Source organism: Georgenia sp. G2120, from assembly GCF_055326485.1.
The window spans coordinates 77,552-135,222 of record NZ_JBUZNL010000006.1 but is presented as its reverse complement, the minus strand read 5'-3'; the positions used below and the strand labels follow the sequence as shown (position 1 = coordinate 135,222).

Below are 57,671 nucleotides of genomic sequence, written 5' to 3'. Positions count from 1 at the left end.
GGGACCGACGATCGACAGGGGCCCCTCCGGGGGCCCCTTCGGCGTCTCTGGGGAGGTGCGTTAGCGGAACAGACCGGCCAGGCGCGAGGGCGGCGGCGCGGCGAGACAGCGGCCCCCTCTGCCGGCCCTCGTGACTGCTAGCGGAACAGACCGGCCAGGCGCGAGGCCCGTGGGGCTGCCATGACGCCGTCGATGGCGTCGGCGTAGTGGTCGAGGAGCTGGTCGCCGAGCGCCTCCCACGAGCGAGGCAGCACCCGACGGCGCCCGGCCTCGCCCATCCGTGCGCGCAGACCCGGATCACCGGCGAGCCGGGCGATGTGGGCCACCATCTCGGCGTCGTCCTCCGCCCCGTAGAGGAAGCCGGTCTCCCCCACCGCGACGATGTCGAGCGGTCCGCCGGAGGCCGGCGCCACGACCGGCACGCCGCTGGCCATGGCCTCCTGCAGCGTCTGCCCGAACGTCTCGTGGATGCCGGTGTGGACGAACACGTCGAGCGCCGCGTAGGCGTCACCCAGGGCATCGCCCGAGAGCTTGCCCGTGAAGTGCGCCGACGAGCCGAGGGACCGTTCGAGGGACGGGCGCGAGGGGCCGTCCCCGACGACGAGGACACGGACGTCCCGACGACCGCCCAGGGCGGCAAGCCGCTCGACCCGCTTCTCCGGGGCGAGACGCCCGACGTAGCCGACGACGACCGCGTCCTCGTCGGCACCCGCGAGCAGGCGCGTGCGCAGGGCGGCGACCTGCGGGGTCGTGCGGCGGCGCGGGTGGTAGAGCACGGCGTCGACGCCGCGGGCCCACTGCCGGATCCGCTCGATCCCGTTCTGCTCGAGCTCCGCGATCGACGGCTGCGACGGGGCGAGCGTGAGATCGGCGAGGTTGTGGACCGTGCGCAGCCAGCGCCAGATCGCCGGCGAGGTCGCGGCCAGTCCGTGCTTCCGTGCGAAGCCGGCCACGTCGGTCTGGAAGACGGCGACGGTGGGGATGCCGCGCCACCGCGCCTCCGCCACCGCCTGCGCGCCGAGACCGAACGGTGCCGAGGCGTGGAGGACGTCCGGGTCGAAGGCGTCGAGGATCCGCGAGATCGACGACGACACGAGACCCACCTGGAGCCCCCCGTACTTGAACGACGGGACGGTGACGACCGGGAAGCCGTTGTACTGGCGGGGCGCCGGGCCGGGGCAGACGACGATCGCCTCGTGCCCGCGCAGCCGGAGATGGTCGAGGACCCGCAGGACCGAGTTCGTCACGCCGTTGGTGGAGGGAATGAACGACTCGGTGACGATCGCGACGCGCATCGGGCCATGGTGACGCCCCCTGGTTACCGCTCGGCTTCGCACACTCCCGATTCTGGTGTCCGGCGGGTGAACGGGCGAGTCCTTACCCGGGGAGGCCTGCCCGGGGGCTGCTCGAATCCTGTCCTCGTCCGTCACTCGAGCGCCTGCCCCCGCTTCTCGGTGAGGAGCAGCGCCCCGACGGCGGCGAGGGCGAACGCGGCGGCGAACACCGTGAACGCGAGCGCGGGTCCGCCGGCGCGCAGGAAGAACGGGACCGCGAACGGTGCGACGATCGAGGCGATCCGCCCGAACCCGGCGGCCCAGCCGGCGCCGGAGCCACGCACGACCGTCGGGTACATCTCGGGCGTGACGGCGTAGAGCGCGCCCCACGCGCCGAGGCAGAAGAACGAGAGCAGGCACCCGGCCCCGACGATCTGCCACGGATCCTCGGCCAGCGAGAACAGCCCGGCCGCCAGGCCGGAGCCGACGAGGAACGAGGCGAGGGTGGCGCGCCGTCCCCAGGTCTCGATGAGGATCGCCGCCACCGCGTAGCCCGGCAGCTGGGCGAGGGTGATGACGACGACGTACCCGAAGGACTTCGTCAGCGACCCGCCGTCGGCGCTGAGGATCGTCGGGAGCCAGGTGAAGGAGCCGTAGTAGGCGAAGTTGAGGAAGAACCACGCCATCCAGAGCCCGATCGTGCGCCGGCGCAGCCGGCCGGCGAACAGGGAGGCCACGCCGGGGCGCAGGTGCTCGTCCTCCGGGGTCGGCTCGGGCTCGAGGATCGCCGCCGACGACCGCGCGGTGCCGGTCCCCCGGCCCAGTGGGGGCGACTCCTCGAACTGGCGGACCGCCGCCTCGGCGTCGTCGTGCCGGCCGCGCGACTCGAGGAACCGCACCGACTCCGGGATCCGTGCCCGGACATAGAGGGCATAGATCGCGGGCACGGCGCCGATCGCCATGGCCCACCGCCATCCGTCGTCGTACTCCGCGACGACGAAGTAGCCGATGAGCGCGGCGAGCAGCCAGCCGACCGCCCAGAAGGCTTCGAGGACGACGATGACGCGACCGCGGATCCGGGCCGGCGAGAACTCCGAGACCAGGGTCGACGCGACGGGCAGCTCCGAGCCCAGTCCGAGCCCGACGACGAACCTCAGGACGACGAACAGCGCGAGCGACGTCGTCAACGCCGAGGCTCCGGTCGCGAGGCCGTACACGAGCAGCGTGAGCGCGAAGACCGTCCGCCGGCCCATCTTGTCCGCCAGCAGGCCGCCGAACGAGGCGCCGATCGCCATCCCGGCGAAGCCCATCGACAGCGCGAGGCTGATCTCGGGGTCGCTCAGCTGCCACTCGCGGGCGAGCGCGGCGATGACGAACGAGATCATGCCGACGTCCATCGCATCCAGCGCCCAGCCGATGCCGGAGCCCGTGAGCAGCCGCAGGTGGCGACGCGTGAACGGCAGGCGGTCGAGCCGCTCCGAGCGCGAGGGCTCGTCAGAGGTGTCGGGCGCGCTCGTCGCGCCCGGGTGGTCGGCCATCGACTGTCCCTTCCGTCGGGTCCCGGACCTCCGGAACCCGGACAACCTACTCCGCGCGAGTCACGGAGCCGACACGTGCTCGGTGCCGTCCCACGGGAGGGCACCGCGGGCGGAACGGACCTCCCCACGCGAGCGCGCCGCGCGCGGCCACTCGCCGAGCGCCGTCAGCGGCTGCGGGCCTCCGCGATGCGGCGCACGGCCCGCTCGGTGGCGAACACGGGGTCCCGGGACAGTCCCTTGACCTCGGCGTCGGCCGCGGCGACCGCGCTGATGGCGGCGGCGAGACCGTGCGGGGTCCACCCGGCAAGGTCCCGGCGCGCCCGGTCGGCCTGCCACGGCGCGAGGCCCTTGGGTGCGCCGCCCCCACGGGAGGCCGACACGATCGCCATGGTCCGTAGCTTCGATGCCAGCGCCGCGACGACGGGCACGGGACCGGTCCCGGTCGCGACGGCGTGCCGAAGGAGGGCGATCGCGCGCCCGAGGCGTCCGGCCACCGCCGCGTCGGCCACCTCGAAGCCCGTCGCCTCGACCCGTCCCGAGTGGAAGCGCCGGACCTGCTCGGCGGTGATGTCCCCGCCCGAGTCTGCGAGGAGCTGGGCGACCGAGGAGGCGAGCTCCGCGACGTCGGAGCCGAGGGCGTCGACGAGGTCCTTGACGGCGGCGGGCTCGATCCGGCCACGCGCCCGGCGCACGTCGGCCCGGACGAGATCCGCCTTGTCCGAGTCCTTCTTCAGCGCCTCGCAGCGGACGACGGGGAACCCGGCCTTCTCGACCGCGTCCAGAAGCTTCTTGCCGCGCGTGCCGCTCTGATGACGCATGAGCAGGACGACGTCCGGCGCCGGGTCTCCCAGGTAGGCGAGCACGTCCTCGAGCAGCGCGTCGGTCATCGCCTCGAGGTGCTCGACGTGGACGAGACGTGGCTCGCCGAACAGCGAGGCGCTCGTCAGCAGCGCGAGTCGCCCCTTCTCGTACCCTGCGGCATCGATGCGCGTGATCTCGACGTCGGGATCGCTCGCGCGCACCTGCTCCACCACGGAGCGCTCGGCGCGCTCGCCGAGGACGGCCTCGGGCCCGCGGACGAGCACGATCGGGGCCGGCTGGACCGTCTCCCAGGTCAGGGTCGAGGCTCGGCGGGGTGGCACGGGTCCACACTGCCACGGGCCGCCGACGTCACGCCGTCGCGGTCCACAGGTGCGGCGGGGATCAGCGCTCGGACTGGAAGGCCGACTCCTCGCCCGGGTTCTCGGTGACGAGCAGGCACAGCACCTCGGTATCGCCGTCGTCCTCCCAGGTCTGCCGCGAGGGGGTGAGCGCGGAGACCGAGTAGGTGCCTGCGTCGTCGCCGCCGAGATAGGCACCGACCTGGGAGTCGCACTGACCGGTGGCCTCGTCCGAGACGGCGTCGTCCCCGGGGTAGTCGCCCGCGGGGAGGTTGAAGGTGTAGAAGACCTCGGCCCGGTGGGCACCCTCGCACGAGATGACGCCGCCGGGCTCGGGCTCGGCGAGGCACTGGCCCGGGTTCGCCGTGAAGACGCCGTCGGACCCGGCGGCCGGCTGACCCGCGTCGAAGTCGGTCAGCTCGAGCTCGGGGACGCGCGTCGGCAGCCCGGTCTCGTCCTCGCCCGCACCGTCGTCCGCGGTGGGCGCCTCGGTCGACCCGGACTCCGACTCGACCGGGGCGATCGTCACCTGCTCCGAGACGTCGGCCGCCTCCTGCTCGTCGGCGTCCTGGCCGCGTCCGCACGACGCGACGAGAAGACCGACGACGCCGACGGCGGTCAGGCACCGTGCGGCTCGACGCAGGTCGTTCGTGGGTCGTGCAGGCATCCGGGGGTCCTTTCGTCGGCCGGTGCGCCCGGCGCGGGCCCGGACAGGGTACGCACCGTGGGCCCGGACCGGTCAGGACACCGTTTGGTCGGCGCCGTGCAACGACGGACATCGATGGGCCAGGGCAGGGTCGTGGGCAGCACGCGTTCCGCCGGACGGCGCAGGTGGATGGCACCACCCAGACACACGACCGGGCAACGGCACCTGGACACGCAACCGGGGGCCGGCGCGTGGCGCCGGCCCCCGGAGGGTCTCGATGTCAGGACAGTGGTCGGTCCTGCACGTCAGGACGGTGGAGCGCCCTGACGTCCTGCGTCAGGAGCGCCCCGACGTCCTGGCTCAGTTGCCGCTCTGGTAGGCCGAGCCGGTGGTGGGCTCGGGGGACTCGAGGAGGCAGATCACCTCGGTGTCGCCGGCCTGCGTCCAGGTGGCCTCGGACGGGAACTGCCCGTTGAGGAGGTACTCGGAGCTGGCGTAGTCGGTGCCGACGTAGGCCTCGAAGTTCTCCTCGCACAGGGCCTGGCCCTCCTCCGAGACGACGTCCTCGCCCGGGTACTCGTCACCGTCGATGTTGTCGGTGTAGAAGACCTCGAGGTCGTGCTCCTCGTCGCAGCTGATGATCGAGTCGGGCGCCACGCTGTCGATGCACTCGCCCGGGTTGGCGGTGAACACGCCGGGGGCGCCCTCGCCGTTGTCGAACTCGCTGAGGTCGCCGGTCGCGCCGGTGTCACCACCGTCGCCCTCCGCGCCGGTGTCGCCCCCCGCGGACTCCTCGTCGGTGTCGCCGCCGTCGGACTCGGTGTCGCCGCCGTCCGTGTCGCCGCCGTCCGTGTCGCCACCGTCGGTGTCGCCACCATCGGTGTCGCCACCATCGGGGGTCTCGGGGGCGGACTCGGTCTCGGGGGCGATCGGGTCGTCGTCGCCGCAGGCTGCAAGGCCGAGCGCGAGGAACGGCAGGGTCGCGACAAGAGCGAGCTTGCGTCGGGCCGTCGTGGTCGTGCGCTGCATGTCTTCCTCCATGTGGTCTGGTGAACACGTTGCTCACCGCACCGGGGGGCGGTGCTGAGGGAAGACGTTAGACCCAGGAGCTGCGAACGCCGCGTCACGACCGATGGGAAGTCCTCCCCCGGGAACATGTCCCCCCGGATCGGTCGGTCGACCGCGGCGGGCAGTGGCGGCGTCCGCCTCGACCCGAGCAGGCCCGTGCGGGTCGGTGCCGGTCGATTCATGTCCGTGCGCCCGTCGGCCGCCCGAACGTCCGGGGCTGCCGGCACGCCGCGCTCGGACGACGAACTCAGACGACGAGCTCGGCCGACTGGTACGCCGACCCGGTCACCGGCTCGCGCGTCGTCAGGATGCAGATGACCTCGCGGTCCCCTGCGTCCTCCCAGGACTGGCGGCTCGGAACGAGCGAGGTCAGGCCGTAGCCGGAGGACTCGGGCGTCGTGCCGACGTAGGCGCCGAACATCTCGAGGCACCGCTCGGTGTCGATGTGGTCGTCTCCCGGGTACTCGTCACCGTCGAGGGTGAACGTGTAGTAGACCTCGGCGGAGTGCTCGTGGTCGCAGGGCACCACCCGGGTGTTCTCGCTGCTGACGAGGCAGTCGCCCGGGGCGGCGGTGAAGATCCCCGGCGCCCCCTCGCCGTGATCGAACTCACCTGGGTCCGGCGCGTCGCCCGGCGTCCTCGAGTCGTCGGGCAGGCCCGTGCCAGGAGCGTCCGGGTCGGACGGAGCGCCGGGGCTGTTCGGCGTCGTCGGGCCGTGACCGTACGCACCGAGATCGGGAAGGTTGACCCCTCCGGCGGGACCGAGTGCCCCGGTGCGCCAGCCCGTGACGACGAGCGACAGGACGGCGAGAGTCACGAGCGTGGCGGCGAGGGTCTGGATGCGCGTCATCGCAGCTCCTCGGTACCCGGGGTCGGCCGACGATCCGCGCGGTGCGCGGACGCCCATGGTCCCTCCCAGCCTATGGGCGGGCACGCGCGGCGGACACCGGAACGTGTGGGTACCACTTCCCTGCGGGCATGCTCGCGGGCATGTGGGCGGGCGGGCGTCCGCCCGGCACCCGCCGGTCGTCGATCCTTCGTCCGCCCGTCGTCCCAGCGCGGTCGCGCCTCCGGCCGCACCGAGGCGAGCCGCCGCCCGCGCCGCGACCGGCCGTCACTCGCACCCGACGAGTGTGAGCGATCCGTCGCCGCCAGGGACGAGCCACATGTCGCCGCACTCGTCCGCACGGGCCACCCGCGCCCCGGAGTCGGCCCAGACGTCGACCGCACGCGGCGCCGGGTGTCCGTGGTCGTTGTCCAGCCCGGACGAGACGAACGCGACCAGGGGCGTCGTCACCTCCGCGAGGGCGGGGTCGAGGTTGCCCGACCCGTGGTGCGGGACGACGACGACATCGACCCCGTCCGGCACCCTCTCCCGCAGCGCGCGGGCGAGGCGGCCCTGCCCGTCCTCCTCGAGGTCTCCGGCGACGACCAGCCGGATGGCTGCGGCACTGGAAGGAGCGGCTTCCGAGGCGCCCGTGCCTGACGAGTCGTGCAAGCGCGTTCCGACGCCGGACGTCTCGGCGCCGGGCTGGTGGGCACCGGCCAGGTCGGCGTCGAGCTGACGGACGTCGGGTGGGTGGGCGTCAGGCGGGCCGGCTGCAGGCGCTGCCCGGGCGGTCGCGACGTCCGTGGGGATCTCGACGAGCAGCGCGATCGAGGACTCGTTGACTGACGAGGAGTCGTCGGCGGATGCTCGGACGCCCGGCCGGGGATGGAGGACGTCCGCCCGTACCCCGTGCCAGTCGAGCGACTCGCCGGCGGCGATCTCGCGCACGGACGCCTCGCTCGCGGCGGCCTCGACCGCCTCGCGCGCCGCGACCTGCAGGCTGGGTCCGTCGACGGCGGGGACGAGCACCTCGGTCACCGCCGCGACATCGAGGACCGCGGGCAGTCCGGCGGTGTGGTCGGCGTGGTCGTGGGTGAGCACCACGGCGTCGAGGGTGGCGATCCCTGCATCGCGCACGCAGGCGGCCGCGGCCCCGTCGGCGTCCCCCGCGTCGACGAGGACCGCCGAGGTGGCGCCCGTGCGCACGAGCAGCGCCGACGCCTGCCCGACGTCGCACTGGCGGACGGCCCAGCCGTCGGGCGCGCCGGTCCCCGGGGCGACCGGAACGAGCGACAGCATCCCCGGTGCCAGGACGAGGACCACCAGCGCCCGGACGCGTCCGCCGGTCGTCACGGTGCGGACGACGACCAGACAGCACGCGACCGTGGCGCCGGCGAGCAGGAGGACGCCAGCCGCTCCCCCGGGCCACGCGATCGTCGCGGCGGGAGCGCCGGCGAGCGTCTCCGCGACCCACGCGATCCACGCTGTGTGCCAGGAGGCGACGACGGCGAGCAGCTCGGCGAGCTCCGGCGAGACGGGTGAGAGGAGTGCCGCGCCGAGCCCCAGCACGGTGGCGCCGGGCACCGCGGGTGCCGCGAGGACGTTGGCCGGCACCGAGGTGAGGGCGAGCCGGGGGTCGAGCAGGACGAGGACCGGGGCGCAGACGAGCTGGGCGGCCGCGGGGATCGCGAGCGCGTGTGCGAGCCAGCGCGGCACGCCGGCCGAGAGCTGCCGGGCGAGGGGGCGGGCGAGGACGACGATGGCCGCGGTCGCGCCGGCGGACAGCACGAGCCCGTACGACCTCGCCAGCGGCGGATCGACGAGCACCAGCACGACGACGGCGGTGGCGAGCGCCGGCAGGGCGCGGGCCGGCCGGCCGAGCAGCCCCGCGAGCAGGACGACCCCGCCGGTCGCGCCGGCACGCAGCACGGACGGCTCCGGGCGCACGAGGACCACGAGGGAGACGACGACGGCGGAACCGAGAAGCACCGCCAGGCGCGGACGCCCCCGGCCCACGACCCCGAGGACTCCGGCGAGGACGAGGGAGACGTGGGCCCCGCTCACGGCCGTCAGGTGCGTGAGCCCGGTGACGCGCGCAGCGTCCTCGAGGGTGGCGGGCAGCGCGCGGTCGTCGCCGAGGGCGATCCCCGGGACGAGGCCCTGCGCCTGCCCGGAGAGCGGTGCGACGGCGGCCCGCAGCCCCTCACGCAGGTGGTCGGCGAGGCCGAGCGGGCCGGTCGGCGGGGCGGTCTCCCGCGGCGGCTCGTCGGCGAACACGACCGCGAGGTCCACCTCTGCCCGGCCGGTCGCGCGGGCGTCCCCCACGATCTCGACCGTCGCCCCTACCCGCAGGCGGTCCTCGCCCGGTGGAGCGAGCACCAGTACCGTGCCGTCGGCACCCGACCGCGTCGGGTCGCGTGCCGGCCCGACCGACCGGACATCGACGGTGAACCGATCCTGACCTCGGCCGGCGCCGTCCGGGTCGGTGAGCACGACCGCCTCGACGACGACGGACGCGCCCTCCTCGGCGAGCTGGGCGAGCGGCTGTCCCTCGCGCGCCGCGTGGTGGAGCCCGACGACGGCGAGGGCCATGGCGACGCCCGCGAGCACCAGCGCCGCCTGCCGCAGGACCACCGACGGGGTGGACGACCGCCTCCTGGTAGCGACGACCGCGGCGAGGACCGCACCCGCGCCCGCCAGCACCGACCCGCCGGCCACCACCGGGGTCGACAGCCCGAGTCCCACACCCATGGCCACCCAGGTGGCGAGCGCGAGCGGGACGAGCCGGACGTCGTGCGGGTCGGGCGGTCGGGGCGCGACCGGCTCGTCGGAGGTGTCGGCGGCCAGGGTCTCCGGCCGGACAGTCGTCCCGGTGTCAGACGGTGACGAGGTCACGCAGCTGTTCCATGAGGACGGGCCCGATCCCGGAGACGTCGTCGAGCTCGTCGACCGACGTGAAGCCGCCGATCTCCTCGCGGTGCGCGGTGATCCTGCCGGCGAGCGCCGGTCCGATGCCCGGCAGGGTCTCGAGCTCGGCCTCGCCGGCGAGATTGAGGTCGACGACCCCGGAGCCGCCCGACCCACCGGGGTCGGCCCCGGCTCCCGGCCCGGCTCCGGACCCGGTTCCACCCGGAGCCCCGGCGGAGCCGGGCCCCGCCTGCTGGTCCGGCGGTGCGGCCGGCGGCTCGCGGGGTTCCTCCCCGACCACCGGCACGTAGACCTGCTCGCCGTCGACGAGCGGTCGCGCAAGGTTGACCAGGGTGAGGTCGGCATCCGCGAGGGCGCCGCCCGACGCGTCGACCGCGTCGCCGACCCGCGCCCCGGGCGGGAGTGCGACGAGGCCCGGCCGGACGACGGCACCGGCGACATGCACGACGACGTCGGCACCCGCGTCGGCGCCACCGCTCGCACCCGGCTGCCCCGTGCCGCCCGCACCGGTCTCCCCCGTGCCGTCCGCGCTGCCCGTGCCGTCCGCGCCCGCCTGCCCCGTGCCGTCCGCGTTGCCCGTACCGTCCGGCCCGCCGGTCCCGTTCCCGGCCGTGTCCGTGCCGGCAGCGCCGCTGCCCGACTCCTCGGCCCCGGTCCCGCCGTCCTCGGCGCTCCCGCCGCCTCCGGGCGCGCCCGGATCCTCGCCGTCGGTCGATGAACCGGGCAGCTCGTCGGAGGCGACGGCCGCTCGTTCGGCGTCGGCCCCGGAGGCACCGAGCTCCTCCCCGGCTCCCGGTCGCGACAGCAGGTAGCGCGCGCCGAGCGCGGTGACCACGAGCGCGAGGACGACGATTACCGCCACGACCGCCCGTCTCGACGGCCAGGCACGCACCGCCCGGTCCTCGCCCTCCTCGGGGTCCACCTCGAGATGCCCTGCCGCGGCCGTGTAGGCGACGCGCGTGAGGTCGCGCAGCCTCCGGGTCGACTCGCTCCGCCGGTGATCCATGCCGACGACGCTAGAGACGCGGTGCCGCGCGGATCGGGGTCATCGCCCGGACCTGTGGACACCGACGCATCAACTGTCGTTGTGGGATCCGGTGGACGTCGTCGGGGCCCTAGGGTGACGTCCGTGACGGACACGACGGACGACAGCTCCTCGATCGAGATCGCACGCCTCAAGGCGCAGGCCGCGAAGGCGGCGGCCGAGGCGGCGGAGGCCAAGGCGGCCGCCGCCCAGGCCCAGCTGGAGGCCGCGCTGCTTGCCGAGGGTGCGGCGGCGGGCACGGAGGCAGAGGCCGCGGGACAGGGCGGGGCGCCGGACGAGACCGAGACCCCCGCACCAGCAGACCTGTCAGAACACGCGGCCGAGATCAAGGCCGGCTACACGGCGGAGGGCGCGCTGCTCCCCGTCGGCGTGCTGCTGGAGGACGACGAGCCGGTCCCGGCGGTGCGCGTCGGGCTGCCGCTGGCCACGCTCAACCGGCACGCGCTCGTCGCGGGCGCCACCGGCACCGGCAAGACCCGCACGCTCCAGCTCATGGCCGAGGGGCTCTCGGAGGCGGGCGTCCCGGCGCTCGTCACGGACGTCAAGGGCGACCTCACGGGCCTCCTCCAGCCGGGCACCGCCAACGACAAGCTGCTCGAGCGCACCACCTCGCTCGGTCAGGACTGGACAGGGGCGGGGTTCCCCGTCGAGCTGCTGACGGTGGGCGAGGCCGAGGGCGCCGTGCCGGTCCGCACCACGGTCTCCGACTTCGGCCCCCTCCTGCTCGCCAAGGTCCTCGGACTCAACGAGACGCAGGAGTCCGCGCTCCAGCTGATCTTCCACTGGGCGGACACCGAGGGGCTCGCGCTCGTCGACCTCGGCGACCTCCGCTCGGTCGTCAACCACCTCACGTCCGACACCGGCAAGGCCGAGCTCAAGGAGATCGGGGGCATCTCCACCGCCACGGCCGGCGTCATCCTGCGCGAGGTGTCGGCCCTCGCCACCCAGGGGGCCGACGAGTTCTTCGGCCAGCCGGCCTTCGACACGGCGGACCTGCTCCGTACCGCCGCCGACGGCCGCGGCGTGCTGTCCGTGCTCCGCCTCCCGGACCTGCAGCAGCGCCCGGCCCTGCTGTCCACCTTCGTCATGTGGCTGCTCGCCGACCTGTTCGGCTCCTCGCCCGAGGTGGGCGACGCCGGGAAGCCGCGACTCGTCTTCTTCTTCGACGAGGCGCACCTGCTCTTCGCCGACGCCTCGGACGAGTTCCTCAACCAGGTCGTCCAGACCGTCCGTCTCATCCGGTCCAAGGGCATCGGGATCGTCTTCGTCACCCAGTCCCCGACCGACGTGCCGGAGGCCGTCCTCGCCCAGCTCGGCGGCCGCGTCCAGCACGCCCTGCGCGCCCACACCCCCAAGGACGCACGCACGCTGAAGGAAGCCGTGACCACCTTCCCGACCTCGCCCTACGACCTCGCCGAGGTCCTCACCTCGCTCGGCACCGGAGAGGCCGTCGTCACCGTGCTCGACGAGGACGGCGCCCCGACACCGGTGGCGGTCACGCGGGTCCTCGCCCCCGCCGCGGTCATGGGAGCCGCCGACGACGACGCAGCCGCAGCCGCTCTGTCCGCCTCCCCCTTGGCGGCCCGGTACGGGGAGCGCATCGACCCGGAGTCGGCCACCGAGCTGCTCGCCGCCCAGATCGAGGCCGCGGCGCAGACCGCTGCCGCCGAGGCCGAGGCGGCCCGGCTCGCCGAGGAGCAGGCGAAGCTCGAGGCCGAGCGGAAGAAGGCCGACGAGAAGCGCCTCAAGGAGATGGAGAAGGAGCTCGAGGCGGAGCGCAAGCGGCAGGACAAGGAGCTCGAGGCCGCACGGAAGCGGGAGGAGCGCGAGGCCGAGCGGCGCGCCCGGCAGCGCGACTCCGTCATCACCTCGATGGTCCGCACCGCCGGCACGTCGATCGTCCGCTCGATCTTCGGCAACCGCAGGCGCTGAGCGCACCGGCCCTGTCTGGACGTCGGCACGCACGACGACGACACGCCTGTCGCCGGCCCGCGTCCTCGGGTGCTGACGTGGGCCGGCGACGCGCCGTTCGGGGCGTGACGCCGACGATCGCCGCTACGGGACGACGTTGACGAGGTTCGGTGCGCGCACGATGACGCGACGCGGCTCGGCGCCGTCGAGCTGCTTGACCACGGGCCCCGTGGCCAGCGCCAGCTCGCGCAGCTCGTCCTCGCCGATCGAGGCCGACACCTCGAGCTTCGCCCGCACCTTGCCCTTGACCTGGACGATCGCGGTGACCGTGTCCTCGACCAGCAGGTCGGGGTCCGCCTCCGGGAACGGCTCGTAGGCCAGCGACTCGGCGTGCCCGAGGCGCTCCCACAGCTCCTCGGCCACGTGCGGGGCCATCGGCGCGAGCATGAGCACGAGCGGCTCGATCGCCGCACGCGGCACGCGCTCGAGCGTGGTGAGGTGGTTGTTGAGCACGATCAGCCGGGCGATCGCGGTGTTGACGCGCATCCCCTCGAGCTCGTCCGTCACGTCGGCGACGGTGCGGGCCACGAGGCGGGCGGTCTCGTCGTCGGGCTCCTCGTCCGTGACCGTGAGCGCGCCGGTGGTCTCGTCGACCGCGTTGCGCCACAGGCGCTGGAGGAAGCGCAGCGAACCGACGACCGCGCGCGTGTCCCATGGGCGCGAGTCGGCGAGCGGCCCCATCGACATCTCGTACAGCCGGAAGGTGTCGGCGCCGTACGCGGCGTACATCTCGTCGGGCGTCACCATGTTCTTCAGCGACTTGCCCATCTTCCCGTACTCCTGCGTGACGGGCGCGCCCTGCCACGTGAAGCCGGCGGACTCGTCGCCCTCGACCTCGTCGGCCGGGACGTGCTGGCCGCGCTCGTCGACGTAGGCGTACGCCTGGATGTACCCCTGGTTGAACAGCTCGTGGAACGGCTCCGAGCTCGACAGGTGGCCCAGGTCGAACAGGACCTTGTGCCAGAACCGCGCGTAGAGCAGGTGGAGCACCGCGTGCTCGACGCCGCCGACGTACAGGTCGGTGCCGCCCACTCCCCCGTCCGTGCGCGGGCCCATCCAGTACTGCTCGATGGCCGGGTCGACGAAGCGCTCGTCGTTGGTCGGGTCGAGGTAGCGCAGCTCGTACCAGCACGAGCCCGCCCACTGGGGCATCGTGTTCGTGTCCCGCCGGTAGGTCTGCACGCCGCGGCCGTCGCCGAGGTCGAGCTCGACGTCGACCCACTCGGGCACGCGGCCCAGCGGCGCCTCGGGGGTCGAGTCGGCGTCGTCGGGCTCGAAGGTGCGCGGCGAGTAGTCCTCGACCTCGGGCAGGTCGACGGGCAGCATCTCCTCGGGCAGCGTGTGCGCAACGCCGTCCTCGTCGTAGACGACCGGGAAGGGCTCGCCCCAGTACCGCTGGCGGGAGAACAGCCAGTCCCGGAGCCGGTAGGTCACCGTGGCCTCGCCCAGGCCCTTGGCCTCGAGCCAGGCGGTGATCGCGGCCTTCGCGTCCTCGACGGTCATCCCGTCGAGGCTGATCTCGTCGTTGCTCGAGCGCGTCACCGCACCGTCACCGGTCCACGCGCCGCCCTCGTGGTCCGCGGGCGGCTCGACGGTGTGGATGACCGGCAGCTCGTACGCGGTCGCGAACTCGAAGTCGCGCTGGTCACCGCCGGGGACGGCCATGATCGCGCCCGTGCCGTAGCCCATGAGGACGTAGTCGGCCGTGAAGACGGGGATCTCGCGGCCGTCGACCGGGTTCGTCGCGAACAGGCCCGTGAAGACACCGGTCTTCGCCCGTGCGTCGTCGGTCCGCTCCTCGTCCGTCCGCGCGGCGGCCTGCACCTGGTACTGCCCGACGGCGGTGGTCGGGTCCGTGGCCCCACCCGTCCAGACCTCGGGGACGTCGGCGGGCCAGGAGGTCGGCAGGTCGCCGTCGAGCACGGGGTGCTCGGGCGAGACCACCATGAAGGTGGCGCCGAACAGCGTGTCGGGGCGCGTGGTGAAGACCTCGAGCGGGCCGTGGCCCGCGACCTCGAACCGGACCCGCGCGCCCTCGGAGCGCCCGATCCAGTTGCGCTGCATCGTCTTGACCTTCTCGGGCCAGTCGATCGCGTCCAGGCCCTCGATGAGGCGGTCGCCGTAGGCGGTGATGCGCATCGTCCACTGGCGCAGGTTCCGCGTGAAGACGGGGAAGTTGCCGCGTTCGGAGCGGCCGTCGGCGGTGACCTCCTCGTTCGCCAGCACCGTGCCCAGGCCGGGGCACCAGTTGACCGGCTGGTCGGAGACGTAGGCCAGGCGGTACCCGGCCACGACGTCGGCGCGCTCGAGCTCGGTGAGCTCCGCCCAGGCGCGGCCGCCGGTGACCTGCCGCTCCCCGGACTCCAGCTGGGCGACGAGGTCGGCGATCGGGCGGGCCGAGCCGGTCCCGCCGTCGGGGCGGACGTGGGTCGGGTCGTACCAGGAGTTGAAGACCTGCGTGAAGATCCACTGGGTCCAGCGGACGTAGTCCGGGTCCGTGGTGGAGATCGAGCGGCGCTCGTCGTGCCCGAGCCCGAGGCGCCGCAGCTGGCGGCGCATCGTCGCGATGTTCTCCTCGGTGGTGATGCGGGGGTGCTGACCGGTCTGCACGGCGAACTGCTCCGCCGGCAGGCCGAACGCGTCGTAGCCCAGGGTGTGCAGGACGTTGTCCCCGCGCATGCGGCGGAAGCGGCCGACGACGTCGGTCGCGATGTAGCCCAGCGGGTGCCCGACGTGCAGGCCCTTGCCCGAGGGGTACGGGAACATGTCGAGGAGATAGAACCGGGGGCGCTCGGCGCGCGGGCCGGCCAGCGGCCCGGTCGGGTTGTGGGCGTGGAACGTGCCCTCGGCGGCCCAGCGGTCCTGCCAGCGCTGCTCGATCTCGCCGGCGAGCGTCGCCGTGTAGCGGTGCGGCGGGGTGGCGTCGTCGGTCGGGTGCGCGGCAGGGGTCTCGGTCGTCATGTCCTCAGCTCGTCTCGTTCGTGGATCGCTCGCCTCCGGGCAGAAAAAAACCTCCCGACATGGGAGGTCCGCCGCGCCGAGCCACCGGCCCGTCCGGGCGGTGGACTGCTCAGCGCGGCCCGGTAAGGAGCAGCACGAAAGTCATGCCCGGCAGATTACCACCGGGCCTCGCGCCGCCCTCATCGAGATTGCGGTTCGTCGTCGTCGAGACTGCGGTTGGGAGCCGCCCTGTTCATCGAGATTGCGGTTCGTCGTCGTCGAGAGTGCGGCTCAGCGCCGCCTGTCGACGGAACGCTCACCGGTACCGGGGCGTGCGTGGCATCGCGACGGGCGACTCGACCCGCACCTTGCGCAGGAGGCGGCGCAGCTCGAGGAGCTCGTCGTCGTCGAGGACCGACATCGTCGAGTGGATGGTCCGCACGTGCCGCCGACCGATCTCGCGCTGCATCGCCAGCCCCGCCTCGGTGAGGACGAGGTTCGTGCCCCGGGCGTCGTTGATCGCGGGCGTCCGGCGCAGGAATCCCTTGCGGCCGAGGCGGTCCGCCATCCGGCTCAGGCTCGGCTGGGCCATGAGGACCTGCTCGTTGAGGTCGCGCATGCGCAGGCTGTGGTCCGGCGCGGAGGCGAGGATGAACAGGACGTCGTACTCGGTCTTCGACAGCGGGTGAAAGTCGCCGGACGCCTCGTACGTGCGCATGAGCGAGACCTCGGCCCGCAGGAGCGCCTCCCAGGTGGTGCTCGTCAGGCGCATCCCCCGGTCCGGGGTCTCCTCGTCCCCGTCCCCTGCGCGCGTCGTATCCACCCGATAGTCCTTTCGATCTCCCCGAGATGCGCACGATAGTCGAGGGGCGCGGGGCCCGTCCGTGCCGCACTCTCGACCAGCCCTGCCAGCACTCTCGACCATGCTGTTGCCGGGCCGGACCCCTAGCCTGGTGACATGGCCACCATCTTCTCCCGCATCATCGACGGCGAGATCCCGGGACGCTTCGTCTGGAGCGACGACCTGTGCGTCGCCTTCCTCTCGACCGGCCCGCACACGGAGGGCCACACGCTGGTCGTCCCCCGCCTCGAGATCGACAACCTGCTCGACGCCGAGGACGCGCTCGTCGCCCACCTCGCCGTCGTGGCGCGGCGGATCGGCGCCGCCCAGCGTGTCGCGACGGGTGCGCCCCGGGCGATCGTCGCCGTCGCCGGCTTCGAGGTGCCCCACCTCCACGTCCACGTGTATCCGGCGTGGGACGAGTCGGTCATCAACCCCGCGGTCGCGCGCTCGGACGTGCCCGACGACGAGATGGACGCCGCCGCCGCCCGCCTGCGCGCCGCGATCCGCGAGACCGGGTTCCCGTCGAACGTACCGGCGGAGCCGGGCGACCGGGCCTGAGCTCGGCAGGGCGGCTCAGAGGCTCGGCCCGCGTGGCGGGCGGCGGGCGATTCGACTGTCCGGGCCGGGCCGACGCCCGAGCGCCGCGAGCCACGCCACCCGGCTATACGGGCAGGAGCGACGCCCCGAGCACGAGCACGAGGGACACGACGGCGGCGATCGACGTCACCGTCGTCATCGTCTTCAGCGTGCCCTTGGTCGACAGGCCGAGCAGGGACTTGAACAGCCAGAAGAAGTTGCTGTTGACCTGCAGTGCGAACAGGGCGCCCGAGGCGATGGCCAGGGCGATGATGACGGGGGCGACGTCGAGCGAGCCGAGGATCGGGGCGATGACGCCGGCGGCCGCGATCGCCGCCACGGACACCGAGCCGATGGCGAGGTGCATGAGGGCCGCGACCGCCCAGGCCAGCAGGATGCTGACGACGACGGTCACGCCCTGGCCCACGGAGAACAGGCCGCCGAGCACGTCGGCCAGGCCGCTCGCGTCGATGACCGCGCCCAGCGAGCCGCCGACGCCGGTGACGAGCAGGATCTCGCCGCTCGTGCGCAGACCGTCGCCGAGGGCGGAGTCGGTCTTCTCGGCGCCGACGAGGACGCGGCTCATGACGAACGCGCCGAGCAGGCCGACGAACAGGGCGACGGTCGCGTCGCCGAGGAAGGCGACGAACGAGTTCTCCCACCCGGCGAGGCCGGCGAACGCCCCGAAGGCGATCATCAGCAGCGGCACGACGATGGGCATGAGGGCCAGCCACAGCGGGGGGCGCCGGTCGCCGTCGTCGGTGGTCCTGGCCGCGGCCTCCTGCTGCTGCAGCGCGTCGGACTCCTCCTCGTCCGTCGCGGCGTTCCACCAGCCGCGGCCGAGCATGCGCCGGAAGATCCAGATCGTCGCCACGGCCGTGACCGGGCCGATGATGATGCCGTAGATGAGGTAGGTCCCCATCTCGACGCCGAGCAGGGAGACCACCGAGAGTGCGGCGAGGCCGGGGATGACGAACACGTAGCCGCAGAAGATGCCGGTCCCGAGCGCGCCGGCGAGCCACGCGAGCCCGTGCCTGCCCACGTGCGGGGCGGACGAGCGGGCCACCGGTGCGGCGAGGACCACCTGGACGTCGACGTAGATCGACGGGGCCACGGTGCTCAGCGCCACCCCGAGCGCGTAGGGCAGGCCGCCCGGCGGCACCAGGCGGACCAGGGCATCCACCAGGGCGCGGAAGGCCCCCATCCGGTTGAGCAGCGAGCCCATGAGCACGCCGAACCCGATGAGCAGACCGATGTCGGCCATGATCTCGCCGAAGCCGCCGGTGATCGCTCCCACCGTGCCCTCGAACCCGACCCCGGTGGCCAGGCCGAGGTAGAAGCTGCCGAGCACCAGCGCGATGATGGGGTCGACCTTGAACCTGATGATCAGCGCGATGATCGCCACGATGGCGATCGCGGTGTGCAGGGCTATCATTCCGACCTCCTTGTTCGGTGCCGCGTCGGCGCGACGTCGGCCAAGGCTGCCGACCGGCTCCAGGGGGGCGCACGCTTGTGTTCACTAAGTCCACGCACGCGCGCTCGCGGAGCGTCGCGACCGAGGTGCTCGTCGTGCTCAGCGCTGTGGCGGTGCTGATGATGGCGATCTCGCTGGTGGCGGCCTACGACTCCGCGCGTCGGGAGGTGGAGGCGACCGCGGCCACCAAGGTGACGATGGTGGCCGAGACGATCGCCGCCACCGACGACGTCCTCGAGGGCCTGTCCTCCCCCGATCCCGCGGCCGCGCTCGAGGGTCTCGCCGCCCGCGAGCTCGAGCGCACCGCCACCGACTTCGTCGTCATCATGGCGCCGGACGGGACCCGCTACACCCACCCCACCGCGGACCGGGTGGGTGAGGAGTTCATCGGCACCATCGCCGAGGCCCAGCGCGGGGGCATCGTGCTCGAGCAGTACACGGGCACGCTCGGCCCCTCGACCCGGGCGGTCGTCCCGGTCCTGCAGGACGGCGAGGTCGTCGGCCTGGTCGCGGTCGGCATCACCCGCGACCGGGTCGCGGACAACCTGCGAGACGCCGTGCCCCGGGTGCTGCTCATCGGCCTCGCGGCCGGAGCGGTCGCCGCGGGGGCCGCCGTCGTGGTGGCGCGACGCGTGCGCCGGGAGACCCTCGGTCTCAACCACGTCGAGCTGCGCCGGCTGCACGACCACCACGAGGCGGTGCTGCACGCGGTCCGGGAGGGGCTGGTCATCACCGACGCCCGCGGCCGGGTGCAGGTCGCCAACGACGAGGCCCGTCGGCTGCTCGAGCTCGACGAGGACGTGGTGGGCCGGCTCGTCGACGAGCTGGACATCCCCGCGGACCTCCAGGACACGCTTGCCGGCTCGGACCAGCACGACCAGGCGCAGGTCCACGGCGGCCGGATCCTCCTGGTCTCGTCCACCGGGGTGGTCCGGGACGGGGAACGGATCGCGACCCTGACCACGCTGCGGGACCGCACGGAGCTCGAGCAGCTGACCGGCCAGCTCGGCACCGTGCACAGCCTCGCCGACGCGCTGCAGGCGCAGGCCCACGAGGCGTCGAACCGGCTGCACACCGTCATCACGCTCATCGAGCTCGACCGCACCGACGAGGCCCTCCACCTCGCCACCGACGAGCTGCGGGCCACCCAGTACCAGCGCGACCGGATCAACGCCGCGATCGAGGAACCGGCGGTCGCGGCGCTCCTGCTCGGCAAGGTCGCGCAGGCGTCCGAGCGCGGGGTCACCCTCGAGCTCGACCCGGACGCACACCTGCCGGCGGACGTGATGCCACCGCGGCAGACGGTCACCGTGCTGGGCAACCTCGTCGACAACGCCATCGACGCGGTGGCCGACCTGCCGGCCCCCGCCGAGCGCCGGGTGACGGTCGACCTGCAGGTGGGACCCGAGGAGGTGCTGCTGACCGTGAGCGACACCGGCCCGGGCCTGGAGGCCGAGGCCGCGGAGCGCGCCTTCGACCGGGGGTGGACCACCAAGGACGCCCCGCACGCCGCCCGTGGGATCGGACTCGCGCTCGTGCGGCAGACGGTCGAGTCGCTGCGCGGTCGGATCGCCGTCGACGACCCGCCGGGAGCCACCTTCGAGGTACGGGTGCCGCTCGGCGCCCCTCGCGGAGCACCTCTCGGGGTGCCCGCGGGGGCACGAGGCAGGACGACGAGGACACCGTCGCCGGGGGCGCCGGTCGCGGACCGAGGCACGACGACGAGCACGACGACGGGGGCGGACCGTGGATGACCTGCAGGTCCTCATCGTGGACGACGAGGACGTCGCGGTGACCGGCCACAGCGCGTACGTGGGGCGCATCCCCGGCTTCGGGGTGGCGGGCACGGCCCGCACGAAGCAGGACGCCCTGCGGTTCCTGGGCAGCGCACGGGTGGACCTCGTGCTGCTCGACCTCAACCTGCCGGACGGGCACGGGCTCGAGATCGCCCGGGCCATCCGCACGGCGAACCACCCGGCGGACGTCATGGCGATCACCGCGGCCCGCGAGATCGAGCTCGTGCGCGCCGCCGTCTCGCTCGGCGGCGTGGGGTACCTGCTCAAGCCCTTCACGTTCGCCGACCTGCGCGACCGCCTCGAGTCCTACCGCCGGTACCGGGAGGGCCTCGACTCCTCGGACGCCGCCAGCCAGTCCGGCGTCGACGCGATCTTCCGCGAGCTGCGCCGCCCCGTGCTCGCGACCGACAACGCCCCCAAGGGACTGGTCGGCGGCGTGCTCGACACGGTGATCGCCGCCCTGCGCGCGGGCGGTAGCGACGGCCTGTCCGCCTCCCAGGTCGGCGACGAGGTCGGGGTCTCACGCGTGACCGCGCGCCGCTACCTGCAGTACCTCGCCGACTCCGGCCGGGCACAGCGCGGGCAACGGCTCGGCGGGAGCGGGCGCCCCGAGGTGACCTACACGTGGGACGAACCCTGACCCGGGGCGACGGCGGTCACGCACAGGGCCACGTCCCGTGGCTGCGCCCAGGTGACGCCTCCGCCCTCGCGCCCGGGTCCCGGTCCGGGCCCGGCACATCCGTATCGCGCGCTACCCGCCCGCGAGCGTGACGATCGGGTCGGTCGTGGGGGCGTCGGAGCCTCCCGCCGGCTCGACGGTGACGCCGAGCGTGTCGCCGTCGTCGACCGCGGGCACCTCGGTGCGTGCCCGGCCGTCGTCGGACGTGAGGACGCCCGCCGACTGTGCGCCGGCGGCGTCGATCACCCACAGCTGGTAGTCGCGGTCGTCGTCGAGCTCGGGCAGCCCGGCGGCCACGAACACCGCCTCACCGTCCGCGACCACCGCGCCCGCGGTCCCGCCGCCGGCCACCTCCGCGACGACGAGCTCGCTCCCGGGGCTCGCGAGCAGGTCGTGGATCGCCGCGATCTCGTCCCGCGCCTCCTCCGCGCGCCGGTACTGCTGCACCGCGATCGCGCCGGTGACGACGAGGGCGACCGCGGCGGCCGCCGCTACGAGCACGCGCGGCAGGCGCCGACGACGGCGGGCCTCGGCGAGCTCGTCCCGAGGCGCGTCGCCGGCCCGGTCTCCTGCCGCGCCGCCACGCGCAGACGTGTTCGGCTCCCGCGCGCCCCGGTGCTCGCCGGGGTCGTCCGCGGGCGCAACGGGAGTGCCGTCGGCAGCGGTGTCGCTACCGGTGTCGGTGTCGTCACGCTCCTGCGGCGTCCGCGCGGCGGCGTCGAGCACGTGGTCGCGCAGCGTGGCCGGGGGCTCGATGCTGCCCGCACTCGCCAGCAGGGCCGCCGTCTCGCGCAGGGCGCGGGCCTCCGCCGCGAGCTCGGGGTCGTCCTCCACCGCACGCTCGACTCGCGCGCGTTCGGCGTCGTCGACCGCGTCGAGCGCCCACGCGTGGAGCAGGGCGTCGACGTCGTCGCTCGCGTCCGCGGGCTCGCGGCCGTCCCGCCCGCGCACGTCCGCACGGTCGCCCGCGCGCCGCGCCGCGTCGTCGTCCATCGCGTCTCCCCTCATCACGCCACCCCCAGGCAGGTCCGCAGCCGCGCGAGGCCGTCCCGGATCCTCGACTTGACGGTCGGCAGCGCGGCGCCGAGGTCGCGGGCGACCTCCCGGTAGGTCCGGCCGCCGAAGTAGGCGCGTTCCACGGCATCGCGCTGGACGTCGGTCAGCGAGCCCAGGCACTCCATCAGCAGCTCCCGGTCGTCGCGTCGCTCGACGGTCTCGCTCACGTCGTCGTACGGGCGCCCGTAGCCCCGCACGCCCGCGGTCTCGTCCCGGTCCCGCTGCGCCTGGACGGCACGCACCCGGTCGATCGCCCGGCGGTGCGCCATCGTGGCCAGCCACGCCGGCACGGTCCCCCTCGAGGCGTCGAACCGGTGGGGCCGCGTCCACACCTCGAGCATCACCTCCTGCGTGACCTCGGCGGCCAGGTCGGGGTCGCGCAGGACCCGCAGGCACGTCCCGTGGACCATGGGCGCCGTCTGGTCGTAGAGCTCGGCGAACGCCGCCTGGTCGCCGGTCGCGACCCGCGCCACGAGGTCGGCGAGGCGGCGCGCACGTTCCGCGCGGGTCTCGTCGCCACGGCTCCCGTTCGCGTCCGTCATGCCCGGCCCACGCACGTGCCCGCCGTGTCCGGACCTCGCTCGTACGGCCCGTGTCCGGACCTCGGTCGTACGGCCCGTGTCCGGACCTCGGTCGTGCGGGTCATGTGCGGCTCCTCGCCGTCGCGTCGGTGGGTCATCGTCACACGGGGTTCGGAGCCGACGTGCCACCGGACGGGAACACGCTCAGCGCGCCATGAGCATCCACTGGTCCCAGAAATGAACCAGCGCGTACAGGACGACGACCGCGTAGAGGGCGCCGGTGATGATCCACCGGTCGAGCACGAGGGTGCGGGTGAGCCGCTCGCCGAGCCGCAGGTGCCCGGCCTGCGCGGCCCGGGCGGGCACGTGGACGACGAGGGGGACGACCACCGCCCACACCACGAGGCAGTAGGGGCACAGCGCGCGGATCTCGTAGAACGCGGTGTAGACGAAGAACACGAGCGCGACGAGCGCGAACCCGACGCCGGCGGTCAGCAGCCACCAGAACCACCGGCCGAGCCGCCCGCCGGAGAGCAGGACGAGTCCGGTCGCCAGCAGCCCCCCGAACGCGGCCGTCCCGAGGATCGCGTTCGAGATCCCCAGCGCGTGCGCCTGCCACGTGGTGATGAACGTGCCGCAGCCGATGAGGATGTTGATGTCGCAGCCGAGGGCCGCGTTCGGATCCGCCGCCACGAGCAGCTCCGAGCGGACGAGCTGGATCGACGCCCACAGTCCCGCGAGGCCGGCGATCACCAGCAGGATCGACAGCTCGCGCGGGGCGCCGCCGGCGAGCTGAGCCGCGCTCGGCGCCGCGCGGTCGACGACGTCGCCCACCTCGTCGTCGTAGTCCTCGTCGTCGAAGTCGTCGTCGCCGAGGTCGTCGTCGTCGTGGGCATCCCGCTGACGATCCCCGCCGACGACGCCGCGCGCGTCGTCGTGGGTCCCGTTCCGGCGGCCGGCGGGAGAGGTGTCGCCGGGGCGGCGGGCACTGCGTGGGTTCACGCGGACAGTATGACTCCGCATGTGCCCTCGTCCGGTGCCGGGCCGATTCGTCCAGGCTGACGTGAGACAGCCGTCCGCGGCCCACCCGTCCTGAGTCGGTCGGCCGGCTCATCGGCCGGCTCGACGACCAGTGCGTCAGCCGCCCGAGGTCGAGGTCTCGCCGCCGTCCCCGTCCGACGGCTCGTCCGTCGGCGGGGGGCCCTCGGAGGGCACCTCGTCGCCGAACCCGCTCGGGCTCTCCCCCGGCCCGCCCGACCGGCTCTCGGAGTCGAGCTCGTCGCCGTCGACGTCCGTCTTGGGGATGGGCAGGTTGGCGGGCATGTCCGTCCAGTCGCTCACCTCGACGCTCGAGTCGGGCTGCAGGACGATCCGCCGGTAGCGCAGCGCCTCGCCGGTCTCGGAGTCGAACTCGATCTGCCCCATCGGCGCGGGTTCGCGCACCGCGCCGAGCGTCGGCACCCCCTGGCCCTGTCCGCCCGCGGCGCCCTCGACCCAGCGCACCCCGAGCCCGTCGACCTCGGGACCGACGTGCGTGTGGATGTGCCCGGACAGGGTGAGCGGCACGCAGCCGGTCCACGCCACGCGTCGTCCGCCGAACGCGTCGTGGATGACGGCGAGGTCGACCGGGTCCTCGTCGGCGAGCGCCTCGCAGGAGTCAGCGGCGATCCGCTCGGCCGTCTCCTCCCAGGTCTCGGACCGCTCCTGGACGGTGGGCTGGTCGAGCGTGGTGATCCGCGGGTCGGTGTCCCCGATGATCCGGACGCCGCCGACCTCGACGATCGACCCGTCGAGCACGGTCCAGCCGGCCCGCCGCATCTGGTCGACGGTCACGATCGAGTCGTGGTTGCCCGCCGCCACGACGTAGGGCGTGTCCTCGGGCATCGAGCTCTCGATCGCGTCGACGCAGAACTGCTCGATGGCGGTCCCGGCGATCGTCGTGTCACCGCCGTCGATGACCATGTCCGCCTCGACGAGGTCCGCCGCGTGCCCGACGACCTCGGCCGCGCCGACGTTGCAGTGCACGTCGGTGTAGAACATCGCCGTCGTCACGCCCTCGGGCTGCTCGCCGCCGGGCCCGGTGGACCACCGTCCCTGCTCCTCGAGGCCAGCCTCGAGCGACGCGGCGGCGTCCGAGGCGAACTCGGTGTTGCCGTCGTAGAAGAGCCGGATCGTCGGACCGTAGGCCTGGAGCAGGTCCCCCAGCCGGCCCGAGATCGTCGCGTCCTCGAGCGGCGTGCCGTGGAACGACGCGATCGTCACGCCCGGCGGCGAGTCGCTGCGGGTCGCGGGGATGATCACAGCGAGGGCCCCTACGGCGACGGCCGTCCCCGTGAGGAAGCCGACGACGGGGCGGTCGGTGACGACGCGGAACGACTGAGACCACGCCCCGTGGAGGCCGGCGTGGACGGCAGCGATCCCCGCGAGGGTGAGCGTCGCGATGAGGGCGGCGCGGGACAGGGCGTCGGTGACGATCGCTCGGGTCGGCTCGGCGAACGCCGCCTCGGGGTAGGCCATGAGACGCGCGTAGGACTCGGCGTCCGCCAGCAGGCCGGGCACGAGCCCGCCGTCGGTGCCGATCGTGGCGTCCGCCGGGAGCTCCTTGATGACCGCCGTGACCCCGAGCCCGGCCGGGAGCGGCGACGCGAGGACGACGTCCCCCGCCGGCCCCAGGTCGATCGTGATGTCGGAGTCGATGGTGACCTCGACCTCCGCGCGGTGCGGGCCCACCGTGGTCTCGACGTGGGCGGTCCCGATGCCGATCGCGAGGGAACCCAGAACGACGAGGAGCACGACGACGCCGGCCGCCCACCAGGGCATCGGGCGGCGCAGCTCGCCGGCCCGTCGCGCGTGCAGCTCGGCCACGGGCTCCTCGGCGCGCCCGTCGTCGTCGTGGCGTGCCTCATCGAGGTTCTCGTAGTCGGGCGCACCGTCGAGGTGGTCACCGTCAGTGCGCTCGTCGTCGGGCTCCTCGACCCGCTCGGACCGTTCGACGCGGTCCTCTTCCGGGCGGAACCGGTCGTCGTCGGGAAGCTCGTCGTCAGGGCGCTTCTCGTCGTCGGACGATGTCCGGCGCGCGCGATCCGCGTCGTCCGAGGTCATCGCTGCAGTCTAGGGGCGAGCGTCAGGTGCCCACGGAGCGGGCGGGTCGATCGGTCGCGCGCGGGAGGCCCCGCGGTGGGAGCATCTGGTCATGGGACGCGAGATCACGCAGACGAGCTATTCCGGCGCCGACCGGACGCGCTACCGCGCCAAGGTGGCGCAGTGCCTCGACGCGCTCGAGGTCATGCTCGCGCGCGGGCACTTCGCGGAGGACGTCGCGAGCACGGGGCTGGAGATCGAGCTCGCCCTCGTCACCGAGAGCGGGTCGCCGGCGAACGCGAACGCCGAGGTGCTCGCCGAGATCGCCGACCCCAGCTACCAGAGCGAGCTGGGCCGGTACACGATCGAGCTCAACGTCGAGCCGCGGGTCCTGTCCGGCACGGCGCTCACGGACCTCGAGGCGGACCTGCGCGCCACGCTCAACCACGCGCGCGACCGGGCGCGCGCACTCGGCACCGACATCGTCATGACCGGCATCCTGCCCACCCTCGGTCCCGAGCACGCCGAGCGGGACTGGATCTCCGACGACGAGCGGTACCTCGCGCTCGACACCGCCATCCGCATGGCGCGGCACGAGGACATCTCCCTCGAGATCGCCGGGCCCGAGCCGCTCGCCGCCACGTTCGAGTCGATCGCGGTGGAGTCGGTGTGCACGTCGACCCAGCTCCACCTCCAGGTGCGGCCGGAGCAGTTCGCCCGCTACTGGAACTCGGCTCAGCTGCTCGCGGGGCCGCAGCTCGTGCTCGGCGCCAACTCGCCCCTGCTGTTCGGGCACCGCCTGTGGGCCGAGACGCGGCCGGTGGTGTTCCTCCAGGCCACGGACACGCGCGCGCCGGAGCTGCGGCACCAGGGCGTACGGCCGATCGTCACGTTCGGCGAGCGGTGGATCACCTCGATCTTCGACCTGTTCGAGGAGAACGTCCGCTACTACCCGGCGCTGCTGCCCGAGACCACCGACGACGACCCGTTCGAGGTCATCGCCGCCGGCGGCACGCCCACGCTCGACGAGCTCACGCTGCACAACGGCACCGTGTACCGGTGGAACCGGCCGATCTACGCCGTGGCGGGCGGGCGGCCGCACCTGCGCGTGGAGAACCGGGTGCTGCCGGCGGGGCCGACCGTCGTGGACACCGTGGCCAACGCGGCGTTCTTCTACGGCGCCGTCGAGGCCCTCGTCCGCGAGGACCGGCCCACGTGGACGCGGATGCCGTTCTCCGCGGCGCGGGACAACTTCGAGGCCGCCGCCCGGCACGGGATCGACGCCCGGCTCAGCTGGCCGGGCGAGCTGGAGATCGACGGCCTGTCGCTCATCGAGGGGACGCTGCTGCCGATGGCGCGGTCGGGGCTGGCGAGCCTCGGGGTGGACAAGGACGTGGCCGAGCACTACCTCGGCGTCATCGCGCAGCGGATCGAGCGGCGGCAGAACGGGGCGTCCTGGCAGGTCGCCGCCGTGAGCGCGTACGAGGCCGGCGGGGTGACCCGCGAGGTCGCGATCGCCAAGATGCTCGCCGACTACCGCCGCAACATGGACACCAACACCCCCGTGGCGCTCTGGCCGGTGCCGCAGCCGTGAGCGCGGCGGCTGCGGTCGGTGACGCGGCCATGAGCGTCGCGGCAGCTCGACCGATGCCACAGCCGTGAGCGCGCCGGTGCGATGATCGAGGGCATGACCTCTGCGACCCCGTTCTTCCCCGTGCCCACCTCCGACCGCCCCGGCGCGACCGTGGCCCTGACCGGCGGGCTCGTCCGCCCCGTATCCGGCCCTGACATCGAGTCCGGCACCGTGCTCGTGGTCGACGGCGTCATCGCCGCGGTCGGTCCGGTCGGCGAGGTCGAGATCCCCGACGGCGTCACGCGGATCGACACCACCGGCCAGGTCGTGGTCCCCGGCTTCGTCGAGTCGCACGCGCACCTCGGCGTGTCCGAGGAGGGGCGCGGCTGGGCCGGCAACGACGTCAACGAGATGACGGGCCCGAACCAGGCCGGCGTCCGCGCGATCGACGCGATCGACATCGACGAGGAGGGCTTCCGCGACGCGCTCGCCGGCGGCGTGACGACCGCGGTGATCAAGCCCGGCTCCGGGAACCCGATCGGCGGCCAGACCGTGGCCATCAAGACCTGGGGCGGCCGCACGGTCGACGAGCAGGTGATCTCGGACGCCGTGTCCGTGAAGTCCGCCCTCGGAGAGAACCCCAAGCGCGTCTACGGCGAGCAGAAGGTCACGCCGTCGACCCGGCTCGGCGTCGCGAAGATCATCCGCGAGGCGTTCGTCGCCGCACGGAACTACGCCGCGAAGCGCGATCACGCCGCAGCCGAGGGCAAGCCGTTCGAGCGGGACGTGACGATGGAGGCGCTCGCCTCGGTCCTCGACGGCACCCTCGCCTGGGACCAGCACTCGCACCGGCACGACGACCTCGCCACCGCGGTGCGCCTGGCCGACGAGTTCGGGTACCGCCTCGTCCTCAACCACGGCACCGAGGCGCACAAGATCGCCGACGTCCTCGCCGAGCGCGACATCCCGGTGATCTACGGGCCGATGATCACGAGCCGCTCGAAGGTGGAGATCGTCGACCGCGCCACCCCGCACCTGGCCCAGATCGCGAACGCCGGCGTCCGGGTCGCCATCACCACCGACCACCCGGTGGTCCCGATCAACCTGCTCGTCCTCCAGGCCAGCCTCGCCGTCAAGGACGGGCTCGACCCGGAGACGGCGCTGCGCGCACTGACGACGAACCCCGCCGAGTTCCTCCGCCTCGACGAGCGCGTCGGCGCCCTCGAGGTGGGGCGCGACGGCGACGTCGTCGTGTGGAGCGGCGACCCGCTCGACACGACCGCGCACGTCGAGCGCACCCTCATCGCGGGCCGCGAGGTCTACACGCGCGAGGGCGGCGTAGTCGAGCGGGCCGAGCGCTTCGCGGGCTGACGCTCCACCCGGCGGGCCGGCCGCGAGCCGGACGGCCCGCCGGTGCGCCACGAGGCGCGACGTCCGCCGCACGTCGGGAGCTCCGCCGCAAGGCGGGGCACCGGGCGGCGCGAGGTACCAGGTCGGCGGGTCAGGCGCCGCGCTCGTGCGCCGCGAGGCGCGCCAAGCCTTCGTCGATCGTCACGGCCGGGGTCCAGTCGAGCCCCGCGCGGGTGCGCCGCTGGTCGAACCAGTGCGCCGTGGAGAGCTGCTCGGCGAGGAACCGGGTCATCGGCGGCTCGTCCGGGCCGGGGCGCACGGCCCACACGGCCTCGACGAGCGCCCCGGCCGCACGAGCGACCACAGCGGGCACGCGCCAGGCGGGCGGTCGCACGCCCGCGGCGAGGCAGATCCCGGCGAGCAGGTCGCCCACGGGCCGCGGCTCGCCGTTGGTGACGACGAAGGCCTCGCCGTGGGCGTCCTCGGCACGGTCCAGCGCGGCCACGAGCGCGTCGGCGGCGTTGTCCACGTAGACCGAGTCGATGAGGGCGGCCCCCTGGTCGAGCAGCGGCAGCCGGCCCGCGCGGGCCCGCTCGACGATCCGGCCCACCAGCTGGGTGTCCCCCGGCCCCCAGACCAGGTGGGGCCGGACGGCGACCACGGCGAGGCCCGGCCCGTCGGCCGCGAGCGCAAGCCGCTCCGCCGCAGCCTTCGTGCGCGCGTAGTGGCCGCGAGCGAGCTCCGGCTCCGCGCGCCCCGCCGGGACACCCACGAGGGAGTCGCCGGCGTGCGCGACCGAGGGTGAGGACACCTGGACGAACCGGGTGACACCCGCGGCCCGCGCCGCCGCGAGCAGCCGCCGGGTGCCCTCGACGTTGATCTCCTCGTACTCGCGGCGCGGCCCGCTCACCGAGACCTTCGCGGCGAGGTGCACGACGGCGTCGCGGCCCTCGACGGCGCGGCGCACGGCCTCGTCGTCGGCGAGGGACCCGAGCGAGTCGACGACGCCGGGCACGCCGGCCGGCCTGCGCTGGAAGGTGCGGACGTCGTGGCCGGCGGCCACGAGGCGCTCGGCCGTGCGACGCCCGAGCATGCCGCTGGCCCCAGTGACGAGGACGCGGTTCACGGCGTGCCTGCCCGTTCGCCGGCGAGGAACGCCTCGGCCCACCGCCCGATCCGGCCGCGCTCGAACTTGGCGTTGTGCCGGACGTCGGTCGGCAGCTCGGGCACCCGCAGCACGGCCGCGACGTCGATGCCCCGGTCGTCCCGGACGGCACCGCGCACGGCCCGCGTGAGGCTGGGCGTCGCGAGGTCGGGGCGCGCCCCGGCGCGCGGGTCGATCTCCGGATCGGTCTCGAGCACGACGACGACCTGCTGCACCCCGGCCGGACCGACCCCGACGGCCGCGGCCCGCGGTACGCCACGCACCCGCTGCGCAGCCTGCTCGACGGCGACGGGCGTGACGACCCCGGCGGGCGTGGTGACGGCGTGGCCGAGGCGCCCCTCGATCCACAGCCGGCCCGTCGCGTCGAGGTGCCCGACGTCGCCTGTGCGGTGCCATCCCGCGTGGTCGGCGCTCGCGGCCTGGGTGCCCCAGAGCCGGTCGTACCGGTCCTTGCGGTGGGGGCCGGTGACGAGGACCTCGCCGGTGACGCCGGGCGCGGTGGTCGGCTCCCCCGTGGCGTCGCCCGCGGCGTCGAGCGGGACGATCTGGACCTCGGCGCCGACGGCGGGCCGGCCGACGCAGGTACCGCCGCCGGCGCCGACGACGAGGTGGGTGGCCGAGCTGTCCTCGGTGGTGGTTGAGTCGCTGACGGCCGTGGTGCCTCGGGCGGCACCTCTGACGGCGGTGGTGCCTCGGGCAGCGTCTCTGACGGCCGCGGCGTCGTCGGCAGCCGCACGGATCCCGGGCAGGTCGATGTCGGTGACCGGCAGCATCTCGGTCATGCCGTAGGGGGTGTGCACGGCGGCGGACGGCATGACCTCGGCGACGCGCGCGAGCAGCTCGGGGGCGATCGGCGCGCCGGCCGAGAGGAAGAGCCCGACGCCGGTGAGCGCGGCGCGCTGGTCGTCGTCGAGGGCGTCCGCCGTCCGCAGGACTCCCTCGAGGGCCGACGGCGAGGTGAAGACGGCGGTGGCGCGCCCCGCGGCGACAGCGTCGGCCAGCGCCGTCGCGGTGAGCGTGGCCGGCGCGGTGACGTCCATGTCCGGGGTGACCGCGACCGAGCCGAGCGCGGTACCGATGAGCGCGAACGGAGCGAACCCGGCGACGAACGACGCGCCCGGGCCGAGGTCGTAGGTCGCGGCCAGGGCGTCCCGCATGCCGGCGAGGCGGCGGTGGGTGTAGACGACGCCCTTGGCCGGGCCGGTCGACCCGGAGGTGAAGAGGATGGCGGCGTCGTCGTCGGGGTCGGGGGCGCCGGGGAGCACCGCGCCGGTCCGCTCGAGCTGCGCGCCACGGGCGACGAGGGTCTCGACGTCGCTCTCCACCCCGAGGACGCGCGTCCGGGCGGGAGACAGCTCCGTGGCGGCCACGCGCCGGCCGGGCCAGCCCAGCAGGCGCGCGCCGACGAGGCCGCGCTCGATGCCGATGATCAGATCCGGGTCCGCGCCACGCAGGGCACGGCTCATGCCGCGCAGGCCGAGGCCCTGGTCGGCGAGGACCACCACCGCGCCGAGGCGCAGGCAGGCGAACAGGGCGGTCGTCAGGCCGACGCCGGGAGTGACGAGCAGGCTGACCCGCTGACCGGGTCGTACCCCGAGGTCGTGGAGGCCGAGCGCGAGGTGGCGGGCCCGCGTGGCGAGATCGCGCCAGCTCACCGTGTCGGTGCCCGCCGGAGAGAGGGACACGACGGCGGGATGATCGCTGTCCCGGTGCTCGTCGAGGACCGCGGTGAGCGGTCGGTACGCAGGGGTGCGGTCGGCTGCCTTTCCTGTCGGCGCGCCGGAGGTCGACGCACCGTCGCGGGCCGCGTCGTCGTCGGGCCCGGGCGTGGTGTCGACGGATTCCGCGGGTGTGCCCTCGGACGCGAGGGTCGGTGCCCCGTGGCGGTCGCCGTAGGTCGCGCCGAGCCAGCGCACGACGGTGCCGGCGACGTCGGCGTCCTCGGGAAGGAGGTGGCCGGCCCCCTCGAACCGGTGGACGTCGGCGTGCGGCAGGCGGGCGAGCAGGTCGCGCAGGTAGCGCTCCTGGAAGACGGGGTCGCGCGGTCCCCACATGACGAGCGCCGGGACGTGCAGCCGGGCGGTGCCCGCGGCGATGCGGTCGAGCTCGGCGCGGCTCGGGTGGTCGGCGGTCGCGGGGATGTCGGCGACGAAGTCCGCGATCGCGGCCCGCTCGTCGGCCGTGCAGTAGGGCGCGCGGTAGGCCCGCCGGACCTCGGGCGGCAGCGGCGGGTCGGCGAGGGAGAGGGTGGCGTCGAGGAACGCGGTCGTGCCGCGGGTGGCCCACCCGTGGACCGCGCGGTGGCCCGCGAGGCGCAGGAGGCCGGGGATCGGTGTGGCGCCGTCGTGGTGGACGGCCGTGTTGGTGAGGACGATGCCGGCGAGCAGGTCGGGGTGGTCGACCGCCCAGCCCAGCGAGACGACGCCGCCCCAGTCGTGGCCCACGGTGACGACGGGCGCCGTGAGGCCGAGCTCGTCGGTGAGCGCGCCGAGGTCGGCGACGCGGTCGGCGAGGCCGCGCCGGCGGCCGTCGCGCGCCGAGTACCCCATGCCGGGCTGGTCGACGGCGACGACGCGCCACCCGAAGTCGGCGCCCTCCCGCAGGAGGTCGCGCCACAGGTAGGACCACGTGGGGTTGCCGTGCACGGCGAGGAGGGTGCCGCGGGCGGGGCCGACGAGGTCGGCCGCGTTGTCGAGGACGTGCCAGGAGGTGGGCCGCTCCCCCGGCGGGCCCGGCACCGTGGCGTGGCGGCTCCAGCGCGGGTCCACACCGGGGAGGTCGGGCAGGCGCGGCCGGTCGGGCGAGGGGGCCGTGTCGCGCGGGTCGGGTCGGTCGTTCGGTTCGATCAGGTCGGGCACTGCGCGCGTCACCAGGCGAGCTCGAGCATCGCGGTGTTGAGTCCCGAGCCCACGCCCATGCACAGCACGCGGTCGCCGGTCTCCAGCTTCTCCGACTGCGCGGCGAGGGTCATCGGCAGCGACGCCGGACCCACGTTGCCCCAGTGGGAGAACGTGATCGGCACGCGGTCCGCGGGCAGGTCGATCGCGTCGATGACGGCCTTCGTGTACGGCGTGGAGATCTGGTGGGTGACGTACCGGTCCATGTCGGTCCAGTCGAAGCCACCGACGTCGTGGGCCTCCCGCCAGGCATCGGTGACGAGGGCGAGCCCGCCGTCGAGGAGCCCCTTGGTGTCGGTGAACATCCCGTCGAGGTCGCCGACGCACAGCTCGTGGTGCTCGGTGCCGGCGCGGCTCACCCCGCCGACGACCCGGTGGCTGCCGGGGTGCCGCTCGGCGGGCCCGAGGACGGCGGCCGCAGCCCCGGCGCCGAGGGTGAGGGAGGCGAACTCGCGGTGGTAGTCCTCGCGGGTCGCACCGGGGCGGCCGAGGCGCTCGATCGTCGTGCGCTGGGTCTCGCGCGGGTCCTCGCTGTTGACGATGAGGGCGTACTCGATCTGACCGGCGTCGATCATCGTGGCGGCGAGCATGATGCCGTTGACGAACCCGAGGCAGGCGTTGGCGAGGTCGAAGTTCATCGCAGAGCTCGGCAGCGACAGCCCGTCGTGGATCCGCACGGCGACCGACGGCTCGAGGTGCGTGCGCGTGACCGACGTGTTGATGAGCAGGCCCACGCGCGAGGGCTCGATCCCCGCGTCGGCGAGCGCCTTCGCGCCCGCCTCGATCGCCGGGTCGTCGAAGAGCGTCCCGGGCTCCCACCAGCGCCGCTCGACGACGCCGGAGACCCGTTCGAGCATGTGGTCCGGGATCCGCAGCCGCCTGCGGGTCTCCGCCAGCTCGTCCTCGAAGTGGGTCGAGGGCACCCGCACCGGGGCCTCGATGTGCGTCACCGACAGCACCGCGGTGTCGCGGTACCGGAAGCTCGCGTTTCCTACGTCCGTCACCTCCTCAACCTAGGCGGGCGGCGGGAGCCGCGCAGGTCGAGCCGCTCTCGGCGAACACGGTTGCACCCGGTACCGACCGGTGAGAACGCCCGCTCGGGTCAGCCGCGTGCGTCGGCCAACGCCCCGAGGTGCCCGGCGAGCTCCCCGTAGGCGCGCAGGAGGTCGAGGGTGCGGCCGCGCATGTCGGCGTAGGTCGCGACGTCCTCGGCGGGGACCTCGACCGGCGCGTCCACCCCGCCCGGGGGCGCGACCTGGGCGAGGGCGCCGGCGAGGTCGTCCGCGCGGCCGGTGGCCAGGACCGCGAGGGCCACGGACCCGAGGGCGGAGCCCTCGGCGTCGTCGGTGGGGACGAGCGGCCGCCCGAGCGCGCCCGCCATGCTCGTGCGCCACAGCTCGGAGCGGAAGACCCCGCCGGTGCAGCGGACCTCCGTGACCGGTGTGACGCCGTCGAGCACGTCGACGAGGTCGGCCATCTGGAGGCACACGCCCTCGACCGCGGCCCGGAGGAAGTGCTGGCGGCCGTGCCCGTGCCGGACGCCGAGGAAGGCGCCCGTGAGGTCGGGGTCCCACAGGGGTGCGCGCTCGCCGAGGAGGTAGGGCAGCATGACGAGGCCGTCGCTGCCGGGCGGGGCGGTGGCCGCCAGGGCGAGGGCCTCGGCATCCCGCGCCGTGCCGTCGGCCTGCGGGAGGAAGCTCTCCGCCGCCCACCGCGCGACCACGCCGCCGTTGCTGATGGCGCCGCCGACCACCCAGGCGTCGTCGGTCAGGGCGTAGCAGAACAGGCGCCCGCGCTCGTCGGTGCGCGGCTCGGGCACGACGGTCCGCACGGCGCCGCTCGTGCCGATGGACATGCCGGCGACGCCGGGCTGGATCGCGCCGGTGCCGAGGTTGCCGAGGGGGCCGTCCGTGGCGCCGACGTTGACGGGCGTGCCGGCCGGGACACCGGTGGTCCGCGCGGCGTCGGTCGTGACCTCGAGCAGCGCGGTCGTCGAGAGGATGTCGGGGAGCTGCTCGCGCTCCACGCCGGCGAGCTCGAGCGAGGCCGGCGACCAGTCTCGCGTGGTGAGGTCGAGCAGGCCGGTGGCGGACGCGGTGGACAGCTCGGTGACGACCCAGCCCGTGAGGTGGAGCAGGACGAGGTCCTTGAGGCCGACCCAGCGGTAGGCGCCGTGCAGCGTGGCGGCGTCGTTGCGGCCGAACCACATGAGCTTGGTCAGCGGGCTCATCGGGTGCACCGGGGTTCCGGAACGGGCGAGCAGCCCCGCCGCCCTGCCCTCGCGGCGCAGCTCGGCGGCCTCCGCGTGGGAGCGCGTGTCCGCCCAGGTGATGAGGTCGGTGACGGGGCGCAATCCGTCGTCGAGCCCGATGAGCCCGTGCATGGCCGTGCCCACGCCGAGGACGTCGACCGTCCGGTCACCGGCCGCGGCGACCACCCGGGCGAGGACCGAGTCGACGGCGCCGAGCAGCTCGCCGGGGTCCTGCACCTGCCACCGCGGGTGCGGGGAGGCGAGGTGGTACTCGGCGGTCGCGGCGGTGCGCCAGCCGGTGGCCGGGTCGACCGCGACGGCCTTGGCCGCGGTGGTGCCGACGTCGAGGCCGACGATCACTCCCACGGCGTCGTCCCCCTCCCCGCCGAGGTGTCGCCCGGGCCGCCGGGCGCCTCGAGCGCCTCGAGCTCGCGGGCCACGGCGCCGTGCAGCTCGTCGTCACCGGCGAGGTCGGGGACGAGCTCGCCGAGGACGTGGGCGACCGCCTCGCCGGCCGGACCCGCGGCGAGCTCGCGCCAGCGGTCGCCGTGGACGTCGTTGACGGGGACGCCGCAGCCGCGCAGGTGGGTGATCCAGGCGGCGACGGCCAGGACCGCACCGCCCGGCAGGCGGCCGGCCTCGCGCGCGGCGCGCAGCACGGGGACGTGGCGGACCGGCAGCTTCTGTGAGCCGTCCATCGCGATGCGGGCCAGGGAGTCACGCATCCGCGGGTTGGCGAAGCGCTCCCCAAGTGCGGCCCGGTAGGCGTCCAGCTCGTCGACCGGCAGGTCGAGCGTCGGCACGGCGTCGTCCCACAGCTCCTCGACCCACGCACGCACCTGCGGGTCGCCGAACGCCTGGTCCACGGTCTCGTGGCCGAGCACCGGGCCCGCGTAGGCCATGAGCGAGTGCGCGCCGTTGAGGAGGAGGAGCTTGCGCCGCTCGTAGGGCTCGACGTCGTCGACGATCGTCGCCCCGGCGTCCTCCCAGCGCGGCCGCCCAGCCGGGAACGTCCCGGCCACGACCCACTCGCTGAACGGCTCGGTGGTCACGGGCGACGCGTCGACGACGCCGAGCTCGCGCTCGACGAGGGCCGCGTCGTCGTCGGTGGCGGCGGGGGTGATCCGGTCGACCATCGAGGCCGCGAAGTCGACCCCCTCGGCGACCGACGGCTCCGCGCCGAGAGCCGCGAGCAGGTCGGTGACGACCCGGCGCAGGACCTTGCCGTTACCCGGCAGGTTGTCGCAGGACAGCAGGGTGATCGGACCGGCGCCGGCGGCGCGCCGGGCGATGAGGCCCGCGGCGAGACGGCCGGGTGCGGTGCCGACGGATGCGGTCGGGTCGGCGCGCAGGGCCTCGACGTCGGCGGCCACGCCCTCGTGCGCGAGGTCGAGCCCGCCGTCGGGGCCGCGCAGGTAGCCGGCCTCGGTGACGGTGAGGGTGACGACGGCGACGTCGGGGTCGCGCAGGTAGCCGAGCCACGCGTCGTGGTCGTCGGCGGCGTGGACGGCGACGACGGAATCGATCACCTCGAGCTCGTCGCCGTCGGGCCCCCGGGTGACGAGGGTGTAGCGGCCGCCCTGCGGGGCGAGCGCCTCGGCCGCGGCGGGGCTGCGGCCGGTGAAGGCGGCGTAGCCCCAGTCGGCGGAGTCGGGGCTGTGGTGGGTGTACCAGGCCTGGTGGGCGCGGAAGAAGTTGCCGAGCCCCACGTGGACGAGGCGGACCGGGGCGGCCGGGTGCTCCGGGCCGCGGGAGAGCCGAGCGCTCACAGCTTGAACACCTTTTTCGGGATCGTGGTGACCAGATCGAGGGCGGTCGCGGCCGCCTCCTCCTCGGTGAGGCGGTGGGTGGAGACGAGCTCGGCGAGATAGGCGGCGTCGAGGCGGCGCGACATGTCGTGGCGCGTGGGGATCGACAGGAAGGCCCGGGTGTCGTCGATGAAGCCGGACGTCCGGTAGAAGCCGGCGGTCTCGGTGACCGCGCCGCGGAAGCGGCGGATGGCCTCCGGGGCGTCGATGAACCACCACGGCACGCCCGCGTAGAAGGACCGGTAGAAGCCGGCCAGCGGGGCGACCTCGCGGGAGAACACCGTCTCGTCGATGGTGAACAGGACGAGGTGGAGGTCCGGGTGGTTGCCGTAGCGCCCGAGCAGCGGGCGCAGCGAGTCGGTGACCTCGACGGAGACGGGGATGTCGGAGCCGACGTCGTGACCGTACCGGGCGAGGTTGTCGACGTCGTGGTCCCGGCGCACGCCCGGGTGGAGCGTCATCACCAGGCCGTCCTCGGTCGCCATGCGGGCGGTCTCGCTCATCATGTGGCGGCGGAACGCCGTCGCCTCGTCGGTCGTGGCCTCGCCGCGCAGCGCCGCGGCGTAGATCCGCTCGGCGTCGGGGGTCGCGAGCGGCTCCGTGCCGAGGTCGAGGTGCGAGTGGTCCGAGGAGACCGCCCCGTTGTCCCTGAAGTACCGGCGCCGGGCCTCGATGGCGGCCACGTACCCGGCGTACGTGCCGGTGTCGGTGTCCGCGGACTCCCCCAGGCGGCGGACGAGGTCCGGCCAGTCGCCCCGGGCGGGCTCGAGAAACCGGTCCGGTCGGAAGGTGGGGACGACCCGGCCGGTGAACGTCGGGTCGGCGGCGAGCGCGCGGTGGGCGGCGAGGTCGTCGAGCGGGTCGTCCGTGGTGGCGAGCACCTCGATCCCGAACCGCTCGAACAGCGCACGGGGGCGGAACTCGGGCGTGGTCAGGGCCTCGGCGACCTGGTCGTAGACCGTGTCGGCGTTGGCCGCGGACGGTGCCTCGGTGATCCCGAAGACGTCGGCGAACGTGGTGTCGAACCAGTACTTGACCGGCGTGCCGCGGAAGAGGTGGTAGTTCTCGAACAGGATGCGCCACGCCTTGCGCGCCCCCGCCTCGTCGAGCTCGAGCGGCCCGTCCGGCCCGCGGCCGAGGTCGCTGAGCTCCGCGCCGTTCGCGTGGAGGAGCCGCAGCACGTAGTGGTCGGGGACGAGGAGCAGCGACGCCGGGTCGGGGAACGGCTCGTCGTCGACCAGCCAGGCCGGCGGGACGTGGCTGTGCGGCGAGATGATCGGCAGGTCCTTGGTGCTCGCGTAGAGGCGTCGCGCCACGTCCCGCACGGCCGGATCGGCGGGGAGCAGGCGGTTGGGGTGCGCGAGCATGGAGTCGTGGGCGTCGTCGCTCATGCCAGCATCGTCCCGAAGACCCACGGGGATGGCCACAACGTTGCCAACCGTTGCCAACCGGTGGCGCGACGGGCACCGCTCGGGCCATGCTCTCCCGCATGACGTGGTTCAAGGACGAAGCCCGGTTCCTCTCCCGCGAGCGCATCGAGGAGCTGTGCGACCGCATGATCGACGAGGCCGTCGACCGGCTCTCGATCGCCGAGCTGCGGCGCGTGCTGCTGCTGCCGCCGGACCTCACGCGCGCGCACTCCGGCACGGGGTGGATGACGGAGTACCTGTACAAGCGGCTCGACGCCGCCGGCGCCGAGGTGCACGTCATCCCCACCCTCGGGCAGCACGTGCCGCACACGCGCGAGGACAACGAGTGGATGTTCGGCTCGATCCCCGAGGAGCGCATCCACGCGCACGACTGGAAGAACGGGGTCACCAATGTCGGCACCGTGCCGGCCGAGGTCGTGCGCGAGGCGACCGGCGGCGCCGTCGACTGGGAGATGCCGGTCGATCTCAACACGATGCTCGTGACCGAGCAGTGGGACCTCGTGGTCAACGTCGGCCACGTGGTCCCCCACGAGGTCCTCGGGTTCGCCAACCACAACAAGAACTACTTCATCGGGCTCGGCGGCAAGCGCCTGCTCGGCGCCTCGCACATGGCCTCGGCCGTGTACGGCATCGAGAACAACCTCGGGAACCTGCTCACCCCCGTGCGGCAGTGCTTCAACTACGCCGAGGACCACTTCCTCGCCGACCTGCCCGACGTCTACCTCCAGGTCGTCATGGACTACGACGACTCCGGCGCGCTGCGGCACACCGGCGTCTACGTCGGCGACGACCTCGAGACCTACCTCGAGGCCGCGCGTGCCTCGCAGGAGCAGAACATCACCCAGTTCGACGAGCCGGTCGACAAGATCGTCGCCGTCATGCAGGCCGACGAGTTCCGGGCCACGTGGGTGGCGAACAAGGCCGTCTACCGCACGCGCATGGCGATCGCCGACGGCGGGGAGCTCCTCGTCATCGCCCCCGGCGTCGAGCGGTTCGGCGAGCAGCCCGAGGTCGACGCGCTCATCCGGAAGTACGGCTACATCTCGCAGTCCGAGGCGGTCGAGCTCTATCAGAGCCAGGCCGACATGCAGGACATCCCCCATGGGACCGCGCACCTCCCCCACGGCTCGTCCGAGGGCCGGTTCACCATCACCTACGCGCCGGGCAAGCTCACGCGCGAGGACATCGAGGGGGTCGGGTACCGATACATGGACGTCGACGAGGCACTGACCCGGTACGACCCGGAGGTCATGGTCGACGGGTGGAACACCATGCCCGACGGCGAGCGCGTCTTCTACATCTCGACCCCGTCCGCCGGCCTGTGGTCGACGCGCGCCAAGCTCGACCAGCGCGCCACCCACGAACGCCACGAGTGAGCGGCTTTCGGCCTGGCGAGTGAGCAGACCTCCCCTCACCACCACCCCCTCCGACGACGACGAAGCGGGCCCCGCACCCTGATGGGTGCGGGGCCCGCTCACGCGTGACCGTCAGGTCGGATCAGCGGCGGATGCCGAGCGTGTCGGAACCGTCGGCGTTCCAGTCGCCGACGAACACCTCGTCGCCCGAGCGGCCGTAACGAACCTCGCGGTCGGCCCAACCACCGTCGAAGGTGTTGGAGACCAGGTAGAGGTTCCCGCGACGCGAGGCGAACGTGTCGCTCCCGTTCCCGTCCCAGTCACCGACCAGGACCTCGTCGTTGGCGCGGCCGTAGTCGAACTCCTCGTCCGCCCACCCGGAGGCCAGGCTGTTGGACACGTAGTAGGTGTTCCCGCGTCGCACCGCGAACGTGTCCGTCCCGTCGGCGTCGTAGTCGCCCACGAGGACCTGGTCGCCTGCGCGGCCGTAGTCCAGCTCGGTCTCCGCATCCCCACCGACGAGCTCGTTGGTGAGGAAGTAGCTGTTCCCACGCCGGACGGCGAAGGAGTCCACGCCGTCACCGTCCCAGTCACCGACCAGGACCGTGTCCCCGGACCGGCCGAAGGCCAGCTCCACATCCGCGTTCCCGCCGTACAGCGAGTTCGACAGGAAATACGCGTTCCCGCGACGCACCGCGAGCGTGTCGGACCCGTCGCCGTCCCAGTCACCCACGAGCACCTGGTCGCCAGGGCGACCGAAGGAGAACTCGTGGTCGGCCCAGATGTCCCAGCCGTCGTTGAGGTAGAACCCACGACCCGGCGACGGCGGAACCGGCTCACCCGGGACCTCCGGCTCCTCGTCGTCGTCCTCGTAGGTCAGGCCGTACCCGAACGGGTAGAGGGCGCCGTCGGTGGTCTCCTCGTACCCGGGCGCGTCGGTGTCCTGCTCGAGGATCGCCTCGGGGGTACCGGCGAGGGCGAACGGCATCCGCCCCTGCGGCGCGTGCTCGCCCGTGAGGACGTCCATCAGCGCGGTGTCGCTGACGCCGAAGCCGGCGAGGATCGCGCCGGCGTCGCGCAGGCCGCTCTCCTCGTCGAGGACGTAGGGCTGGCGGAAGTAGACCTGCAGGATGACCTGGCTCGGGTCGTCGACCTCGGCCATGACCTCCTGGATGGTCTCGAGGGAGGGCGTGACCTCCCAGGACTCCGCGGCCTCCATGCCGGTGAAGTCGAGGATGCTCGACTCCCAGGGGTAGGAGCCGCCGAAGCGGAGCCCGTCGTCGGTGCAGGACTCCGCGCCGTGCGTGACGCAGGCGTCGGAGGCGCCCCAGAGGCTCTCGCCGTCGAGCCCGCGGATGCCGTCGATGACGCTCGGGTTGACGCCGAACTCGGGGTTGAGCCCGAACTCCTCGCTGTTGCTGACGTAGTCCGAGCCGTCGGCGCTGGCGGTCATCGAGATGAGGACGTAGTCGCTGTCCGCGGCGCTGGGCCGCTCCTCGCCCTCCTCGACGTTGCCGTCGGTCACGTCGAAGCCGTAGCTCTCGACGGTCTCCTCGGTGAAGTCGCCGAGGATGTAGACGTCGGAGTCCGCCTGCAGCGGCAGCACGGGACCGTCCTCGGTCTCCTGGTTCTCCAGGAGCACGAGCGAGTCGCGCTGCGTCTCGAGGCCGACCTCGCGGTTCTCCTCGTTGCCGATCGTGTCGGTCGCGACGTCCGGGTCCACGTACGGGTCCTCGAACAGGCCGAGCCGGAACAGCGGCTCGAGCAGCCGGACGGCCGCCTCGTCCACGCGCTCCTCGGTGACGAGGCCGTCCTCGACGAGGTCGATGATGACCTGGACGTCGTTGAAGCCGGAGAGCGTGTCGGTGCCGCCGTTGATGGCCGCGGCGACGCGCTCGGGGACGGTGGCGTCCTCGAGGCCCCAGGCTCGGTCGTTGATGATCCCGGTGTCGGAGTTGACGTAGCCGCCGAAGCCGAGCTGATCACGGAGCAGTCCGTTGACGATCGAGTCGGAGAACGCGAAGCCCGTCAGCGGGTAGTCCTCGTCCTCGTTACCGATCTCGGGTACGTCCACCGGCACGCCGTAGTACGGCATGATCGACGAGACGCCGGCGTCGATGGCCGCCTCGAACGGCAGCATGTGCGCCGCGAAGAGGCCCTGCGGGTAGACCTGCGCACGACCGAACGCGTAGTGCGGGTCGAGCCCGAGCTCCTGCGGGCCGCCGCCCGGGAAGTGCTTGAGGGTGAGGGCCACGCGGGTGTCGGAGCTCAGCGCCAGGCCGTTCTCGCTGTCGGCCGGGATCTCGCCCTGGAGCGTGCCGACGAGGGTCGACATGATGGCCGCCGCGTGCTCGGCGTCCTCGGTGAACGTCTCGTGGGTGCGGTACCAGCGGGGCTCGGTGGACAGGTCGGCCATGTAGCCGTACATGCCGCGCAGCCCGATCGACGCCCACTCGTCTCCCATGACGTCCGCGAAGTCCTCGACCACGGACATGTCGCCCGTCGTCGGGTCCTCGCCCGTGGCCGCGGCCTCGGCACCGAGCGCCGCCGCCGCGATGCCGGCCTCCTTGGGGAAGGAGGTGAACGCGCCGGCCGACTCGTTGATGCCCGCGCGGGCGTCGGGGTCGATGTGGTTGCGAGCGTTGGACTTGAACAGCACAGGGATGCCGAGGCGGGTGGACTCGGACATCTCCTGGACCGCGTTGGTGAAGCCGGCGGCCTCGGCCGGCGTGACGGAGGTGGAGGCGCTGAAGCCGCCGCCCGCCTCGCCGCACTCGGCGTCGTCCGGGCTGGTCACCGTGTTGCGGAAGATGAACCGGTGCATGTGCTGGTTCTCGATGAAGTCGGTGCCGCTCTCCGGCACGACGCCACGCACGCCGTCGACGCACGCCGCGTTGAGCGTGTCGATGAGCATGAGCCCGGCGCGCTCCTCGAGCGTCATCTGACCGACGAGGTCCTCGGTCCGGTCGGCGACGCTGAGCCGCCAGTCCTCGTAGGGGTCGAGCTCACCGTTGTCGTTGAGGTCGCGGAACTCGTACCCGTCGACCTCGATGATCTCGGTGGTCCGGCTCTCGAGCACGGGCTGCTCGAGCTCCTGCGCCGGCTCGGCGGCGGGGGCCTGGTCGCCCGCCGCGTCGTCGGTCGGCTCGGGTGTCGCGGCGGCTCCTCCGGCCAGCGCGACGGTCAGCGTGAGCGGGACGGCCAGAGCCGCTCCGATCGCCGCTCGTCTCCGCCCCATCCTCGGGGTTGTGGACATCGTTTCCTCCTGCAGTCGTCGTCGACCTGCCTCGCCGCGGGGGTCACGGCAAGCACGATGAGGGGGATGCTCCGTCCTCGGTGCTGCCCCTCACCGACCTGTCGACGATCGCCCGGCTCGCAGCGGTGGTCACCCGGTTGCCGCCTGTTGCCGACCAATACGGGACGGCCGGGGTGGCGCTTGTCGGACGGCGGGGTGGCGACCGTGGGACGGGCCGCACGGTGCCCGTCCCGGGCCGGCACAACCCCCGACGACGACGAACCCCTGCGCGAGGTGCGTGCTCCACCCGGGCGAGGAGCCGCCGTCGGACGCTCCCCGCGAACGACCGAGCGCTCCCCCACCGTGGTCAGGTGGAGGAGCGCTCGGTGCGTGCCGGGCCTGAGCCCGCTCACTCGTCGGGAGGACGTCCGCTCAGTCGCGGAACCGGCCCCTCACTCGTGAAGGACCGTCCCCTCACTCGTCAGGACTGCTGGGTCTCGCTCCGGTCGGCCGACCACTCGGTGTGGAAGACGCCGTCGCGGTCGTTGCGCCGGTAGGTGTGCGCACCGAAGTAGTCGCGCTGCCCCTGGACGAGGGCGGCCGGCAGGCGCTCGGCGCGGACGGTGTCGTAGTACGCGAGCGCGGCCGAGAAGCCCGGCACGGGGACGCCGGAGGCGACCGCGTGGGAGACCGCGGTGCGCCAGCCGTCCTGGCTGTCGGCGAGCCCGGCGGCCACGGACGGGGCCTCGAGCAGGGTGGTGAGGTTGCCGGCGGCGTACTCGGAGCGGATCCGCTCGAGCAGCTTGGCGCGGATGATGCAGCCGCCGCGCCAGATCTTCGCGACCTCGGCGATGTCGACGTCCCAGCCGAACTCCTCGGACGCGGTGCGGATCTGGTCGAGCCCCTGGGCGTAGGCGACGACCTTCGCCGACCACAGTGCCTGACGCACGTTCTCCACGAGGGCCTCTCGCTCGGAGGCGTCGACCGCCGAGCGCTCCGGCCCGGTCAGCGCGGCGCGGGCGGCGGTGCGCAGGGCCGCGTGGCCCGAGGTCGAGCGAGCGAAGACGGACTCGGCGATCGTGTTGACCGGGACGCCGAGCTCGAGCGCGATCTGCACGGTCCAGCGGCCCGTGCCCTTCTGCTCGGCGGCGTCCTCGACGACGGAGACGAACGGGGCGCCGGTCGCGGCGTCGACGTGCGCGAGGACCTCGGCGGTGATCTCGATGAGGTAGGAGTCGAGGTCACCGGTGTTCCACTGCGTGAAGACCTCGGAGATCTCCTTGGGCGTGAGCCCGGCCGAGTGCAGGACGTCGAACGCCTCGGCGATGAACTGCATGTCGGCGTACTCGATGCCGTTGTGGACCATCTTGACGAAGTGGCCGGCGCCGTCGGGGCCGATGTGGACGCAGCACGGCTCGCCGTCGACCTTCGCCGAAATCGCCTCGAGGATCGGGCCGAGCGTCTCGTAGGACTCGGCCGGACCGCCGGGCATGATGCTCGGTCCGTTGAGCGCGCCCTCCTCGCCGCCGGAGATGCCGGCGCCGACGAAGTGCAGGCCGACCTCGCGCAGCGCCTTCTCCCGGCGGCGGGTGTCCTCGTAGTGGGCGTTGCCGCCGTCGACGACGATGTCGCCCTCCTCGAGCAGCGGGATCAGCTGCTCGATGACCGCGTCGGTGCCACCACCGGCCTTGACCATGATGATCATCTTGCGCGGGCGCTCGAGGCTCGCGACGAAGTCCTCGAGGGACTCCGACGGCACGAACGTCCCGTCGCCACCGTGCTGGGCGACGAGGTCGTCGGTCTTCGCCGTCGTCCGGTTGTACAGGGCTACGGCGTAGCCGTTGCGCGCGAAGTTGCGGGCGAGGTTGCTGCCCATGACGGCAAGCCCGATCACCCCGATCTGCGCGCTCGCGGTGGTGTCGTTGACGGTCATAGGGGTCGTCCCTTCCTCGGCGACTCTGCGGTGCTCAGCCCTCAGTATGGGCGCCGCAGTTCCAGGTGCGTGCGGGTGGCCACATGTTGCCAGCGACCCGCGCCGACCTGCTGACGCGACCGCGTCACCCGACCGGACCGTTCCGCGCGCCGGCAGGACGACCGGACCGGCTCACCCGACCTGCACGGCTCCGCCGGGGACCGGTCCGGTCGACTCCCGCGGCACCAGCTTGACCGGGAGCAGGACCGGCTGCTGCGGCGGACGCGCCCCGCGGACGATCGCGAGCAGGTTGCCCACGGCGGTGCGGCCCTGGAGGGCGAGCGGCGAGGCCACCGACGAGATCGCGGGCGTGGCGAGCGCGCCGAGCCTGCTGTTGTCGAACCCGACCACGCTGACGTCCCGGGGCACCTGAAGCCCTTGCGCCCGCAGGCCCCGGACGAACCCGATCGCCATGACGTCGTTGAACGCGACGACCGCCGTGGCCGGGTTCCGCGCCCAGCGCGCGGCGGCCAGCTCTCCGCCGGAGACCGTGGGCTCGTTGGGCCCGATCCGGCGCACGCGCAGGGAGAGCTCCTCCCCCGCCTCCTGGAGACCGCGCCACCGCACGCCGTCGGCCCAGGACGCCTCCGGACCGCCGATGTACGTCACGTCGGTGTGCCCGAGCGAGCCGAGGTGCTCCGCCACCCGGCGCACGCCCCGTGCGCCGTCGGTCAGCACGCTCGGCAGCCCGCTGACGATGCGGTTGAGAACGACGACCGGTCGCTGCTTGGCGAGGCGGAGAAGGGCCGAGTCGGACATGCGCGGGCTGGCAAGGATGAACCCCTCGACGAAGTCGAGGAACGACTCGGCGGCGGCGCGCTCCCGTGCCTCCGCCTCACGGGCGTCGAACAGCAGCATGGTGTAGCCGGCGCGACCGGCGGCCACCTCGGCGCCCCGGAAGACGTCGACGAACAGCGGGTTGCCGATGTCCGCCACCACCATCGCCAGGAGCTTGCTGGGGACCGTACCGAGCGCGGGCGCGACCACCGAGCGCCGGTAGCCGATCTCCTCGGCCACGGCGCGCACGCGCTCCGCCGTCTCCGCGCTCACGCGCCCGGGGCGGGCGAGCGCGCGGGAGACGGTCGACGGCGACACACCGGCAGCGGCGGCGACGTCGTAGATCGTGGGGATCTTCGGCGGCACCCCTTCCTTCTCCATGTCCACACGGTAGCCGGGCGGTGTCCGTCAGGCAGCGGGGACGCCGAGGCCGTCGCGCGGCAACCGAATGGCAACCCGTGGCAACGAGGCTGGTGAGGCATGCGGGCTCGGTGACGATGCCGGTCATGGGTACCGTGGCGCATCCGACGACGGGCGCGCCGAAGAACGAGGGAGACCAGCGATGAGCACCCCTGCGACGACGAGCTCCGTCCCGTCCGCCACAGTCCGCGACGCCGGCGGCGAACCGGCCGGCGAGGCTTCCGGAGCCGACGAGCTGCTGCCCGGCGACGTCGAGCGCGTCGGCGCGCTCCTGTCCGGCCACGCCCCGCTCGGCGTGGCCTACTCGGGCGGCGTCGACTCCGCCACGCTGCTCGCCGTCGCGGTGCGCACCCTCGGCGCGGACGGCGTCGTCGCGATCCTCGGCGTCTCGCCGTCGCTGGCCACCGACGAGCGCACGGCCGCCCACGAGACCGCGCGGCAGATCGGCGCGCGCGTCGCCGAGGTCGCCACCCACGAGGGCGACAACCCCGCCTACCGGGCGAACGGCCCGGACCGCTGCTTCCACTGCAAGGACGAGCTGTTCACGCGCATCTCCGACGAGCTCGTGGCCGAGCTCGGGCTGGCCGCGGTCGCCTACGGGGAGAACGCCGACGACGCGCTGCGCCCGGACCGCCCCGGCGCGCAGGCCGCGACGAACCACCGCGTGCTCCGCCCGCTGGCCGAGGCCGGACTGACCAAGCGGGACGTCCGCCGGGTCGCCCGCGAGCTCGGCGTGCGGGTGGCGGACAAGCCCGCGGCGCCGTGCCTGGCCTCCCGCATCCCGCACTTCGAGGAGGTCACCCCCGAGAAGCTCGCGCAGGTCGACGCCGCCGAGAGCGCGCTGCGCCGGCTCGGCTTCTCCGACGGGCGCGTGCGCCACCACGGCGAGGTCGCCCGCATCGAGCTGCCCACCGACGAGATCGCCCGCGCCGCCGAGCTCCGCGACGAGGTGCACGCCGCCGTCACGGCGGCCGGCTTCCGGTTCGCCGCCGTCGACCTGCGGGGCATCCAGTCCGGCGCCTTCACCCTCCCCCTCGTCGACGTCACCCATGGCCGCTGACGAGGAGACCGGGGTGCCCGACGTCGAACCCCCGGCTTCCGACCGCGCTCCCGAGGGCGACGGGTGGCGGCCGGGGCCCGAGCTCGAGGCCGTCGCGCACCTGGACCACGAGCGGGCCGAGCGGCGGGGCTACCCGGAGGCGGTCCTGTGCGGGCCGAAGTCGCCCGGCCAGGTCGCCGCGATCGCCGCGGAGGTCGCGCAGCGCGGCACCCGCACCCTGTTCACCCGCGCGGACGACGCGCACGCCCGCGCCGTCCTCGAGGCGCTCCCGGACGCCGCGCACCACGCGGCGGCCAACCTCCTCGCGTGGCCGCCGGAGCCGCCCGAGCCCACGGGTGGTCTCGTCGTCGTGCTCAGTGCGGGAACGTCGGACCTGCCGGTCGCGCTCGAGGCCCGGCACACCGCGGAGCACCTGGGGCGTCGGACCGAGCTCGTCGTCGACGTCGGGGTCGCCGGCCTCCACCGCGTGCTCGGGCGGCTCGAGCTCCTGCGCTCGGCGTCGGCGATCGTCGTCGCGGCCGGGATGGACGGGGCCCTGCCGAGCGTCGTCGCGGGCCTCGTGGCGGCTCCCGTCGTCGCGGTCCCCACCTCTGTGGGCTACGGCGCGTCGTTCGGCGGTGTCGCCGCGCTGCTCGCCATGCTCAACGCGTGCGCCCCCGGGGTCGCGGTCGTCAACATCGACAACGGGTACGGCGCCGGTCACCTGGCCGCGCAGATCACGGCGCCCTGACCGACCGGACGGACCACGCGCGTCGTCGGTCCTCCGGGAGCGTGACCGTCGTGGGCCCGTCGCCGGGCGATACCGTCGATGCCGCGGGTCTGACAACTCGTGGCAACCGGTGTTCGTCGTCGCCCTCGATCTGACTGAATGTCGTCCACCAACAACAGCTGCACCTCCGTCGGCCAGCCGCCCCTTCGATCGGGGCCCGGCATCGCTGCCCGCCCGGGACGCACGACGTGGCAAGGTACGCCACACCCAGGGTCTGACGACGGAGTCTCCCCCGAGCCAAGGACGGACATCTCATGAGAAACCACAAGAACTCGGTCATCGCCGTGGCCGGCGCCGCGGGCGCCGCGCTGCTCCTGGCGGCGTGCGGCGGCGGGGACGGCGGTGGTGAGGAGGGGAACGCCTCAGGCTCCAGCATGCGCCTGGCGCTCAACCAGACCGAGGACCACCCCTCCTACGTGGCGCTCGACAACTTCGGCACCTACCTCGAGGAGAACACCGAGGGCTGGGACATCGAGGTCTTCCCCAACGAGACGCTCGGCGCGCAGGCCGAGGCCCTCCAGCTCGTCTCCGACGGCAGCGTCGACATGGCGATCGTCTCCGGCACCCAGCTGGAGAACCTCAACGACGACTTCGTCACCTTCAACCTCCCCCGCGTCTTCGACGACGTCGAGCACCAGATGAACGTCATCCACGACCCGGAGATCACGGGCGAGCTGTACACCTCGCTCGAGGAGTCCAACGGCTTCACCGTCCTCGGCGGCTTCACGCAGGGTGCGCGGTCGATCTACACGACCGAGGGCCCGGTCGAGACGCCCGAGGACCTCGCCGGCATGGACATCCGCGTCCAGGAGTCGGACCTCCACATCGCCATGGCCGAGGCTCTCGGCGGCAACGGCACCCCGATGGCCTACGGCGAGCTCTACACGGGCCTGCAGTCGGGTGTCGTCGACGCCGCGGAGAACAACGAGGTCTCGTACTTCACCCAGCGCCACTACGAGGTGGCCCCGTACTGGTCGTACACGAACCACCTCGTCGGGCTCGACTACCTCATCATCAACACCGACCTTCTCAACAGCATGTCCGAGGAGGACCGCGCGGCGTTCGACGAGGGGTGGACCGCTGCCTACGAGGAGCACACGCAGCTCTGGGCCGAGGCCACGCAGGAGGCCATCGACGGCGCCACCGAGGGCGGCGCGACCTTCACCGAGGTCGACGAGGAGGCGTTCGCCGAGCCGCTCGAGGCCCTGGCAGACGAGTTCCTCACCACGGACTCGCAGCGCGAGCTCTACGACGCCGCGCGCGCAGCCGCCGAGTGATGTGGGCAGGCCGAGTCATGATCGGAGGAGGTGACGCATGAGGACCCTCAAGAAGGTGCTCGACACGAGCCTGTACTGGATCACGGTGGTGCTGTTCGCCCTGCTCGTCCTGATCCTCGTGTGGCAGATCTTCACGCGGCAGGTCCTCGGCGACCCCGCCACGTGGACCGAGGAGGGCGCCCGGCTGACCTTCGTCTGGCTCGGCCTGTTCGCGTCGGCGTTCGTGTTCGGCGAGCGCGGGCACATCGCGGTCGAGTTCCTCGCCCGCAAGCTGCCGGGCGGCGCCGAGCGCGCCCTCGCGATCGTCGTCCAGCTCGTCGTCCTGGCGTTCGCCGTCGTCGTCCTCATCTGGGGCGGGATGCGCGCGTCGGACAACGCGTGGCTGCAGAGCCTGTCGGCGCTGCCCTTCACCCTGGGCCAGATGTACCTGGCGCTGCCGATCTCCGGCGCGCTCATCGCGTTCTACTCGCTGTACTACATCGTCCAGATCGCTACGGGCGCCGAGGCGCCCTACGGCGACCACAGCGACGAGGACGACCCGGACATCCGGGTCGGTGCGGACGACGTCGAGTCGGTCGTCCTGGCACCCACCGACGACGGCACCGGCAACCGTCGGTCCGTGTCCGACGACGCGGCCGCTGCGGCCGACGGTCCTGGCACCCCCGGCGACTCGTCCGCCGGCCCGACGAAGGAGGCGTGATGGACCCCACGACCCTCGCAGCCCTGATCCTCGTCGGCGGGATCGTCATCGGCATCGTGCTCTCCGTGCCGATCGCCGTCGTCATCGGCGTCTCCTCCTTCCTCGCGACCATCCCGATCCTCGGGTCCGAGCAGGCGGTGCTCATCTCCGCGCAGCGCATGTTCACGGGGATCAACAGCTTCCCGCTCCTCGCGATCCCGATGTTCGTGCTGGCGGGCGTCATCATGAACTCGGGCGGCATCGCCGGCCGGCTCGTCGATGCCGCCAAGGTCCTCATCGGGCGCATGCCGGCCTCGCTCGCCCAGACGAACGTGGCCGCGAACGCGATGTTCGGAGCCGTGTCCGGCGCCGCGGTCGCCGCGGCCGCCGCCGTCGGCAACGTGATGAACAGCCGGATGGTCGACGAGAAGTACGACCGGGGCTTCGCGGCGGCGGTCAACGTCGCCTCGGCGCCGTCCGGGATGCTCATCCCGCCGTCGAACACGTTCATCGTCTACTCGCTGGTCTCCGGCACGTCGATCGCGGCCCTGTTCATGTCGGGCCTCATCCCGGGCCTGCTGTGGGCGCTGGCCTGCATGGCCGTCGTCGCGATCTACGCCCTGCGTCAGCCGGGCCGGCTGAAGACCGCCGACCGGGTGACGTTCCGCCAGGCGATGCTCGTGCTGTGGCGCGCCTTCCCGTCGCTGCTGATGATCGTCATCGTGGTCGGCGGCATCCTCGCGGGCTACTTCACGGCCACCGAGTCCGCGTCGGTCGCGGTCGTCTACTGCCTCGTGCTGTCGGCGATCTACCGCACGATCAAGGTCCGCGAACTGCCGGGCATCCTCGTCGACGCGGGCCGGACCACGGCCATCGTCATGCTGCTGGTCGGCGTGTCCACCGCGCTGTCCTTCGTCATGTCGCTGGCGCGGATCCCGGACCTCATCTCGGACGCGGTCCTCGGGTTCACCGACTCGAGCGTCGTCGTCCTGCTGCTGATGATGGTCGTGCTGCTGATCGTCGGCACGTTCATGGACCCGACGCCGGCGATCCTCATCTTCGTGCCGATCTTCCTGCCGATCGTGCAGGAGTTCGGGATCGACCCGATCCACTTCGGTGCGATGGTCGTCATGAACCTGTCGATCGGGACGATCACACCGCCCGTCGGCAACGTGCTGTTCGTCGGCGCCCGGGTGGCGCGACTCCGGATCGAGCCGGTCATCGCCAAGCTGTGGCCGTTCCTCCTCGCGATCATCGCGATGCTGTTCCTCGTGGTGTTCGTGCCGCAGCTGTCGATGTGGCTGCCGCAGCTCATGGGCCTCGTGTAGCGCTCGGACACCGAACCGTCGGACCGGTCGAGGGCCGCGTCCCGGGAAGCATGAGCTTCTCGGGACGCGGCCCTCGTCGTCTCCCGGCTCTCGTCGTCTCCCGGCTCTGGTCGTCTCCCGGTGCCGTGCGTCCTCCGGCCCACGCCCTCGTCCCGTCACCGGCAGACCCGCCCTCGTAGGCTGGGGCGATGAGCGAGCAGCCGTCCGAGAGCCGTCCCGAGCACTCCACCGGCGGGACCTACTCCGTCCCGGGCAAGGAGTTCTCCCGGGACACGAACTACATCACCACCCGGATCGTCCGCGACCCGGCACCCGGCTCCGGCGACTTCCCGGTCGAGCCGAACCGCTACCGCCTCGTCGCGGCGCGCGCGTGCCCGTGGGCGAACCGCACGGTCATCGTCCGCCGCCTCCTCGGCCTCGAGGGCGTCATCTCTCTCGGCCAGCCCGGCCCCATCCACGACGCCGACTCGTGGACCTTCGACCTCGACCCCGGCGGCGTCGACCCCGTCCTCGGGATCCCGCGCCTCAAGGACGCCTTCCTCGCGCGCGACCCGCACTACTCGCGCGGCATCACGGTGCCCGCGATCGTCGACGAGCGCACGGGCCAGGTCGTCACCAACGACTTCGGCCAGATCACGCTCGACCTGTCGACCGAGTGGACCGAGTACCACCGCGACGGCGCGCCCGACCTTCTCCCCGCGGAGCACCGCGACGAGATGGAGCAGGTCATGCGGCACGTCTACACCGAGGTCAACAACGGCGTGTACCGGTGCGGGTTCGCCGGCTCGCAGGACGCCTACGACGCCGCGTACGACCGCCTGTGGACCGCCCTCGACACGCTCGAGGACCGGCTGACGGAGCGGCGCTACCTCGTGGGCGACACGATCACCGAGGCCGACGTCCGGCTGTTCACCACACTCGCCCGGTTCGACGCCGTCTACCACGGGCACTTCAAGTGCAACCGGAACCTGCTGCGCGAGATGCCGGCCCTGTGGGGCTACGCCCGCGACCTGTTCCAGACGCCCGGGTTCGGCGACACGATCGACTTCGTCCAGATCAAGCAGCACTACTACGAGGTTCACACGGACATCAACCCGTCCGGGATCGTGCCGAAGGGGCCGGACCTGTGGAGCTGGCTGACGCCGCACGGCCGCGAGGCGCTCGGCGGGCGGCCGTTCGGCGACGGCACTCCCCCGGGCCCGGTGGCCGAGGGCGACGAGGTCGCGGAGGGCCACGGCGCCGCCTGACGAGTGAGCAGGGCATTCTGGCGAGTGAGCGGCTTTCCGCCTGACGAGTGAGCGGGACACTCTGGCGAGTGAGGGGATTCTTCACCGCGCGGGACGGGCCGTCGGGATCGAGCCCGTGTGTCGACTCCCGTGAGGACTACGTACCAGGAGGTGGTCCGGCCAGCCACGGGAGCAGCAGGTCGTCCCAGACGAGCACCTGGATGCCGGTACCGGCCAGCAGGACCAACACCGGGATGCCGCCGCGCCACGCCCAGTGTGCCCGGCGGAAGAGCGTGGCCATGAGCACCATGGACACCACCACGGGGACCACCGGGATCGCATGGAGCACGCTCTGATGAACCACCGGCCAGCACGACTCGTAGTAGCACTCGCGGTAGTTCTGCGCCTGCACGCCCTCAATCGAGAGGTCCACCCAGAACCAGGTGGACAGAGCCAGATACGTCGCCGCCAACCCCTGCCCCAGGCCGACGAACCACTCGGCGCGACTCCAAGCGGTCACGAGCATGAGGCCCACGACCCCGGGGAACAGGTGCGGGAGCCAGCTCGCCTCCAGGGCCACCACGCTCGGTCGCATGCCCGTCAGGGGTGAAGGTGCGTCGGACGCGAGCGGCTCGACGATCGCCAGCGGAGCTCCACCGAACCCGAACGATCCTGCCAGGTAGCCCAGCAGCACGACGACCGCCACCAGCTGGCACAGGCGCGCGAGGCCGATCAAGGTCGATCTCCACCACGGTTGCTCGGTCAGATCCTCCAGGGAAGCACCCGTGTCGATGACCTGATCCCGACCAGGTGCTGACATCTCAGATCCCTCCGTCCGGCGCTCGGCCGCCGCCCGGCTCCGGCTACTGGTAGGTCACGAGGTCCGGGGTCGGCTCGACTGCCATCGTGCCATCGGGGCCGAGCAGCGGCGTGTCCTCGTCGTAGAAGTTCTTCCAGCCCCACGCCGTCACGGACGGGGCGTTGGCCAGCAACGTGCGCCAGGTGGCCTGCTTGTCACCCTGCCCGCCCTGGCCGTCGGCGTGGATGAGCACCCGCACCTCGTCCCGCGACTGGTCGACCCGGTCGACGTCCGGGATCATCCGCACCTGGAACTGGTGGAGGACGAGGAGCTTCTGCGGCAGGTCGTGCTCGTCGGTGAGGTCGGCGAGGTAGGTGACGACCTCGTTGACCTCCTCGACCGGCACCTGACCGATCTGCGTGAGGTGGACCTGGTCGGGCCTCAGCCGCCACTCGGGGTCGAGCGCGAGCCCCACGTGCGGCTCGAGCAGCAGCTCCTCGTACAACCGCGCCTGCGTGACGAAGTCGGTCCGTCCGGGCTGCAGGTCGAGGACCACGTACATCCCGTGCTCGGCGGCGAGGTCGACGAGCGGTCGGATGCGCTCGACGGGCGTCTCGCTGGAGTAGTCGCCGTCGTCGCCCGCCTCGCTCGAGGCCACGGTCGCGATGATCTCGAGGGTCGGCACCACCGTCTCGTCGGTGAGCCCGTCGAACTCGGCGGCGACCTCCTCGGCGCGCGTGATCGTGTCCTCCGGCCCCTGCTCCCCGAGCACGCCGAGGGCGGCGCCGTCCGGGCTGCCGTAGAGGGCGACGTACATCGCGCCGGCCTGGTCGCCGGACGGCTCGGGCAGGACGAGCTGCCCGCCGGCCGGGAGCTGGACACCCGTGGCGGCCGACTCGGTGCGGCTCCTCAGCTGCTCGGCGTCACCGAGCTCGGGAGAGAGCCCGACGACGACGAGCCCTGCCGCGTCCGTGCCCTCCGCCCCGGGGCCGGACGGGTCCGAGGCCGACTCGTCCGCGCCGGTGTCCGACTCCTCGGTCCCCGTGCCGTCGCTCGTCGACTCTCCGGGCGCGTCGGAGTCGCTCTCCCCACCGGACGCCAGGCCGAGGTCGTTCGCGAGAGAATGGACGGCCTCGACGCCCGCCGCGCTCGCGCGCGGGTCTCCCCCGTTCGCGACGACGACGTTGGCACCGGCCGCCCGGGCCGTGGCAGCGACGGCGAGCTCGTCGAGCGTGCCGCCGCCGAGCGCGACGGTCTCGCCGGCGGCCGGCGCCGGGTCGCCGAGGTCGGGAAGCTCGGTGACGATGTCGTGCGAGCCGGTGTCGGCGGGGCCGTCGCTCGGCGCCTCGACGGCGCCGTCAGCGCTGTCGGTCGCAGTCTCGCCGGGAGCGTCGGAGGGCGACTGGTCGGTGGCGCCGCCGTCGGGCCCGTCGCTCGGAGTCTCGGCGCTGTCCTGTGCACCGCCTCCCTCCTCGGGCGCCCCGCTCGCTGCCGCGGGGTCCCAGTCGTGGGTGGCCACGGCGAGCTCGTCGGCGCTCGCGGCGACGGTCTGGACGGCGTCGGCCGCGCCCACCTCCGCCAGCTCGGGCCCGCCGACGAGCGCGGCCAGCTCGGCGTCGTCGGCCGGGGCGGCGACGTCCACGTCGACGTCGTCGGGGACCGTGACCGGCCCGACGGCGACGACCGTCGATGCGCCCAGCCGCTCGATCTCGGCGGCCTCGGCGGCGTCGTCGCCGTCCACGAGCACCGGGACGCCCAGGTGCACGGCGGCGGAGGCTGCCTCGACGGAACGGGGTGCGCCGTCGGGGGCGAGGACGACGATCGGCGAGGAGGCGAAATAGGTCTCGGAGGCGGCGACCGAGCGCGCGGTGCCGTCGCCCTCGAGGACGAGCGACTCGGTCGGTGCCACGCTCTCCGCGACGTTGTCGGCCGATTCGGACTCCGCCGATCCGCCGCCGGAGCCGGACTCCTGCCCGGCGTCGGTGTCGTCCCCGCCCGTGCCGCATGCGGCGAGGACGAGCGCGGTGGCGGCCGCCGCGGCGAGCGCGGCCCTGCGTGGTGATCGAACGGTGCTCATGTCACCCCTCCCGGTCGGAACCGCGTCCACGGTAGGCCGTTCGGGCGGGATCGGCAGGAGGTGGTGGTCGCGCAGTCGGCGGTGCTGGTCAGCCGGCCGAGCGACGGGCGGCGTCCAGGTCTGCCACGAGGGACGTCACGAGCTCGGCCGTCTCCTCCCACCCCGCGACGGCGCGGCAGGGCACGCCGAGGTCGAGGACGGGCCGGTCGTTGCCGCCCTCGTCGAGGCGGTCGCCGACGAACAGCATGTCAGCCAGCTCGATGCCGGTCCGCTCGGCGAGCCGCGTCATGCCGTAGGCCTTGTCGATGCCGTGGGCGGTGATGTCGACCGACGTCGACCCGCCGGAGCGGACCTCGAGCTCGGGCAGGTCGGCGGCGACGGCGGCGCGCAGCCGCTCCTTCTTCTCCCCCGTCGGGTCCCACGCCTTCTTCGCGTCCACCGGGGCCTGCTGCCCCAGGGCCGAGAACGTCATCTGCGTCCCGCGGTCCTCGATGATGGGCCCCCACGTCTCGCTCTCCCACAGGCCGAGCTCACGGGCGCGCCGCTCGAGGGAGTCGGCCGCGGCCGCGCGGAGCTCGGCGTCGAGCTCGTTGGCGTAGACCTCGACGAGCTCACCGGACTCGATCCGCAGGTAGCGCGTCCCGCAGGTCGGCAGGAGGTGGAGGTCGGTGAGGTCGTGGCCGGCCATCCGCTCGACCACCTGGGTGCGGAACTGCGAGACGTCGCCGCCCGAGATGACGCAGACCGGCACGCGCGCGAGCAGGTCGGCAAGCGCCCGGACCATCGGGTCCGGCAGAGGCTGCTTCGAGGGCGCAAGGGTGTCGTCGAGGTCGAAGGCGACGAGGGCGGGCATGGGCACGGGGGCTCCCTGAGTGGGTCGGCGGAATCTCGATCCTAGGCTCGCCGCCCGCCGCGCGGCCGGGCGTGGTCAGCCGGTGAGGCCGAGGAACGCGAGCAGCGCCCGCTCGAGCCGTACGAGAACTTCGTGGGATCCGGACCCATCCGGATGTCGACCCGCTCCGAACCCGTGGTGTCCGATCGACGGAACACGAAGGAGCTCATCATGCGAACGACGAAGTTCTTGGCGGCACCCGCCCTCGCGCTCGGCGCGCTCACGCTTGCGGCGGCTCCCGCCCTGGCACACGGCGACGGGCACGACGACGGGCACGACGACGGCGGGAGCCACGCCGAGGGCACCTGGTCCGGCCAGGCCCACCTCGGCGAGCTCAACAACAGCGGCACCACGGGCGACTTCTGGCTCGAGCTCGACGGCCACGAGGCGACCGTGTCCATGAACGTCTCCGGCGCGGCCGAGACGTTCATGGACGGCCCGTTCCCGCACGCCCAGCACATCCACGTCGGCGGCGAGGGCGTGTGCCCCGGCCCCGAGGCGGACATGAACGGCGACGACGCCGTCAACGTCGAGGAGGGGCACCCGTTCTACGGGATGATCGCGACCTCACTGACGACCGAGGGCGACACCAGCCCTGACTCGGGGCTCGCCGTCGACCGCTTCCCGGGCGGCTCGTCCTACACCTACGAACGGACCGTCGAGCTCGACGACGACACCGTGGCCGCCCTCGCGGACGGGACCGCCGTCGTGGTCGTCCACGGCGTCGACCCCGCCAACCTCTCCGACGCCGCGGCCGGCGCCCAGAGCGAGCTCGACCCGGCGCTGCCCCTCGCGGCAACCCTGCCCGCCGCCTGCGGCGCGGTGACGGTCTCGCAGGTCGGCGAGATGCCGCACGGCGGGGCCGACACCGGCTCGCCGGTGCAGCAGTCCGACGACAGCGCCGCCCTCGCGATCGGCGCGGGCGTCCTGGGTCTGGGCGTCGTCGGCGGCGGAGCCTGGGCGCTCAAGCGTCGCGCCGCCACCGCCTGAGCGACGGGGAGCGACTGACGATGCCTCGCATCCACGGCCGCCGCGTGGGCCTCACGGCCTGCGCGGCGGCCGCGCTCCTGGCTCTCGGCTCCTGCTCGGGGGCCGACGAGCCCGAGTACTCCGACCCGGTCGGCCCGTCGTCGTCGAGCGCCACGGACGGGGAGCAGGACTCGCCCACCGACGGCGCGACCCCCGGCGCACCGCCGGCGTCGGCGGGTCCTGCTCCCTCCCCCGGGAGCGAGTCGGACAGCGGGTCCGGGAGCGGATCGGCGACGGATGCTCCGTCGACGGGTCCGGGCGACGGCGGCGAGGGCGCGAACGGTGCGGGCGCGGCGGGCGAGGACGCGGCGCCGGAGGATGCCGTGCCGGCGGCCCTGCCCGCCTCGGAGCCCGCCCGGATCGAGATCCCCGGCCTCGGCGTCGACTCCGACGTCATGGACCTCGGGATCCAGGACAACGGGGTCATCGAGGTCCCGCCGTACAACCTCGGGTCGCCGGCCGGCTGGTACATCCACTCGCCCACCCCGGGCGAGGCCGGTCCGTCCGTCGTCCTCGGGCACCGCAACGGCAGCGAGGGCGGCCCCGGGATCTTCGCCGACCTGCCCAGCACGGAGGTCGGCGACACCGTGGAGGTCACGCGGGACGACGGCTCGGTGGCGACCTTCACCGTCTACCGGACCGAGCAGTTCTACCAGCAGGAGTTCCCCACGCTCGACGTGTACGGGAACACGCCGGGGCCCGAGCTCCGGCTCATCACCTGCGACGGGCTCAACCCGGAGACCGGGATGCTCGAGGACAACTTCATCGTCTACGCCGCACTCGACGGCTGACCGTCCGTCACCCCCTGCGCGACGCCGAACGACGTCGGGCGGGGGGGGGGGGGGGGGCCCCCCTCCCGAGTTGGGGTTGCGCCCG

The 57,671-nt window shown here is 73.5% G+C and carries 42 protein-coding genes; 15 read left to right on the top strand and 27 right to left on the bottom strand.

Annotation, left to right across the window (positions count from 1 at the left end; translation table 11 throughout):
- Nucleotides 1-137: 137 nt before the first annotated feature.
- From ACZLMO_RS08835 to ACZLMO_RS08800, 8 genes are all read right to left on the bottom strand, one after another.
- Nucleotides 138-1,295, bottom strand: coding sequence for a glycosyltransferase family 4 protein (locus ACZLMO_RS08835; protein WP_425715163.1), 1,158 nt, complete (start codon nucleotides 1,293-1,295; stop codon nucleotides 138-140).
- A 131-nt stretch (nucleotides 1,296-1,426) separates the two neighbouring features.
- A complete protein-coding gene (locus tag ACZLMO_RS08830; protein WP_425715165.1) occupies nucleotides 1,427-2,812 on the bottom strand; it encodes an MFS transporter in 1,386 nt (461 codons plus the stop codon).
- A 164-nt stretch (nucleotides 2,813-2,976) separates the two neighbouring features.
- On the bottom strand, nucleotides 2,977-3,954 hold the full coding sequence (gene holA / locus ACZLMO_RS08825) for a DNA polymerase III subunit delta (protein WP_425715167.1): 978 nt from the start codon (nucleotides 3,952-3,954) through the stop codon (nucleotides 2,977-2,979).
- A gap of 61 nt (nucleotides 3,955-4,015) precedes the next feature.
- Nucleotides 4,016-4,639 (bottom strand): septum formation family protein, encoded by a 624-nt coding sequence (locus ACZLMO_RS08820; protein WP_425715169.1) that lies wholly within the window; start codon nucleotides 4,637-4,639, stop codon nucleotides 4,016-4,018.
- A 339-nt stretch (nucleotides 4,640-4,978) separates the two neighbouring features.
- Nucleotides 4,979-5,647, bottom strand: a complete 669-nt coding sequence (locus ACZLMO_RS08815; RefSeq protein ID WP_425715171.1) for a septum formation family protein — start codon at nucleotides 5,645-5,647, stop codon at nucleotides 4,979-4,981.
- 286 nt (nucleotides 5,648-5,933) lie between these two features.
- Nucleotides 5,934-6,536 carry a septum formation family protein gene (locus ACZLMO_RS08810; RefSeq protein ID WP_425715173.1) on the bottom strand — a complete coding sequence of 201 codons (603 nt, stop codon included), beginning with the start codon at nucleotides 6,534-6,536 and terminating at the stop codon, nucleotides 5,934-5,936.
- 264 nt (nucleotides 6,537-6,800) lie between these two features.
- Nucleotides 6,801-9,410 (bottom strand): ComEC/Rec2 family competence protein, encoded by a 2,610-nt coding sequence (locus ACZLMO_RS08805; RefSeq protein WP_425715175.1) that lies wholly within the window; start codon nucleotides 9,408-9,410, stop codon nucleotides 6,801-6,803.
- A complete protein-coding gene (locus tag ACZLMO_RS08800; RefSeq protein ID WP_425715177.1) occupies nucleotides 9,391-10,449 on the bottom strand; it encodes a ComEA family DNA-binding protein in 1,059 nt (352 codons plus the stop codon). Before ACZLMO_RS08800 ends, ACZLMO_RS08805 begins: the two co-directional genes overlap by 20 nt.
- A 123-nt stretch (nucleotides 10,450-10,572) precedes the next feature.
- Between ACZLMO_RS08800 and ACZLMO_RS08795 the strand changes: the two genes are divergently transcribed.
- Entirely contained in the window at nucleotides 10,573-12,420 is a 1,848-nt protein-coding gene (locus ACZLMO_RS08795) for a helicase HerA-like domain-containing protein (RefSeq protein WP_425715179.1), read from the top strand.
- 123 nt (nucleotides 12,421-12,543) lie between these two features.
- Here the strand turns inward: ACZLMO_RS08795 and leuS are convergent, their stop codons facing one another.
- Nucleotides 12,544-15,420 carry a leucine--tRNA ligase gene (leuS, locus tag ACZLMO_RS08790; protein WP_463653524.1) on the bottom strand — a complete coding sequence of 959 codons (2,877 nt, stop codon included), beginning with the start codon at nucleotides 15,418-15,420 and terminating at the stop codon, nucleotides 12,544-12,546.
- A 295-nt stretch (nucleotides 15,421-15,715) separates the two neighbouring features.
- Nucleotides 15,716-16,222 carry a MarR family winged helix-turn-helix transcriptional regulator gene (locus ACZLMO_RS08785; protein ID WP_425715182.1) on the bottom strand — a complete coding sequence of 169 codons (507 nt, stop codon included), beginning with the start codon at nucleotides 16,220-16,222 and terminating at the stop codon, nucleotides 15,716-15,718.
- Nucleotides 16,223-16,357: 135 nt separating this feature from the next.
- Here ACZLMO_RS08785 and ACZLMO_RS08780 point away from each other — a divergent pair, with 135 nt between their 5' ends.
- Nucleotides 16,358-16,801, top strand: coding sequence for an HIT family protein (locus ACZLMO_RS08780; RefSeq protein ID WP_425715184.1), 444 nt, complete (start codon nucleotides 16,358-16,360; stop codon nucleotides 16,799-16,801).
- A 103-nt stretch (nucleotides 16,802-16,904) separates the two neighbouring features.
- Here ACZLMO_RS08780 and ACZLMO_RS08775 read toward each other — a convergent pair whose 3' ends face one another.
- The gene (locus ACZLMO_RS08775) at nucleotides 16,905-18,254 is read right to left on the bottom strand and encodes a GntP family permease (protein WP_425715186.1); all 1,350 of its coding nucleotides are present in this window, start codon (nucleotides 18,252-18,254) and stop codon (nucleotides 16,905-16,907) included.
- 134 nt (nucleotides 18,255-18,388) lie between these two features.
- Here ACZLMO_RS08775 and ACZLMO_RS08770 point away from each other — a divergent pair, with 134 nt between their 5' ends.
- Both ACZLMO_RS08770 and ACZLMO_RS08765 read left to right on the top strand, forming a co-directional pair.
- Nucleotides 18,389-20,047: a sensor histidine kinase gene (locus ACZLMO_RS08770; protein WP_425715188.1), complete on the top strand. Its 1,659-nt coding sequence runs from the start codon at nucleotides 18,389-18,391 to the stop codon at nucleotides 20,045-20,047.
- Entirely contained in the window at nucleotides 20,040-20,729 is a 690-nt protein-coding gene (locus ACZLMO_RS08765; protein ID WP_425715190.1) for a response regulator, read from the top strand. The genes ACZLMO_RS08770 and ACZLMO_RS08765 overlap by 8 nt, the downstream gene beginning before the upstream one ends.
- A 111-nt stretch (nucleotides 20,730-20,840) precedes the next feature.
- On the opposite strand, the gene ACZLMO_RS08760 is transcribed toward ACZLMO_RS08765, so the two are convergent.
- The 4 genes from ACZLMO_RS08760 to ACZLMO_RS08745 all read right to left on the bottom strand — a co-directional run bounded on the left by ACZLMO_RS08760 (nucleotide 20,841) and on the right by ACZLMO_RS08745 (nucleotide 25,447).
- Nucleotides 20,841-21,761, bottom strand: a complete 921-nt coding sequence (locus tag ACZLMO_RS08760) for an anti-sigma factor (protein ID WP_425715192.1) — start codon at nucleotides 21,759-21,761, stop codon at nucleotides 20,841-20,843.
- A 14-nt stretch (nucleotides 21,762-21,775) separates the two neighbouring features.
- Nucleotides 21,776-22,366, bottom strand: coding sequence for an ECF RNA polymerase sigma factor SigK (gene sigK, locus ACZLMO_RS08755; RefSeq protein ID WP_425715194.1), 591 nt, complete (start codon nucleotides 22,364-22,366; stop codon nucleotides 21,776-21,778).
- Nucleotides 22,367-22,549: 183 nt separating this feature from the next.
- Nucleotides 22,550-23,347: a vitamin K epoxide reductase family protein gene (locus tag ACZLMO_RS08750; protein ID WP_425715196.1), complete on the bottom strand. Its 798-nt coding sequence runs from the start codon at nucleotides 23,345-23,347 to the stop codon at nucleotides 22,550-22,552.
- Nucleotides 23,348-23,482: 135 nt separating this feature from the next.
- The gene (locus tag ACZLMO_RS08745; protein WP_425715198.1) at nucleotides 23,483-25,447 is read right to left on the bottom strand and encodes a metallophosphoesterase family protein; all 1,965 of its coding nucleotides are present in this window, start codon (nucleotides 25,445-25,447) and stop codon (nucleotides 23,483-23,485) included.
- Nucleotides 25,448-25,538: 91 nt separating this feature from the next.
- Between ACZLMO_RS08745 and ACZLMO_RS08740 the strand changes: the two genes are divergently transcribed.
- Nucleotides 25,539-27,020, top strand: coding sequence for a glutamate--cysteine ligase (locus ACZLMO_RS08740; RefSeq protein WP_425715200.1), 1,482 nt, complete (start codon nucleotides 25,539-25,541; stop codon nucleotides 27,018-27,020).
- 93 nt (nucleotides 27,021-27,113) lie between these two features.
- A complete protein-coding gene (locus ACZLMO_RS08735) occupies nucleotides 27,114-28,370 on the top strand; it encodes an amidohydrolase (protein WP_463653523.1) in 1,257 nt (418 codons plus the stop codon).
- A gap of 130 nt (nucleotides 28,371-28,500) precedes the next feature.
- On the opposite strand, the gene ACZLMO_RS08730 is transcribed toward ACZLMO_RS08735, so the two are convergent.
- The 6 genes from ACZLMO_RS08730 to uxaC all read right to left on the bottom strand — a co-directional run bounded on the left by ACZLMO_RS08730 (nucleotide 28,501) and on the right by uxaC (nucleotide 37,861).
- Entirely contained in the window at nucleotides 28,501-29,475 is a 975-nt protein-coding gene (locus ACZLMO_RS08730; RefSeq protein WP_463653522.1) for an NAD-dependent epimerase/dehydratase family protein, read from the bottom strand.
- Complete coding sequence (locus ACZLMO_RS08725) at nucleotides 29,472-32,372, bottom strand: alpha/beta fold hydrolase (protein WP_463653521.1); 2,901 nt, start codon at nucleotides 32,370-32,372, stop codon at nucleotides 29,472-29,474. Before ACZLMO_RS08725 ends, ACZLMO_RS08730 begins: the two co-directional genes overlap by 4 nt.
- A gap of 8 nt (nucleotides 32,373-32,380) precedes the next feature.
- Nucleotides 32,381-33,415, bottom strand: a complete 1,035-nt coding sequence (locus ACZLMO_RS08720; RefSeq protein ID WP_463653520.1) for a 3-oxoacyl-ACP synthase III — start codon at nucleotides 33,413-33,415, stop codon at nucleotides 32,381-32,383.
- A gap of 98 nt (nucleotides 33,416-33,513) precedes the next feature.
- Nucleotides 33,514-35,028, bottom strand: coding sequence for a gluconokinase (locus tag ACZLMO_RS08715; RefSeq protein ID WP_463653519.1), 1,515 nt, complete (start codon nucleotides 35,026-35,028; stop codon nucleotides 33,514-33,516).
- A complete protein-coding gene (locus ACZLMO_RS08710; RefSeq protein WP_463653518.1) occupies nucleotides 35,019-36,431 on the bottom strand; it encodes a mannitol dehydrogenase family protein in 1,413 nt (470 codons plus the stop codon). Before ACZLMO_RS08710 ends, ACZLMO_RS08715 begins: the two co-directional genes overlap by 10 nt.
- On the bottom strand, nucleotides 36,428-37,861 hold the full coding sequence (gene uxaC / locus ACZLMO_RS08705; RefSeq protein WP_463653517.1) for a glucuronate isomerase: 1,434 nt from the start codon (nucleotides 37,859-37,861) through the stop codon (nucleotides 36,428-36,430). The genes ACZLMO_RS08710 and uxaC overlap by 4 nt, the downstream gene beginning before the upstream one ends.
- 98 nt (nucleotides 37,862-37,959) lie before the next feature.
- Here uxaC and ACZLMO_RS08700 point away from each other — a divergent pair, with 98 nt between their 5' ends.
- Nucleotides 37,960-39,276 (top strand): nickel-dependent putative hexonate epimerase, encoded by a 1,317-nt coding sequence (locus tag ACZLMO_RS08700; protein ID WP_425715210.1) that lies wholly within the window; start codon nucleotides 37,960-37,962, stop codon nucleotides 39,274-39,276.
- Nucleotides 39,277-39,397: 121 nt separating this feature from the next.
- Here ACZLMO_RS08700 and ACZLMO_RS08695 read toward each other — a convergent pair whose 3' ends face one another.
- From ACZLMO_RS08695 to ACZLMO_RS08685, 3 genes are all read right to left on the bottom strand, one after another.
- Nucleotides 39,398-42,511 carry a glycoside hydrolase family 3 protein gene (locus ACZLMO_RS08695; protein ID WP_463653516.1) on the bottom strand — a complete coding sequence of 1,038 codons (3,114 nt, stop codon included), beginning with the start codon at nucleotides 42,509-42,511 and terminating at the stop codon, nucleotides 39,398-39,400.
- Between the two features lie 460 nt (nucleotides 42,512-42,971).
- Nucleotides 42,972-44,423 carry an NADP-dependent phosphogluconate dehydrogenase gene (gene gndA / locus ACZLMO_RS08690; RefSeq protein ID WP_463653515.1) on the bottom strand — a complete coding sequence of 484 codons (1,452 nt, stop codon included), beginning with the start codon at nucleotides 44,421-44,423 and terminating at the stop codon, nucleotides 42,972-42,974.
- A 171-nt stretch (nucleotides 44,424-44,594) separates the two neighbouring features.
- The gene (locus ACZLMO_RS08685; protein WP_463653514.1) at nucleotides 44,595-45,620 is read right to left on the bottom strand and encodes a LacI family DNA-binding transcriptional regulator; all 1,026 of its coding nucleotides are present in this window, start codon (nucleotides 45,618-45,620) and stop codon (nucleotides 44,595-44,597) included.
- 181 nt (nucleotides 45,621-45,801) lie between these two features.
- Between ACZLMO_RS08685 and larE the strand changes: the two genes are divergently transcribed.
- From larE to ACZLMO_RS08655, 6 genes are all read left to right on the top strand, one after another.
- The gene (larE, locus tag ACZLMO_RS08680; RefSeq protein ID WP_463653513.1) at nucleotides 45,802-46,719 is read left to right on the top strand and encodes an ATP-dependent sacrificial sulfur transferase LarE; all 918 of its coding nucleotides are present in this window, start codon (nucleotides 45,802-45,804) and stop codon (nucleotides 46,717-46,719) included.
- Nucleotides 46,709-47,449 (top strand): nickel pincer cofactor biosynthesis protein LarB, encoded by a 741-nt coding sequence (gene larB / locus ACZLMO_RS08675; protein ID WP_463653512.1) that lies wholly within the window; start codon nucleotides 46,709-46,711, stop codon nucleotides 47,447-47,449. The genes larE and larB overlap by 11 nt, the downstream gene beginning before the upstream one ends.
- Nucleotides 47,450-47,742: 293 nt before the next feature.
- On the top strand, nucleotides 47,743-48,765 hold the full coding sequence (locus ACZLMO_RS08670; RefSeq protein WP_463653511.1) for a TRAP transporter substrate-binding protein: 1,023 nt from the start codon (nucleotides 47,743-47,745) through the stop codon (nucleotides 48,763-48,765).
- Nucleotides 48,766-48,802: 37 nt separating this feature from the next.
- The gene (locus ACZLMO_RS08665; protein ID WP_463653510.1) at nucleotides 48,803-49,465 is read left to right on the top strand and encodes a TRAP transporter small permease; all 663 of its coding nucleotides are present in this window, start codon (nucleotides 48,803-48,805) and stop codon (nucleotides 49,463-49,465) included.
- Nucleotides 49,462-50,772, top strand: a complete 1,311-nt coding sequence (locus ACZLMO_RS08660; protein ID WP_463653509.1) for a TRAP transporter large permease — start codon at nucleotides 49,462-49,464, stop codon at nucleotides 50,770-50,772. The genes ACZLMO_RS08665 and ACZLMO_RS08660 overlap by 4 nt, the downstream gene beginning before the upstream one ends.
- A gap of 188 nt (nucleotides 50,773-50,960) precedes the next feature.
- Complete coding sequence (locus ACZLMO_RS08655; protein ID WP_463653508.1) at nucleotides 50,961-52,019, top strand: glutathione S-transferase family protein; 1,059 nt, start codon at nucleotides 50,961-50,963, stop codon at nucleotides 52,017-52,019.
- A gap of 136 nt (nucleotides 52,020-52,155) precedes the next feature.
- On the opposite strand, the gene ACZLMO_RS08650 is transcribed toward ACZLMO_RS08655, so the two are convergent.
- The 3 genes from ACZLMO_RS08650 to ACZLMO_RS08640 all read right to left on the bottom strand — a co-directional run bounded on the left by ACZLMO_RS08650 (nucleotide 52,156) and on the right by ACZLMO_RS08640 (nucleotide 55,727).
- Complete coding sequence (locus ACZLMO_RS08650) at nucleotides 52,156-52,734, bottom strand: hypothetical protein (protein ID WP_463653507.1); 579 nt, start codon at nucleotides 52,732-52,734, stop codon at nucleotides 52,156-52,158.
- Between the two features lie 127 nt (nucleotides 52,735-52,861).
- Complete coding sequence (locus ACZLMO_RS08645) at nucleotides 52,862-54,874, bottom strand: hypothetical protein (protein WP_463653506.1); 2,013 nt, start codon at nucleotides 54,872-54,874, stop codon at nucleotides 52,862-52,864.
- Nucleotides 54,875-54,962: 88 nt separating this feature from the next.
- Nucleotides 54,963-55,727, bottom strand: a complete 765-nt coding sequence (locus ACZLMO_RS08640) for an HAD-IIB family hydrolase (protein WP_463653555.1) — start codon at nucleotides 55,725-55,727, stop codon at nucleotides 54,963-54,965.
- Between the two features lie 210 nt (nucleotides 55,728-55,937).
- Between ACZLMO_RS08640 and ACZLMO_RS08635 the strand changes: the two genes are divergently transcribed.
- Together ACZLMO_RS08635 and ACZLMO_RS08630 are read left to right on the top strand one after the other, a co-directional pair.
- Entirely contained in the window at nucleotides 55,938-56,756 is an 819-nt protein-coding gene (locus ACZLMO_RS08635; RefSeq protein WP_463653505.1) for a hypothetical protein, read from the top strand.
- A 20-nt stretch (nucleotides 56,757-56,776) separates the two neighbouring features.
- Nucleotides 56,777-57,586 (top strand): class F sortase, encoded by an 810-nt coding sequence (locus tag ACZLMO_RS08630; RefSeq protein ID WP_463653504.1) that lies wholly within the window; start codon nucleotides 56,777-56,779, stop codon nucleotides 57,584-57,586.
- Nucleotides 57,587-57,671 lie beyond the last annotated feature (85 nt).

Bases quoted from the DNA above. Each gene is read 5' to 3' on its own strand.
- ACZLMO_RS08835 (WP_425715163.1), bottom strand. From the start codon at position 1,295: ATGCGCGTCGCGATCGTCACCGAGTCGTTCATTCCCTCCACCAACGGC.
- ACZLMO_RS08830 (WP_425715165.1), bottom strand. From the start codon at position 2,812: ATGGCCGACCACCCGGGCGCGACGAGCGCGCCCGACACCTCTGACGAG.
- ACZLMO_RS08820 (WP_425715169.1), bottom strand. From the start codon at position 4,639: ATGCCTGCACGACCCACGAACGACCTGCGTCGAGCCGCACGGTGCCTG.
- ACZLMO_RS08815 (WP_425715171.1), bottom strand. From the start codon at position 5,647: ATGCAGCGCACGACCACGACGGCCCGACGCAAGCTCGCTCTTGTCGCG.
- ACZLMO_RS08810 (WP_425715173.1), bottom strand. From the start codon at position 6,536: ATGACGCGCATCCAGACCCTCGCCGCCACGCTCGTGACTCTCGCCGTC.
- ACZLMO_RS08800 (WP_425715177.1), bottom strand. From the start codon at position 10,449: ATGGATCACCGGCGGAGCGAGTCGACCCGGAGGCTGCGCGACCTCACG.
- leuS (WP_463653524.1), bottom strand. From the start codon at position 15,420: ATGACGACCGAGACCCCTGCCGCGCACCCGACCGACGACGCCACCCCG.
- ACZLMO_RS08780 (WP_425715184.1), top strand. From the start codon at position 16,358: ATGGCCACCATCTTCTCCCGCATCATCGACGGCGAGATCCCGGGACGC.
- ACZLMO_RS08775 (WP_425715186.1), bottom strand. From the start codon at position 18,254: ATGATAGCCCTGCACACCGCGATCGCCATCGTGGCGATCATCGCGCTG.
- ACZLMO_RS08760 (WP_425715192.1), bottom strand. From the start codon at position 21,761: ATGGACGACGACGCGGCGCGGCGCGCGGGCGACCGTGCGGACGTGCGC.
- sigK (WP_425715194.1), bottom strand. From the start codon at position 22,366: ATGACGGACGCGAACGGGAGCCGTGGCGACGAGACCCGCGCGGAACGT.
- ACZLMO_RS08745 (WP_425715198.1), bottom strand. From the start codon at position 25,447: ATGACCTCGGACGACGCGGATCGCGCGCGCCGGACATCGTCCGACGAC.
- ACZLMO_RS08740 (WP_425715200.1), top strand. From the start codon at position 25,539: ATGGGACGCGAGATCACGCAGACGAGCTATTCCGGCGCCGACCGGACG.
- ACZLMO_RS08735 (WP_463653523.1), top strand. From the start codon at position 27,114: ATGACCTCTGCGACCCCGTTCTTCCCCGTGCCCACCTCCGACCGCCCC.
- uxaC (WP_463653517.1), bottom strand. From the start codon at position 37,861: ATGAGCGACGACGCCCACGACTCCATGCTCGCGCACCCCAACCGCCTG.
- ACZLMO_RS08700 (WP_425715210.1), top strand. From the start codon at position 37,960: ATGACGTGGTTCAAGGACGAAGCCCGGTTCCTCTCCCGCGAGCGCATC.
- ACZLMO_RS08695 (WP_463653516.1), bottom strand. From the start codon at position 42,511: ATGTCCACAACCCCGAGGATGGGGCGGAGACGAGCGGCGATCGGAGCG.
- gndA (WP_463653515.1), bottom strand. From the start codon at position 44,423: ATGACCGTCAACGACACCACCGCGAGCGCGCAGATCGGGGTGATCGGG.
- ACZLMO_RS08685 (WP_463653514.1), bottom strand. From the start codon at position 45,620: ATGGAGAAGGAAGGGGTGCCGCCGAAGATCCCCACGATCTACGACGTC.
- larE (WP_463653513.1), top strand. From the start codon at position 45,802: ATGAGCACCCCTGCGACGACGAGCTCCGTCCCGTCCGCCACAGTCCGC.
- larB (WP_463653512.1), top strand. From the start codon at position 46,709: ATGGCCGCTGACGAGGAGACCGGGGTGCCCGACGTCGAACCCCCGGCT.
- ACZLMO_RS08670 (WP_463653511.1), top strand. From the start codon at position 47,743: ATGAGAAACCACAAGAACTCGGTCATCGCCGTGGCCGGCGCCGCGGGC.
- ACZLMO_RS08665 (WP_463653510.1), top strand. From the start codon at position 48,803: ATGAGGACCCTCAAGAAGGTGCTCGACACGAGCCTGTACTGGATCACG.
- ACZLMO_RS08655 (WP_463653508.1), top strand. From the start codon at position 50,961: ATGAGCGAGCAGCCGTCCGAGAGCCGTCCCGAGCACTCCACCGGCGGG.
- ACZLMO_RS08645 (WP_463653506.1), bottom strand. From the start codon at position 54,874: ATGAGCACCGTTCGATCACCACGCAGGGCCGCGCTCGCCGCGGCGGCC.
- ACZLMO_RS08640 (WP_463653555.1), bottom strand. From the start codon at position 55,727: ATGCCCGCCCTCGTCGCCTTCGACCTCGACGACACCCTTGCGCCCTCG.
- ACZLMO_RS08635 (WP_463653505.1), top strand. From the start codon at position 55,938: ATGCGAACGACGAAGTTCTTGGCGGCACCCGCCCTCGCGCTCGGCGCG.
- ACZLMO_RS08630 (WP_463653504.1), top strand. From the start codon at position 56,777: ATGCCTCGCATCCACGGCCGCCGCGTGGGCCTCACGGCCTGCGCGGCG.